Genomic DNA, 57671 nt, shown 5'->3' with positions numbered 1-57671 from the left:
TGGCCGAGTGGTTGGATACATGGCAGGCGGAAGCGGTGGCTGCAACGGATACCGCAAGGCTTGATGTCATGCGCCGTGCGAACCCGATCATTATTCCGCGCAACCACCGCGTACAAGAAGTCATTGATGCCGCTTACAAGGGCGATTTCGCGCCGTTCCATACGCTACTGGCGGTGGTGACGAAGCCTTACGACGAATCAACCGAAGCTCGCCGCCTGGCGGCACCAGCAAGTGACAACGAGCAGGTATTGCGCACTTTTTGCGGCACCTGAGTGAGCGCCACCTTAATGAGCGGCATCTGAAAGAATAAGTAACTCCTGTGATAAACTGTGGTTTTTTACAGGTGAGAAGGGTGGCCAGTGCGCAAAATTATCCACTGCGACTGTGACTGCTTTTATGCGGCGGTTGAAATGCGCGATAACCCTGCGCTCAAGGATATCCCTATCGCCATTGGCGGTAGCGTCGAGCAGCGCGGGGTGGTCGCCACCTGCAATTATCCCGCCCGCGAATACGGCATTCACTCCGCCATGCCCATGGCCCAGGCGCTTAAGCGCTGCCCGCATCTGACCCTTATTCGTGGCGATATGGCCAAGTACAAGGTCGTGGCGCGCCAGGTGTTTGCGATTTATCGCGAGATTACCGATTTAATCGAGCCGCTGTCGCTAGATGAAGCCTTTCTGGATGTATCGGACGTGACTCTGCATCAGGGGAGCGCTACGCGCATGGCTCAGGCGATTCGCGAACGCGTCAGCCAGGAAGTGGGCATTACGGTGTCGGCAGGCGTTGCCCCCAACAAGTTTCTGGCCAAAATCGCCAGCGACTGGAACAAGCCCGATGGCCTGTGCGTGATTACCCCCGATGAAGTAGAGCGCTTTGTACAAACGCTTCCGGTCAAAAAGATTCATGGCGTTGGCCCGCGCACGGCCGAAAAAATGGCCCGGCTGGATATTCATACCTGCGCCGATTTGCGTACCCGCCCGCTGACCGAGCTGGTGGAACACTTTGGCCGCTTTGGTAAACGCCTGCATGAGCTAAGTTTTGGCTACGACGAACGGCCGGTGAAAACCCACCGCGAGCGTAAATCGGTGAGTACCGAACAGACCTACGCCAAGGATTTGCCGTCGCTTGCGGCCTGCCGCCAGGAGCTGCCTCTGCTTTTAGAAGATCTGGAGCGCCGCTATGCGCGCCTTGATCCACCGCCTGGGGTCAGAGGATTAATGGTTAAAGTGAAGTTTAACGATTTTACCCAAACCACCGTAGAACACGCCGACCCGGCACCCAACCTTGAGCAGTTCGAAACGCTGCTGAATGTGGGCTGGGCACGCGGCGAGCGCCCGGTGCGGCTGCTGGGTGTCGGCTACCGCTTGGCTGAGGCGGCACCTGCCGAGCAGCTCTCCCTGTTTTGAAGTCAAAATCACAATTTTTGAAAGTCATTGCTCCAAGACCAATTCGTTAGCCTGTTAAACCTTATGTCGATTGACGGCTTTTCAAGGGCGCGTTAAAACAGACGTATGATAGAGGCGTCACTACCGATAATCGCTGCTTAAAGGTCTAAGAGCACCATGACAACAACTGCCGCTTCACGACCCCCTTTAGTGTTTGCCCATGCCAACGGTTTTCCAGGATTAAGCTATAAAAGCCTGCTCGAACCCCTGGCGGAAACCTTTGACGTTCATCCACTGGATCGGCTGGGGCACCATCCGAACTACCCGGTTAACCACAACTGGACCAATCTGGTCGATGAGCTATTAAGCTACCTGCCGGATACTCAGGCGCCGTTGCTGGGCGTGGGGCACTCACTGGGTGGGGTGTTGATGGCGATGGCTGCTGACAAGCAGCCTGAGCGTTTTAGCGGGGTCATTATGCTCGACCCGCCATTAATGTTGGGAGTTGATGCCTGGGCCATGAAGGCGGCCAAGCGCTTTGGTTTTATCGACCGTGTAACGCCTGCGGGTAAAACCCAAGGCCGCCGCAGCGTATGGCCAAGCCGTGAGGTAATGGCTACCTCATTAAGCCGACGTGGCCTGTTTCGTCGCTTTACCCCCACGGCGCTTAACGACTACATTGAAGCAGGAACACGGGTACTCGAGGATGGCAGCGCCGAATTGACATTTGACCCGCGTGTCGAAGTGGAGATTTTCCGCCATTTGCCGGATCACCTTTCGCGCTTGCCGCGCCGTGCCGGTGTGCCGCTGGCACTTATCGCAGGCCAGGAATCAGATCTGCTCATCGCCTCGCGTATCCGGCGTCTAAAGCGCCACGGCCTACCGGTGAGCTATGTTCCCGGAACGCACATGTTTCCCATGGAGTATCCCGACGATACCCTGCAAGCGATTTTGACCGCCTGGCAGCAGTTACCCAAGGTATCTGACAGATCCAATCAAAGCGCGTAAGGAGGCACTATGTATCTTTCCGTACAGCTGAGTTATTACCCGCTGGCCCACGACTTCAAGCCGCTGGTGAAGGATGTGGTAAAGCGCCTTGAGGCGTCAGGCCTGGAGGTTTATCCCAACCGAATGAGCACCCAGGTATTTGGCGAATTTGATGCCGTGATGAATGCGCTGAGCGAGGTCATGAAGTGGTCTTTTGAAACTTACGGCAAGGCGGTATTTACGGCGAATTTCCTGGAGGGCGATCGTCGTCCGAAAGAATAGGGCTTCGATAAAACGACAACATTCAAGCAACGCTGCCGCCTGATTCAGGCGGCAGCGTTATTTACCAAGCGCTTAATCGGTAAGCGCTTCCAGGCACGACTCAATAATATCCAGCCCTTCGTTCAAGACGTCGTCTTCAATCGTAATTGGCATCAAGAAGCGGATGGTATTGCCATGCATGCCGCAGGAAAGCAGAATCAGGCCTTCTTCCCGGGCTTTTTTACATAAGGCACCGGCAAGCTCGGCATTAGGCGTCTTGGCGTGTTTATCAGATACCAGCTCAAAGGCGGCCATGGCGCCCATATGGCGGACGTTATCCACCGCGTCGTAACGTGCCTGCCACTGGTGGAAACGCTTGGCGAGCTTCTCGCCCAAGGCCTGGCTTCTCTCCAGGATATTTTCTTCCTCAAAAACATCCATGACGGCAAGCGCTGCGGCACAGGCGGTAGGGCTGCCCGTGTAGGTGCCGCCCAGCGAGTTCGGGCCAGAGGCATCCATGATCTTGTCAGTGCCCACTACGGCCGAAATCGGCATGCCGTCAGCCATGCTTTTTGCCATGGTCATGATGTCAGGCTCAACGCCGCTGTGCTCGATGGCGAACATCTTGCCGGTACGCCCAAACCCTGACTGTACTTCGTCGATAATCATCAGGATGCCGAGTTCATCGCAGATGATACGGATCTTTTCCAGAAACGATGCCGGTGCGGGATAAAAGCCGCCTTCACCGAGCACTGGCTCTAGAACGATAGCCGCCGTATTCGCGGGGCCAGCGTCGGTTTTCAGCGTCATCATCAGGCCGCGAATCGCCTCGTCTTCACTGACGCCGTGGTAGTCCACCGGGTAGGGCGCACGAAACACGGTGCCGGGCATGGGGCCGAAGTCGGTCTGATACGGCGCGACCTTGCCGTTCATCGCCATGGTGAAGAAGGTGCGGCCGTGATAGCCGCCATCAAAGCAGATAACGTTGGAGCGACCGGTGGCGGCGCGAGCTATCTTGACCGCGTTCTCCAGCGCTTCGGCGCCGGAGTTGGCGAGCATGACCTTGGCATGGCCGCGAACGGGCACCAGGTGGCTAAGACGTTCTGCAACCCTGACGTAGCCTTCATAGGGCATTACCGTTTGGCAGGTGTGCATTACCTTATCGAGCTGCGCTTTCACCGCCGCAACCACTTTCGGATGGCGATGGCCGATATTCAGCACACCAATGCCGCCAGCAAAGTCGATAAACCGGTTGCCGTCTGCATCCCACACTTCGGCATTTTCGGCATGGTCGGCAAACGCTGTGGCAGGGCTCGCTGCGCCATTGGCAACGTATTTTTGCTTCAGTTTGTTTAGCTCAGCATTGCTCATAACGTTACTCCTCAGGCTGGAGAGTCGATTTAGCATCGCGGGCGCCGATGTTGATTCACCACATATAATGATTCACTAGGCAATGACGGCACCGTTTCCACCGGCCTCCTTGGCTTGATACATGGCGTTATCTGCACGATCCAATAGGCAGCGGTTGGATGTATCAACGTAGCACGCAATACCGGCGGATACAGTGACGATTAACTGCTGCTTGGTGAAAGGCGTGCTGGCAACGGCATTACATACCCGTTCAATTGCGCACTGCGCCGCCTGAATATCCACCTGCGGCATGATCACCAGAAATTCTTCACCGCCCAGGCGTACCTGAATATCGGTAGTGCGCAGGGTTTGACCAACCAGCGCGGTGACTTCCTTGAGCACATCGTCACCAATGCCGTGGCCATAGGTATCATTGATCGTTTTAAAGCGATCCAGATCGAAAATGGCAACGCTCAACGTGCTTTCATAACGCTGGCAGCGCTGAAGCTCTTCTTCCAGACGCTTAAGCCCGGCACGGCGATTGAACAGGCCGGTTAATTCATCACGATGCGCGAGCTGATCCAAACGCTCGTTGGCCAGCTTTAAACGCTCTTCAAGCTGCTTGCGCTCGGTGATATCGACAATGAAGGTGACCTTGCGCGGCAGGCCGTCATCACCTTCGATACGCGCCGCTTCAGCGATAATGGTGCGTGCCTCGCCTTGTTTACTCAGCACTTCCCACTCCTGACGTAATTCCTGGTTGCTGTCGCCTTGAATAAACTCGTCGTGAAGGTCGGTTAATCTATCGCGATAGACAGGGGATACCATCTGGGTGAAGTGCTTGCCTAAAAGCTCACTTTCCGTGTAGCCATAAAACTGGCAGTAAGCGGCATTCACCATCTCAAAATAGCCGTCAGGGCTGGTAACGCAAATGCCTAGCGGGGCGGTTTGAATAATGTTCTCAGTATTGCGTTTTGAGCGGGTAAACAGCTGATATATCTGATCAAGATTTATATCAAGCATGTAGATCCCCTTGATCCTTGCCTAAGCGCACTTCATCGCGTAGCGCGCTTAACCGCACGGATAGGTCATCTCCCAGTGAGTTAACGACTGGTTTGGCATAGTAGAAGCCCTGCTGGCGCATGATGCCGTTAGTTGCCAGCCAAAGTGCCTCAGCATGGGTTTCCACACCTTCAGCGATAACGGTAATACCCAACTGTTGGGCCAGAGTAATAATCGCCTGCAAAAGAGCTTGGCGGCGCAGATCCTGATCGCAGCTCATGACCAGCTGGCGGTCGATTTTTAACGTATCGGGCGTGAGGTCGGTCAACATATCCAGATTGGCGTAACCGCTGCCAAAATCATCCAGCGCGGTTTTAAAGCCCATCGAGCGATAGGCATTGACGATATTACGCAAATGCTGACGATCTATAACGCGCTCGGTTTCGGTGATTTCAAAGATAAGCCGTTCGATTGGCCAGCCTACCTGCTGTGAGATATCCAGCGTTGCCTGAATACAGGCGGTGGGCTCGTAAACCGCGTTGGGGAGAAAATTAATCGACAGATTGGTCTGCATGCCAAGATGGCTTGCCATTTCGATGGCTTTGACGCGGCAGGCTTGATCAAACTGGTAGAGCAGGTCGTCCGTTACCTGGGAGATAACGCTCCAGGCGGATTCGCCATTGGGCCCGCGTACCAAGGCTTCATAAGTATCTACCCGGGCAGTCGAGAGATTAACAATCGGTTGAAATGCCATGGTAAAAGCAAATGGCAATTCACCTTCACAGCGTTTGCAGCTGCCATTAACGCGTGCACAGTTTCCCATAAAGCCTCCTAGCTTACTGCGTCCGACCAATCCTTTATTGCAAACATTTGTTGTTTACAAACGGACACATAAATGTAAAACAGTAAGTAGTGTAGCGGATAAGCGCGGCTTAGGATGAACTTCCTAGCCTCAATTGATGGGATAAAGATTAGGTGGCAATAAAAAGCGCCCCGTTAAGAGCGCTTCAAACGTTAAACCTGTTAATGGACAGTGCTCAATCAAATAATGCCCGCCTCGCGCAGTGCCTGCTGTTGGGCTGGCGTAATGCCTATATCGTTTAATACGTGCTCGGTATGCTCACCCAAACTCGGCGGCGCGGTGGTAGCGCTTAGCGACTGCCCGTTAATACGAATGGGGTTGGCGACAAGATCTACCTGGCCTGCCTGAGTGTGCGGTAGCGTCTGCTTCAAGCCGCGCGCTTTGACATGCGGGTCATCGAACACGCGGTCAAGCGTATTGATGGGGCCGCAAGGCACGCCTACCGCTTCAAAGGCCGCGAGCCACTCATCGATAGTGCGCTGAGCCAGTGCCGCCTCAAGCACAGGTACCAGGCTTTCCCGGTGATGGACGCGTGCCCCGTTGGTGGCAAATCGCTCGTCAACGGCCAAATGCCCTAACGCAAGCACCTCGCAAAAGCGCCTGAACTGTTCGTCATTACCCACCGCGACAATGATGTGACCATCCCGAGTGGCAAATGCCTGGTAGGGCACAATATTGGGATGGGCATTGCCCAGGCGCTGCGGCACGTTGCCGGAGGTTAGGTAGTTGAGCGCCTGGTTGGCCAGTACGCCTACCTGAACATCCATCAGTGCCATATCAATATGGCAACCCATACCACTATCACGGCGCTGATAAAGCGCTGACAAAACGGCATTGGTGGCATACAGGCCGGTGAAAATATCGGTAAACGCCACGCCACTTTTTACCGGGCCGCCGCCGGACTCGCTATCGGGCTTGCCGGTTAGGCTCATGATTCCACCCATCGCTTGAATCATGAAATCGTAACCTGCGCGGTGGGCGTAGGGGCTCTCCTGACCAAAGCCGGTGATCGAGCAGTAGACAAGCTTGGGATTGAGCTCTTTCAGGCTTGCGTAATCCAGGCCGTACTTCTTCAGCCCACCGACTTTAAAGTTCTCAAGTAACACATCCGACTGGGCCACCAGTTGCCTGATAAGTGCCTGGCCTTCCGGCTTGGCCATATCAATGGTGACCGAACGTTTGCCGCGGTTGGCGCACAGGTAATAGGCCGACTCCGCCGTGCCGTTAAGCCAGGGTGGGCCCCAGTGACGCGTATCATCACCGGCGACAGGGCGCTCGACCTTGATCACATCGGCGCCCATGTCGGCGAGCATCTGGCCACACCACGGGCCAGCCAGCACGCGGGAGATATCGAGTACCTTGATGCCAGCCAGCGGTTTGGAAGGAGTGCTCATGGTGATTCCTTTGGCCTATAGAATAAAACGGCTTAGGCTTTATACGAAAACTGCTTGCACTCGGCCATACGGCGTTAAAAATCAGCTCAAAATACTCATTTACACTTGTAAACTCCGTTTTTTCGCTGATTTTTGCCTTGTCTGGCCTTCGCTCTGCGATTTTTCGTACAAACCCTAGTAGAACGACTGAATGCCGGTTTGTGCACGGCCCAAGATCAGCGCGTGTACATCGTGGGTACCTTCGTAGGTATTCACCGACTCCAGGTTCACCATATGTCGAATTACGCCGTACTCATCGGACACACCGTTACCGCCGTGCATATCCCGCGACATGCGCGCAATATCCAGCGCCTTGCCACAGTTGTTGCGCTTGATCAGCGAGACCATTTCCGGCGTCCAGTTGCCACTATCCATCAACCGGCCTACCTGCAGGGCGGCCTGAAGGCCCAGGGTGATCTCGGTTTGCATATCGGCGAGCTTTTTCTGAATCAGCTGGTTGGCGGCCAGCGGGCGGCCAAACTGCTTGCGGTCCAGCGTGTACTGGCGGGCGGCGTGCCAGCAGAATTCAGCCGTGCCCATGACGCCCCAGGCGATGCCGTAGCGCGCTTTGTTCAGGCAGCCAAACGGGCCTTTCAAGCCGCTGACGTTAGGCAGCAGGTTCTCTTCGGGCACAAATGCGCCATCCAGCACAATTTCGCCGGTAATCGAAGCGCGCAGCGACACCTTGCCTTCAATTTTCGGGGTGGAGAAACCTTCGGTGCCGCGCTCTACGATAAAGCCTTTGATCTGGTTGTCGTGGGCAGCAGACTTGGCCCATACAACGGCGATATCGGCAATCGGGCTGTTGGTAATCCACATCTTGGCGCCGGTTAGCCGGTAGCCGCCGTCGACTTTTTCAGCGCGGGTAATCATGTTGCCGGGGTCGGAGCCGTGATCTGGCTCGGTCAGGCCAAAGCAGCCAACCATTTCTCCGCTGGCAAGCTTGGGCAGGTACTTTTGTTTCTGCTCTTCAGAACCGTACGTCTCGATGGGGTACATAACGAGCGACGACTGCACGCTCATGGCCGAGCGGTAGCCGGAATCGACGCGCTCTACTTCGCGGGCGATCAGGCCATAAGCCACATGATTGACGCCTGCACCGCCGTACTCTTCTGCCACGGTAGCGCCCAAAAGGCCAAGCTCGCCCATCTCAGACATGATCTCGCGATCAAAGCGCTCCTCGCGGAAGGCGCTCAATACGCGGGGCTGGAGATTTTCTTGGCAGTAGTCGTGGGCCGCATCGCGAATCTGGCGCTCTTCGTCAGTGAGCTGTTGCTCGAGCAGTAGCGGGTCATCCCAGTTGAAATGTGTCATTACGAAGCTCCTGGCTAGTTCTTAAGAAGAATTCTTGAGGAAAGCATTTCGCGTAGACACACCCAGGCGCCCACGGCGATCCATTGATCTAACGTAGTTAAAAATTGATCTACTACGTAGTTAAAAACTGTGCAAGTAAACTCAATGTATCGCCGTTATTTAAAAATATCTACATTTTTTTAAAATGCAGAATTTAGCTGATTCCCCGGTTCTGAAGTACTCGGGTAATAATGGGAACGGGCGTCATCAGATGGTCGCGCATCAAGATCGCGGCCTTTTCAGCATCGCGCGCTAGAATTACGTCGACCAGCGCGGCGTGCTCCTGGCGCTTTTGCTCAAGCGCGGCTGGCGACATGACGGTTTCCTGAAGCCATAAGTGGCGATAGCGCTCAACTTGATCAAACAGCGTATTGCGCATCTGCAGCAGGTGAGGGGAGTTGCAGCCGCTTGCGATGGCGGTATGAAAGGCTTTATGGCGCAGGTCCCAGCCATCCAGCAGCTCATCGGGGGAGCTGATATCGGTCACTTTGGCAAGCCGGTGGGCCGTGGCCAGCACCGACGCTTCCCAGTCGTCGTCACCCCGCTCGATGGCTAGGCGCAGAATCAGGCCTTCCAGCTGGGCGCGGGCATCATAAATATCGTTGAGTTCGGCAAGCGACATTGGGGCCACGCGGTAACCGCGCTGGCTAATCGCCACCACCAGCCGGTCGGCGACCAGTTGGGAAAGAGCTTCGCGCAGCGGCCCTGTGCTAACCCCGTAGCACTCTTTCAGGCGGCTCATTAAAAGCTTTTCTTTAGGCGCATAGCGGCCACGGATAATATCGTGCTTGAGCGTGCGATAAGCGTTAATCGCTAAGTTCTGACGCGGCGCATCTGGCTCCATGGCAACCTCTCTATCAATTTCCATGGCAATCGCCATAACAGCGCGACTCCCTGGTGATCTTGTAGCAAATAAGTGAAAGTAGAAGAATAACGGCTATTATCAATAAATTTTAACAATTTGGCACAGGAAGCGTTATTAATGTGGGATTTCATCATTATTGGCGGGGGAATTCTGGGCATGTCGACCGCCATGCAACTTCAGCAGACGTACCCCGACAAGCGCCTACTTGTGCTGGAAAAAGAGCGCGGCCCCGCGCAGCACCAGACCGGCCATAACAGCGGCGTCATTCATGCCGGGGTGTATTACACGCCGGGAAGCTTAAAGGCCAAGTTCTGCCTTGAAGGAAATCGCGCTACCCGCGAGTTCTGCGATCAGCACGGAGTGGATTACTCCATCTGTGGCAAGCTTTTGGTGGCTACCAACGCTCTGGAAACCCAGCGTATGCAGGCGCTTTGGGAGCGTACGGCGGCCAATGGGCTTGAGCGAGAGTGGCTAAGCGCTGAAGCGCTTAAAGAGCGCGAGCCGAACATCCGCGGGGAAGCGGGCATCTTTGTGCCTTCAAGCGGCATCGTCAACTATGCCCAGGTTACCCGTGCCATGGCGGCGGAGTTCGAGCGTTTGGGGGGCAAAATCCAGTATGGGGTTGAGGTGAAAGGGCTGGAAGAACGGCGTTCCGAGGTAGTGGTAACTACCACTGACGATACCTTCTCAAGCCGTTATCTGGTGACCTGTGCCGGGTTAATGGCCGACCGGGTGATTCGCATGCTGGGCCAGGATCCTGGCTTTACCATCTGCCCGTTCCGAGGCGAATACTACCTGTTGCCCGAGAAGCATAATCACATCGTCAACCATCTGATTTATCCCATTCCTGACCCGGCCATGCCTTTTCTGGGCGTACACCTGACCCGCATGATCGACGGCAGCGTAACGGTGGGCCCCAATGCAGTGCTGGCGCTCAAGCGCGAAGGTTACCGCAAGCAGGATATGTCGCTGCGCGATATGGGGCAGATGTTCACCCACCCGGGGATTTTAAAAGTGTTGGGCAGACACTTGAAACCAGGGCTTGGAGAAATGAAAAACTCGTTTTACAAGCGTGGTTACCTGGAGCTTGTACGCAAATACTGCCCGCAATTAACGATTGAGGATCTCAAACCTTATCCGGCGGGCGTTCGCGCGCAGGCGGTTTCTAAAGCGGGCAAACTAGTGGATGACTTTGTGTTCGTGAATACACGCCGAACGGTGAACGTCGGCAATGCGCCTTCACCGGCGGCCACCTCGGCGCTGCCCATCGGTGCGCATATTACTCAACAGGTCGTCGCACTATTGTCCCATTAACATCAACGCACAAGCCGTGCTAACGTCACTCTACCGCTTCTGATGGAACAGGGGCGGTGGGCTCCACACCTCCCTATCGTCAAACCATACCTATAAGTCCAAGCAGGACGGAGGCAATACGCATGAAAACATTAAAATATGCAGCTGCAGCATCCATGTTAGCCGTCGCGTTACCGGCCAGTGCCCAACAACTTTCAATTGCAACGGGCGGCACGGGTGGCGTTTATTACCCCATCGGTGGCGGCCTTGCGGAAATGATTAATAACCGTATTGAAGGCGCCCAGGCGACTGCGGAAGTTACCGGCGCCTCGGTTGAAAATATGGGTTTGATCATGCGTGGCGACGCCGACCTTGCCTTGGCCCTGGCCGACACCGTGTATCAGGCGTATACCGGCACCGGCGATTTTGAAGGCCGCCAGATTGAAAATACCCGTGCCTTGGCGTCGGTATATCCCAATGCGGTTCAACTGGTAACGCTTGCCGAATCGGATATTGAGTCGATTGCCGATCTCGCCGGTAAGCGTGTATCTGTTGGCGCACCGGGAAGCGGTACGGAGCTTAATGCCCGTGCGGTGCTTGAAGCCAACGGTATTAGCTACGAAGATTTTACCCCCCAGCGCCTTAACTTCAACGAAACGGCCGATGCGATTCGCGATGGCGATATCGATGCCGGTTTCTGGAGCGTTGGCCCACCGACTAGCTCGATTCTTAACCTGGCAGCCACGCGCGATATCCGCCTGATTGGTTTGTCGGATGAAGAAATCGCCAATGCTCAGGAAGAAGAAGCGGTTTTCGCACCTTACGAACTGGCCGCCGGTATGTACGACGGCATGGATGAAGCGGTTCAGACCATCGGTATCCCCAACGTATTGGTGGTCAATGCCGATATGGATGAGGAGCTTGCGTACCAGCTGACCCAACTGCTGTTTGAAAACACCGATGAGCTGATCGCAGTACACCCGGCAGCCAATGACACCACGGTGGAATTCACCATGCAGTCAACGCCGGTGCCGCTGCACCCGGGCGCTATTCGCTATTTTGAAGAAACCGGTGTTGAGATCCCGGACCGTCTTCGTCCTTAACTGATGGCCTATACAGCTGCTTTTACAAGCGGCTGTTTTGCTAATCGCTAATAAAGGGCATTTCGCCATGCAGCGGCAACAACGACGACTGATGGCGCTTTTGTTCATATGCATGCCGTTCGCCGAAGTCGGGGCTTCCCCTGCTTCGGCGTCTGCGTCTTGGCGGCTTTCGGTCACTACCGAGCAGGGCGAGACGTTGTTAGACGAGCAGGCGCCCGCCGGGGCGCGCTGGTGTATTGAATGGAAGCACTCGGTCAAGCATTTCACGGTGCTGGACTGCTATCGCAATGAGGCCGGTGTCATGCAACTGGAACGCAGCCACCAGCCTGACTTTGCAGCGGGGCTTGGGCACGTGTTTGGCCGGGGGGAGCAGACGTCTGACGGCCAGGGAGGCTATTGGATTAACGCGATCAACGAGCCTGTCGCCAATAATCGCTACCTTCTACGTGTCGGCTCACCGGCAGTCAACCATCAGGTGGTATGGCCTGATGGCGAGCATCCAAGCATTAGTCTGAGTGAGCGGGCGGCCGGGCAGCGAGTGATGATCCAGCTCATAGACGGTTCGTCATTGGCAGATGATTCACCACGTTGAATACGGAAAGCTTAATAAACCTGCTGTAAACAAATATATTGTTAAATAAACCCGCAGACAATAAAAACGCAGCACTATCACTAGGCCGCTAGAGCTTAAGTAACCAAAACACCGATCAGTAAAAACAAGCTAGACAACATTTTCCGAGGACTTATGAACGAATCCAATCCACCGCCGGTATTAATGCCAGGCGGTAATGCGATTCAACCGCGCGTGGTGCTGTGGCTTATCACCATCGTGGCGGTAGGACTTTCCCTGTTCCAACTCTACTCCGCCGGCATTCAGCCGTTGGGACTGTTTTACCAGCGTGGCATCCACTTAGCATTGATCATGCTGCTGGCGTTTCTGATGTTCCCAGCGTTTGGACCCAAGCGTAAACGCGGTGTACTCGGCTGGGGTATCGATCTTGTCTTTTTTGCCGGTGCGCTGATTACCGGCGGCTATCTGGTGTTATTCCTGGACGAGATTGTGAGCCGTGCCGGGTTCTGGAGTGATACCGATATTATGGTGGCCTGTATCGCCACGGTCACGGTGCTGGAAGCCAGCCGACGTGCGGTGGGGCTTGGCATGACGATTATCGGCGTGCTAGCCATCGTGTATGCGTTTGCCGGTCCGCGCGGTGAGCTGCCTTGGCTTGGCGAGTGGCTGCCCGGTATCTTGAATCACCGCGGCTATACGCTCGATCGGGTCGCCGGGCAGCTCTATCTGGGCCAAGAAGGTATCTTCGGCCTGCCGCTGGGCGTGGCGGCTACTTACATCTTTATCTTTGTGCTGTTTGGCGCCTTTCTGGAAAGCACCGGCGCGGGCAAGTTCTTTATCGATATGGCCTACGCCGCCACGGGGCGCCAGCGTGGCGGCCCGGCAAAAGCCGCTGTGCTTGCCTCGGCGGGTATGGGCTCTATCTCGGGCAGCGCGATTGCCAACGTAGTGACGACTGGCGCCTTTACCATTCCGCTGATGAAAAAACTGGGCTACCAGCCCAAGCAGGCGGGCGGTATTGAGGCAGCTGCTTCAACCGGTGGACAAATCATGCCGCCGTTGATGGGCGCGGGCGCCTTCTTGATTGCCGAATATACCAATACGCCGTACCTGGATATCGTCAAGATCAGCATTCTGCCAGCGATTATGTACTTCGCGACGGTTTACCTGTTTGTACACATTATTGCCCTTAAACAGGGTATGCAGGGCATGCCGAGAAGCGAGCTGCCGCAAATGCGTCAGGTGATGAAAGAGGGCTGGCATTTCCTCCTACCGCTGGCGGTATTGGTGTGGCTTCTGGTGATGAACCTTTCGCCCATGCGGGTAGGTTATTACGCGGTCATCACCATGGTAGCCGTGGCCGTCATACGCTATGCGCTATGGTACTTTTTCGTGGCCCCGGGGCAGGGCCAGCCGGTGACGCTTAGCCGGACCAAAAACGTTATCTGGGCCGGGTTAACCAAACTGGTGGAAGGGCTTGAGCTGGGCGCCCGTAATGCTGTGGCGGTTTCCATGGCCTGCGCCGTGGCGGGTATTATCGTCGGCGTTGTAGGTTTGACGGGCCTGGGACTCAAATTCTCCTCCATGATGCTGGCGTTCTCGGGCGGTAACCTGGTGCTGGCGCTGGTCATGGTGCTGTTGGCGAGCCTGATTCTGGGGATGGGGCTTCCGGTAACCGCCAGCTACATCGTGCTGATCGTGCTAGTTGGCCCCGCGCTTACCTCTGAGTTTGGCGTGCCGCTACTGATTGCTCACCTGGTGGTGTTCTGGTACTCCCAGGACTCTAACGTGACGCCGCCCATTGCCCTGGCAGGGTTTGCCGGGGCGGCCATCGCGGGCAGTAAACCCATGGAGACCGGTTTCCAGGCCTGGAAATTCGCCAAAGGGCTTTATCTGATTCCGCTGTTTATGGTCTTCAACCCTGAGATTATCGTGGGTGGGCCTGTGCTGGTGGTGGCCTGGAATGCAGTAATTGCCATTCTGGCGCTGTGTGCCTTTGCCGCGGCTCTGGAAGGGTATCTGTTTACCCGCATGTCGTGGCTGCCGCGCCTGGCGATCAGCGCGGCTATCTTTGGCGTGTTCTACCCGAGCCTGCTGACCGAGGTAATCGGCGTTGTGGTGATGATCGTGGCCATTGGCCTGAACTGGAGAGCCAGCAAGCGTGAAGCGCCAGCTGCGCCGGTAGCTTACTAATAAAATTAATGTTTAAAGCAGTGCTCATAGGTCGAGCAATGAAGTCGGCCTGTGAGTATTGCCTGATAGATACCCGTAGGAGCTGACTATGAAACAATATGCCGTGGTGGCTCATGACTATACCGATGAGGGCGCTTTAGATCGTCGTATAGCGTGCCGACAAAGCCATTTAGAGGGGCTGCGCAGACTTTATCAGCAAGGTAGTTTTATCAGTGGCGGGGTAATGTTGAACGATGATGGCAAGATGATTGGTTCAAATGCTCATTTTCAGTTTATTGATCGGAATGCCTTCGAAGCTTGGCTTGAGCAAGAACCGTATGTGACTCAAAAGGTTTGGGAGCATATTGATATTCGCGAAGTGAAGCTTTTCGACCCAACCGTCTGAGCCTGCCCTTTACTAAAAAAGCCCGGAGACCATTAGGTTTCCGGGCTTTTGCGTTTCTTTAGCTGTTACTAAGCGTTAGGCATCGCTTAGAAGATCGATTCCGCGGTGCCAGAGCCTTGTGAGCCACTGGCTTCTTCCAGCTCGCGGCTGATACCGCGTGACTGGTAGTCGGGCAAGTGATCCTGGTGGAAGAACTCGCTAATGCCTCCCGGCTGGTCTTCATGTAAACGACGACCTGAGTTGGGATCTACGCGGGCAGTCACAACGGTAGAGGGGCGCTCCAGAACGGCGCTCGGCGTGCCTTCCAGTGCTTTACCCATAAAGTCTGTCCAGATAGGTAGCGCTGCATTCGCCCCATATTCCGCAATGGTTTCGTTACTGTCTTTACCCACCCACACGGTGGTCACCAAATTGCTGTTAAAACCGGCAAACCAGGCATCACGCTGGCTATTGGTGGTACCCGTTTTACCCACGATATCGTCACGGTTGAGGCTTAATGCGCCGCGACCGGTGCCCGAGGTAATAACATCACGCAGCATATCGCGCAGAATATAGGTGGCCGCCGCATCGGCAACGCGCTTGGCAACCGGATATTCACGCCCATCGATCTCGACGGTTTCCTGGCCTTCTACACAGCTGGGGCAGGCAACCTGGGGAGTGGCTTCATCAATAAGCTCGTGATCGTCATTGCGGGTAACGCGTTCGATAAACCAGGGAGTGACCTGGAAGCCACCGTTGGCAAGCACGGAGTAGGCGTTGGTCATTTCCATAGGCGTCAGGCTTGCGCTACCCAGGGCCAGGGAAAGGCCGTGCGGTAGGCGATCCTGAGAGAAGCCAAAGCCTTTCAGGAATTCGATCGTATGATCTAGCCCCATGGTTTGTAAAACGCGAATGGTGACCAGATTGCGCGAGCGAGCCAGTGCCGGGCGTAAACGCATCGGTCCCTGGAAATCACGGCTGGAGTTGACCGGGCGCCATAGCGAGTTGCTGCCATCATCGAGCACGACCGGTGCATCGTTGACCACGCTTGCCGCGTTCATTTCACCATCTTGCAGCGCCGCTAGATAAATAAACGGCTTAAAGATGGAGCCTGACTGGCGCTGGGCCTGAATCGCACGGTTGAACTTGCTGGCATTGAAATCAAACCCGCCCTGCAAGGCCAGAATAGCGCCGGTACGCGGGTCTTGGGCAACGATCGAGCCTTCTGCATCCGGCCGCTGTGAAAGGCGTACCGTGCCATCTTGGGTTTCGAGAATACGCACCAGGTCACCGCGCACGGCAATCTGGTCCGCTGAGCTGGGTTCTGCGCCGCGGCTACGCGGGCTTTGATAGGCGCGTGCCCAGCTTAAGCCATCCCAGTTGATGGTGTGCAGCTCACCGCCGCGGGCCAATACCTGCATTTCACGGCCACTGCTATTGACCACTATGGCTGGCTTCAGCAGGCCATAGTTGGGGGTGCGCTCCAGTACCTGCAGCCAGTTACTGACGTCGCCTTCAACACCGGCGATTTCCGTTTGGCTGCGTTCAGCGGCCTGACGCGCGGTCTGACGAATCTCGGGGGACTCGGAAAGCTCCTCCTCAAGGCCCTGTGTCGCGGTGCGTTCCTGTGCTTCAACCAGGCTCGGAGCGATATCGCGCTGCTCGGCACCGCGCCAGCCGTGGCGTAAATCATACTCACGCAGGCCGTTGGCCAGGGCGTCGCGCGCAAACGGCTGTAGCCTGCTATCCAGCGTCGTATAAATGCGGTAACCGCCGGTGTAGGCAGTATCACCAAAGCGCTCAACCGCGTACTGGCGCGCCATTTCAGCCACGTAAGAAGCGTCTACTTCGGTTTGAGTAAAGTGGCGGCGAGCGGTGACGGGGTCCTGTACCGCTGACTGATAGGTGGTGTCATCGATATAACCCAGCTCGCGCATGCGGAACAGAATCCAGTTGCGGCGAATCAGCGAACGCTCGGAATTGGCAAGCGGGTTAAACGCGGAAGGTGCTTTGGGCAGACCCGCAATCATCGCGGTTTCAGCCAGGGTAAGCTCGGAAAGCGGTTTGTCGTAATAAGTGTCGGCTGCTGCTGCAATACCGTACGCTCGATTTCCTAAGAAAATTTTGTTAACGTAAAGTTCGAAGATTTCCTGCTTGCTGAGCAGCTTTTCCATCTGCAGGGCAAGCAGAATTTCACGGATTTTACGGGTAAACGTTTGATCCAGCGTCAACATATAGTTACGCGCGACCTGCATGGTGATGGTCGAGCCGCCTGACTGGATAGCGCCTCCGCTTCGGGCAAGCTCAACGGCTGCCCGGGCAAGCCCGCGGGGGTCGACCCCGGCGTGATCAAAATAGTTGGTGTCCTCGGCGGCTATAAGGGCGTTCACCATGTCCTGAGGAATTTCATCAAAATCCACAACTACCCGGCGCTCTTCACCAAATTCACCGATCAGTTTGCTGTCGTTGGTGTAAATGCGTAGTGGTGAATGCAGCTCAAAGTTTTGTAGCTGACGCACATCAGGCAGACCGGGAGAGAAATAGATAGCAGCGCCCACCACGGCGAGCGCGGAAGCCCCTATTAACGACACGATAAGAAAGAACAGCGACAGAATGAGGGTTCGCAAAAACGTCATGAACAGAGGGCACCCATGAAAAGGAGAATAGGATCGGCATCTAAACGGCCGTATCACGCAATTGGCTGCCATTATAGGAAGGCGAGGCAGCCGCCACCAGTGTTGATATACCGTAAATTCAACTGCGGGCTGTTTAACTAATGTTTGAACCGCCGGACCGCAGGCATATCACAAGGCAGGGCCAACCCGACAATGCGCTTATTGAAAGCCAGTAAAGAGTTGATCGGTATCGATATTACTTCAAGATCCGTCAAGCTGCTGGAACTTAAAAAGAGGCCTGATACCTACCAGGTAGAAAGCTTTGCGATTCACCCGCTGCCAGAAGGCGCGGTGGACGAACAGCGTATTAATAATATAAACGATGTCTCGAATAGCTTAAACCGCGCGATTCATCAGGCTAAGCCCACCACTCGTAAAGCGATCGTAGCAGTGCCCGCCAGCGCTGCCATCACCAAAATGCTCACGTTTCCTCGGGCTTTGAACGAGCAGGAAATCGAGGAGCGCATAGTGGTCGACTCAGACCAGCACATCCCTTTTCCGTTCAATGAAGTGGCTTTTGATTTCACCTGCCTGGGCGCGGTACCGCTTGCCCCGCATTTACAGCAGGTCCTGCTCGTAGCCTGCCGCCAGCAGGATATTTGGCAGGTGACCGAAGCGCTCGAGCGTGCGGGCCTTGAGCCGATGGCTGTTGATGTCGACACCTTTGCCATTGAGCGTGGATTTGCCGCCATGCGCGCCTCGTTACCCGTAGACATTACCGCTGGCGTCGGTCTTGTGGATATAGGCACGCATAAAAGCGCGCTACACGTTATTCACGAGGGCCGCATCGTATACTCGCGCACTCAAACTAACGCACACGATGACCTGCCTGATGACGTTCCAAAAGCGATACTCAGCTCTTTTGGGGATACGCTGGCCCGGCACATCGCTCGCGCCCTGCAGCTTTATTATGTAAGCGGCAGGCAGTCGAAAGTGACGCACCTGGTATTAACCGGACGCTTCGGCGCTATTCCGGGACTGGCCGTCTATCTGGCGAAGACTACCGGCATGACGGTGACGCTGGCCAATCCGCTTCAGCATATGCAGATCAACAAACGTCTGGATCGCCAGGCGCTAGCCCGGGATCTACCGGCGCTGCTTACCGCCAGTGGGCTTGCCATGCGGGCGGGGGCGTGACTATCGATATCAACCTGCTGGCGTGGCGAGAAGCGCGCCGCGAAAAACACACGCGCCTTTTTTACGCCGTTATGCTGTTGTTGCTCATCGTCGGTATTGCTCTGGGTGGTGTGGTCGCCCATGTCTATCAGCGAGCGCTTGCTATTCAGGAGCAGCGCAATGCGCATATTGCGGCCCATATAGAACGCTTTGACCATGAAATTGCCGAGGCGGAGCGTTACGTTAAGAAGGTAGAGCAGTTAAGCCAGCAGTTAACTCAGTTTCAGCGCCTGTTTGATGAACGCGTTCAAACGCCCCAGCTATTTAATGCGTTTGCTTCAAGCCTTACCGAAGGAGTGACTTATCGGCGCCTTGAACGGCAAGCGCATCAGATAAGCGTGTCGGCGGTGGCGGACAATGAGCGTCAGGTGTCGGAGCAGTTGCGCCGCCTTGCTGAGATGCCGGGCCTGGGTGTTCCTCTGCTATCTGAAGTAAGTAGCGTGCAGGATGGCGGAAGTGTTTTTCATTTTGAAGTGACGCAAACCGGCCAACGTTCAGCACCGGCTGATGGAGGTGGTTCGCCATGAAGTTTAGCCGTCAGCAGTGGCAGAGTGAATGGCAAAGTGAATGGCAGCGGCTGCGTGCGCTTGACTGGCAAACGCTTGATCTACGCGATGCGGGAATCTGGCCGTGGCTTGTAAAAGTGTTGTGTGGCGTACTGGTGTTGGTAACGGCGCTGGCAGTAAGCAGCGTGTGGTGGGTTAGTGACTACCGATCGGCATTGATAAGCGCGCAGCGCCAGGAAGTAAGGCTATTAAATAACTACCGAAGCAGCGTTCATGCTGCCGGGTTGCTTAATAACGTGCGTAACCAGCTGACGGACCTGACCGCGCAGATGGTGAGCATCCGCGGCATGTGGACCACCCGCGCCGAGATTCCGTCGCTGCTGGACAGCATTAGTAACGCCGCTGAACAGAATCAGCTGGCCATTGAGGCTATCCATTTACGGCCCACTGTCATCCATAACTTTTATAGCGAGCATCCACTCGATATCAGGGTGCTGGGCAGCTATCACCAGTTGGCGCAGTTTATAAATGATATCAGTTCATTGCCTCGTCTTGTCACACAGCACACTATCACCCTGGCGCCAGCTGAAGGCCCCAGTGGTGGATTAACCTTGAGTCTGGTCGCCAAGGCGTATAGCAGCGCGGCCAGCGAGAGTTCGCGTCAAGAAGAGCTGAATGACGGAGTAACAGCTCCATGAGGTGGCTGGCCAGCCTGCTCGCCGCGCTGTGTCTTACAGGGTGTCATGGGCCTGAGCTTGATCAGTTAGACGCAACGCTTGAGGCGCTGCGGTTGTCGCCCAATCCCCAATCTGTTGAAAGTCATGAACCGATTAGCGTGCCTTCAGTGCCGGGGTATCACTTCGCAGAGCGTCGTAGTCCCTTCCAGACATCGGCCCGCTTGCCTGAACAAGCGCTTGTTCAAAGCGATACGCAGGCGCCAGATCCGCAGCGCACATTAGAGCCTCTTGAACACTATCCGCTTTCTGCGCTGCGCCTGGTAGGCACGCTTACCACCATTCAAGGGCGCCGTACTGCTCTGATTGAAACCCCTGGAGAAACCGTCGTCAGTGCCCAGGTGGGGGCTTTTATAGGCGAAGAGTATGGGCGCATTACCCATATTGCCGAGCAAGATATTCGTATTACCGAACGTATCGCAACGCCGCAGGGATGGCAGGATCACCAGACCTCACTTGCTCTGAAGGCATCGCCTTAACCTCTTGCTGGAGTACGCCATGGCCATTGTTATCCGCCGCACGCTGCTAATACTGCTCGCTTTCATGCCTTGTCAGGTTCTGGCATCGGTGTTGACGGATATAGACGTGCATCAGGGAGAGCACGGCGCGCTGGAGATGGATCTGCATTTCAGCGGTGGAGTGGCTGAATTGCAGAGTTACCGTCTGGATAACCCGCCGCGTCTGACGCTGGACCTGATCGCTACGCAAAATGGGCTAGGGCGCCGTCATATCGAGGTAAATCAGCCGGGGATTGAGCACATTAATATAGCCGAGGGTAACGGCCGTACCCGGCTGGTGGTCGGTTTAACCCAGCCGATGATTCAGACTTCGCAGGTGATGAGGGGGCGGCTGAGAGTTTCTTTGGTGGAACCTGCGGCTACTCGTGCCTTCGTTGCTCAAGAAAATCCGCCTGTTAGTGAGGCTCAGCAAGAGCGTTTTACTGGCGAGCGGCTGAGTTTAAACGTTCAGGACATGGACATTCGCGCCGTACTGACAACGCTTGCTGAGTTCACCGGGCTTAATCTTATCGCCAGTGAGGGCGTGACAGGGCGTATCACGCTGAACCTGAATCAGGTTCCCTGGGATCAGGCGCTGGCGTCGATTTTACACAGCCGGGGGCTTTCAAGCCGTGAACATGGCAATGTGATACTGATCGCCCCAATGGGTGAGCTTGCCGAACTTGAAAGCGAAGAAATCGCGGCGCGTAGCCATCACGAAACGTTGTCACCGATCGTGAACGAGTTTATTGAAATAAAGTATGCCCGCGCTGAAGACCTGGCCCAATTGCTGCGCGGAGACGATGGCCTGGGGGTTTTGAGTGAACGTGGGCGGGTGAGTGTCGACCCCCGAACCAATGCGCTGATAGTGCGGGATACGGCCGAACAGGTGCGCAGCATTAGGCGCACGCTGGCGCGCTTTGATGTGCCGGTACGTCAGGTACAGATTGAGGCGCGCATTGTGATAGCCCGGGATACCGCCTCCCGCGAGCTGGGGGTTAACTGGGGAGTCTCCAGTACGCGTGGTTTTCAGGAGCTGCCCGACGGTACTCAAGGGCAGCGCAATATCAATCCGCGCGGCTTGAACCGGGCACGCGGCGGTTTGGCGGTCGATTTAGGTGCGCCGTCAGGGGCCGGTACCGGGTTTAGCTTTGGCTACTTATCCGGCGATATTCTGCTCGACCTGGAGCTTCGCGCGCTGGAAAGCGAAGGCAAAAGCCAGACTATTTCGCAGCCCCGGGTAATCACTGCGAACCAGCGTACGGCGATTATCCGCCAGGGTGAAGAGCGGGCGTTTCAGAGTGTGGATGTGCAGGGCAATCCGGATACCCAGTTTAAAGAGGCTGAACTGTCGCTTGAGGTCACGCCGCAAATTACCCCGGATAATCGTATTATCATGGATCTGGTGATAAAAAATGATAGTTTCAGGGAGTCGGGTTTTGGCGGCGAGCCGCCCATTGATACCAACCAGATTGAAACCCAGGTACTGGTAGATAATGGCCAAACGGTGGTGTTAGGTGGGATTCTAACCACTGAACAGCTGAGCCAAATGGCAAAAACTCCGCTTTTAGGAGATATTCCTTTGCTCGGACGGCTGTTTCGCTATACCGAAGAGAGCAATGAAAAGGTAGAGTTGTTAGTCTTTATTACTCCACGACTACTTGACGATGGCTTGGCGGTTCGCTGATGCAGGATTTACCCAACCTTTTTCTGATCGGCCCCATGGGGGCTGGTAAAAGCACGATAGGTCGCCTGTTGGCGGCAGAGCTATCGCGCACGTTCTATGATAGCGACCACGCCATACAAGATCGCTGCGGTGCCGATATCCCATGGATTTTTGATGTGGAGGGTGAGCCAGGCTTTCGGCTGCGTGAAATTCAGATGATCGATGAGCTGACCCGGCTTTCTGGCGTAGTGGTGGCAACCGGAGGCGGCGCCGTACTTCGCGAAGATAATCGGCGCGTACTGCGTGAACGGGGTACGGTGGTTTACCTGATGACCACGGTCGACCAGCAGCTTAAACGCACCGCGAAAGATCGCAATCGCCCGCTTCTCCAGTGCGCTAACCGGGAGCAGGTACTCAACGATATGTTTGCCGCCCGCGATCCTCTTTACCGTGCTACCTCGGATATTACCGTGCGCACTGATCGGCGCAGCCCGCGTGCCGTGGTCAATGAAATCCTACGCCGGGTGCACCGTTTGACCGACCCGCTGGAGCACGCCGTCACGCTTAACTCAAAGGTATCCCAATGACTCAGCCCGCCACTGCCCAACGTACGTTAAATGTTGCGTTGGGTGATCGCAGCTATCCGATCCATATTGGTTCTGGATTATTAGATGACCCCCAGGCGCTAACGCCTTATCTGGCGGGCAAGCAGGTAATGGTGGTCACCAATGAAACGGTTGCACCGCTTTACCTGGAAGCACTCTGTGCACATCTACCCAGCGATGTGGACGTGCGCACGGTCATCCTGCCTGACGGCGAACAGTACAAGACCATTGAACAGGTTAGTCGCATTTGGGATGCGCTTCTTGAAGCCGGCTTTAATCGTCGCTGTACGCTGGTCGCGTTGGGTGGCGGGGTGATTGGCGATATGGTGGGCTATGCTGCGGCGTCTTATCAGCGCGGCGTTGCCTTTATCCAGGTGCCTACCACGCTGCTTTCCCAGGTGGACTCTTCAGTAGGCGGAAAAACCGGCGTTAATCATCCGCTCGGCAAGAACATGATTGGCGCTTTCTGGCAGCCTAAAGCAGTGCTGATTGATATCGCAACGCTTGCGAGCCTGCCCGCGCGTGAGCTATCTGCCGGGCTTGCCGAAGTCATCAAGTATGGGCTGATTCGTGATGAGGCGTTTCTCAGCTGGCTTGAAGACAATATGGCCGCGCTACGCCACATCAGCCCAGAGGCGATCATCGAAGCCATTGCGCGCAGTTGTCAGATAAAAGCCGACATCGTGGCGGATGACGAAACCGAGCAGGGCGTTCGGGCGCATCTTAACCTTGGGCATACGTTTGGCCATGCGATTGAGGCCCATCAAGGCTACGGCAACTGGTTGCACGGCGAGGCAGTTGGGGCAGGCATGGCGTTGGCCGCTACGCTCTCCCAGCAGCTGGGCTTTATCAGTCGCGCTGATTTAACGCGTGCCCAGTTAGTGATTGAGAGTGCCGGGCTGCCGTTGGCGGCGCCTGCCGATATGCAAAGTGATGACTTTTTAACCCGCATGCGGCTGGATAAGAAAAACGTGGACGCCAAGCTGCGGCTGGTGCTGTTACATGCTATCGGCAATGCGTGTATTGATGACACGACCTCGGAAGAGGTCTTGCGCACCTTACTGGATAGCTACCCGCGCCTGTAACTCGACTGTAAAAGCGTTATGTGTTCAATAAGCCCACCTTCATGGTGGGCTTTTTTATGGCCCAACATTACTGCAATGCACACTGCATAATGTAATTCGCATGGCTTATGCGCTATCGGCATGGATTTTTGAGTGTTATTTAGACTAAAGTTTAATATCTATGATTTTTCGTTGAAATAGCGTTATATGGCTTTGCAAGTGCTTGAAGTGTATATCTTTTTTACTATAGAGGGGTTTGCAACTGTAGGATTTGAAAAGACTTTTTGCTGAATTTGGTTTCGTGGTGATTGCGCTGGCGGGGGGCGAATCGCTATGCTGAGCGACCATTTTCTTGCAGCAGCGGATCGGGCAGGCGCCCTGTTCTAGGCGGTTAAAAATCTTAATAAAAAAAGAAAAACCCACTATTAAACCATAAGAACGCTGCTAATAAAATACCTTGACTAGAGGCACGCCCATGAATAAAGGTCTCCACCAGCCTGGCGAGTTTCGCGATAACTGCGGCTTTGGCCTTATTGCGCATATGGAAGGGCAGGCCAGTCACGATTTACTGAAAACGGCCATTGAATCGCTGACCTGCATGACGCATAGGGGCGGGATCGCCGCCGACGGTAAAACCGGCGACGGTTGTGGGCTATTGCTCAAGATGCCGACCCAGTTTATGCGTGAAGCTGCCCAGGAAGCTCTGGGCGTGGCACTTAACGAGCAGTTCGCGGTGGGCGTTGTATTTCTGCCCAACGACGACGCCCGGGCAACGGAAGCGCGTAACACCGTCGAGCGCGAACTGAGTGCACGTGGCCTTCATGTGGCCGGCTGGCGTGTGGTGCCTACCGACTCAAGCGTATGCGGCCCGATGGCGCTGGACTGCCTGCCGCGTATCGAGCAGGTTTTTGTCGAGCCAGGTAAGAGCGAGCAGTTTACCGTGGACCTCTTTATGGCCCGCCGTTACGCCGAGCAGGCGCTGCGCGGCGATGAAGACTTCTATGTGGCGTCGCTCTCGGCAGAAGTGGTGTCGTATAAAGGCCTGGTGATGCCGGAAGATCTGCCGGCATTCTACAAGGACTTGAACGACCCGCGTCTGGAAACCGCTATCTGCGTATTTCACCAGCGCTTCTCGACCAATACTGCACCGCGCTGGCCGCTGGCGCAGCCATTCCGCTTATTGGCTCATAATGGTGAAATCAACACCATTGAGGCTAACCGCGGCTGGGCTAACTCGCGCAAGGCCAACTTCGTGAGCGAGTATCTGCCCGATATCGATAAGCTCGATGAAGTCGTCAACACCACCGGTTCTGACTCCTCCAGTATGGATAACATGCTGGAAGTGCTGCTGACCGGCGGTATGGAGCTGCATCGTGCTGTGCGCATGATGGTGCCGCCTGCCTGGCAAAACGTTGAAACCATGGACGCGGAGCTGCGCGCCTTCTACGAATACAACTCCATGCATATGGAGCCGTGGGATGGCCCGGCGGGCGTGGTAATGACCGATGGCCGCCAGGCGGTGTGCATGCTGGACCGCAACGGCCTGCGCCCGGCGCGCTGGGTAATCACCAAAAACGGCTATATCACCCTGGCGTCGGAAGTCGGCACCTATGGCTACAAGCCTGAAGACGTCGTCGCTAAAGGGCGCGTGGGTCCGGGGCAAATGCTCGCTGTCGATACCCAGACCGGCGAAGTGCTGCATACCCAGGATATCGATGACCGCCTGAAATCGGCCTACCCCTACAAGCGTTGGCTCAAGCAGGAAGCCAACTACCTTGAGTCGGCACTCACCGAGCTTGCCAGTTTCCAGTCCATGGAAACCGATGCGCTGAATGTGCAGCAGAAAATGTTCCAGGTCAGCTTTGAAGAGCGCGACCAGGTGCTTCGCCCGCTGGCGGAAAGCGGTCAGGAAGCCGTAGGGTCGATGGGTGACGATACGCCCATGGCGGTACTTTCAAGCCGCCCGCGCCTTTTGACCGACTTCTTCCGTCAGAAGTTTGCTCAGGTAACCAACCCGCCAATTGACCCGCTGCGCGAAGCGATCGTGATGTCGCTGGAAACCTGCTGTGGCGCGGAGCTTAACGTGTTCAAGGCAACGCCCGAGCACGCCCACCGGCTGATTCTTACTACGCCGGTGCTTTCACCGCGTAAATTTACCGCGCTGATCGACCAGGACGACCCGGCGTTTGCAAGCTATACGCTGTCCATGGGTTACGATCCCGAACAGCAAAGCTTGCAGCAGGCGGTCAATGCGCTTTGCCAGGAAGCCGAAGCCCAGGTAAAAGCGGGCAAAGTATTGCTGGTGCTTACCGATGCGGACCTGCCCAAGGGGCTGATTCCCATTCAGGCACCGCTGGCGGTTGGCGCGGTGCACACGCATCTTGGTCGTCTGGCGCTGCGTCCCAATGCCAATATCATCGTTGAAACCGGCTACGCCCGTGACGCCCACCAGATGGCCGTGCTGTTTGGTATTGGTGCCACCGCCGTGTACCCATGGCTTGCCTATCAGGTCATGGCCGATATGCACCGCACCGGCGAGCTTTCCGGCAATCCGGCCGATGGCCGGGAAAATTATCGCAAAGGCCTGCAGAAAGGCTTGTTCAAGATACTCTCCAAAATGGGGATCTCGACGCTGGCTTCGTACCGCGGCTCCATGCTGTTTGAAGCAGTCGGGCTTTCAGATGAAGTGATGAACACCTGCTTTGCGGGCATGGCATCGCGAATTCAGGGTGCAGGCTTCGCTGAGCTACAGATGCAGCAAGAGCTGTTGGCCAAGGACGCCTGGATTACCCGTAAAGGTATCTCCCAGGGCGGTATGTTCAAGTATGTGCATGGCCATGAATACCATGCCTACAACCCTGATGTAGTAAAGTCGTTGCAGGCCGCCGTTCAGGAAGGCAGCTACGCCAAGTGGAAAAAATTCGCGCAGCTGGTGAATGAGCGTCCTGTCGCGACCATTCGCGACCTGCTCACGCTCAAAGCCGCTGAAACGCCGATTCCGCTGGATGACGTTGAGCCGGTTGATGCGCTGCTGCCACGTTTTGATAGCGCGGGCATGTCCCTGGGCGCACTCTCACCGGAAGCCCATGAAGCGCTGGCCCAGGCCATGAACGAAGCCGGCGGGCGCTCCAACTCCGGCGAAGGCGGCGAAGACCCCGCACGTTACGGCACCATTCGCAGCTCCAAGATCAAGCAGATTGCCTCGGGCCGCTTTGGGGTAACACCAGCTTATCTGGTCAATGCCGAAGTGCTGCAGATCAAGGTCGCCCAAGGCGCCAAGCCGGGCGAGGGCGGCCAGTTGCCAGGTGGCAAGGTCAACGCGCTTATCGCTCGCCTGCGCCACGCGGTGCCCGGCGTCACGCTGATCTCACCGCCGCCGCACCACGATATCTATTCGATCGAGGATCTGGCGCAGCTGATTTTTGACCTCAAGCAGGTTAACCCGGAAGCCCAGGTATCGGTGAAGCTGGTATCCGAGCCGGGTATCGGCACTATCGCCACCGGTGTGGCCAAGGCCTACGCCGACCTGATTACCGTGTCCGGTTATGATGGCGGTACTGCGGCAAGCCCGCTCACCTCGATCAAGCATGCCGGTTCCCCCTGGGAGCTGGGCCTGCCTGAGGTGCATCAGGCGCTGCGTATCAACGGCCTACGCGACAAAATTCGCCTGCAGACCGATGGTGGCCTTAAGACCGGCTTGGACGTGGTCAAGGCAGCCATCCTGGGGGCGGAAAGCTTTGGTTTTGGTACCGCGCCGATGGTCGCGCTGGGCTGCAAGTTCCTGCGTATCTGCCACCTGAACAACTGCGCTACCGGGGTGGCCACCCAGGACGATTTCCTGCGCGGCGAACACTTCCGTGGCACGGTGGATATGGTCAAAAACTACTTCCGCTTTATCGCCGAAGAAGTGCGTGAGCTGATGGCCATGCTCGGCGTACGCCAACTGACCGACCTGATCGGGCGTACCGACCTTCTGGAAGTGCTTGAAGGCAATACCGCAAGCCAGCGCAAACTCGACCTGATGCCTTTGCTTGCCAACGATTTTGTACCGGCGGATGCGCCGCAGTTCTGCAAGGTGAGCCGCAACGTGCCCCACGACCCGGGTGCTAAAAACCAGGAAGTGTTGGCAGCGCTTAAAGAGGCTATCGAGAGCCAGTCGGGCGGTGAGTTCAGCTTTAACATCACTAACTGTGATCGCAGCGTAGGCGCACTTACCTCCGGCGCTATCGCCAAGCGTTATGGGGAAGAGGGCCTGGAAAACGCGCCCGTTACCGCACGCTTTACCGGTGTGGCAGGGCAGAGCTTCGGCGTCTGGAATGCCCGCGGCCTGAATCTGTACCTGGAAGGCGATGCCAACGACTACGTGGGCAAGGGCATGAACGGCGGCAAGATCGTGATCGTGCCACCCAAGGTCAGCCAGTTCGAAAGCCATAAAACCGCGATTATCGGTAACACCTGCCTGTATGGCGCAACCGGCGGCACGTTGATGGCCGCGGGCACCGCAGGCGAGCGTTTTGCGGTGCGTAACTCAGGCGCCACGGCGGTGATTGAAGGCGCTGGCGACCACTGCTGCGAGTACATGACCGGCGGTCTGGTGTGTGTGCTGGGTGAAACGGGCGTTAACTTTGGTGCAGGCATGACCGGTGGGTTTGCCTACGTGCTGGATGAAGACCGTACCTTCGTGGACAAGTACAACCACGAGCTGGTCGAAATTCATCGCATTAGTACGGAAGCCATGGAAGCGTATCGCCGCCATCTTCGCGAGCTGATTACCACCTATGTCGAAGAGACGGGTTCCAGCCGTGGGGCCGCGATTTTGGAAGACTTTAGCGACTACCTGCGTCACTTCTGGCTGGTGAAGCCAAAAGCGGCAAGTCTGGGCAGTCTGCTGGATCAATCTCGGCGTCAGCCGCAATAAACCGCCTGTGTCTACGCTTCGAGGAGAGAAATCATGGCTAACCGTTTAAATAACGATTTCCAGTTTGTTGATGTGGGTCGCCAAGACCCACAGAAAAAAGCCGCCCATACGCGTGCCAAAGAATTCGCTGAGATTTATGAACCGTTCAAACCCACTGATGCGGCAAGCCAGGCGCATCGCTGCCTGCATTGCGGCAACCCGTATTGCGAGTGGAAATGCCCGGTTCACAACTACATTCCCAACTGGCTGCAGCTAGTCGTGGAAGGCAACATCATTGAAGCCGCTGAGCTTTCGCATAAAACCAACTCGCTGCCCGAGGTGTGTGGCCGCGTATGTCCGCAAGACCGGCTGTGTGAAGGTGATTGCACGCTCAACGACGGCTTTGGTGCAGTAACCATCGGCTCTGTCGAGAAGTACATTACCGATACTGCGTTTGCCATGGGCTGGCGCCCGGACATGTCCAAGGTCGTGTGGACGGATAAAAAAGTCGCGATTGTCGGCGCCGGGCCTGCCGGGCTTGGCTGTGCCGATATTCTGGCCCGCAACGGCGTCAAGCCCGTGGTATTTGATAAGTACCCGGAAATCGGCGGCCTGTTAACCTTCGGTATTCCTGAGTTCAAGCTTGAAAAGAACGTTATGGAGCGCCGTCGGGCGGTATTCGAGGAAATGGGTATCGAGTTTCGTCTGAATACTGAAATCGGCACGGATATCGAGTTCGATACGCTGCTCCAGGAGTACGACGCGGTTTTCCTGGGCATGGGCACGTATAAATACATGGAAGGCGGTTTCCCCGGTGAAGACCTGCCTGGTGTGTACAAAGCGCTCGATTTCCTGATCGCTAACGTCAACCGCTGCCTGGGATTCGAGAAAGATCCCAACGATTACATCTCGATGGAAGGCAAGCGCGTTGTCGTTCTCGGCGGTGGCGATACCGCCATGGACTGTAACCGCACCTCGATCCGTCAGGGTGCTGCGAGCGTTACCTGTGCTTATCGCCGTGACGAAGAGAACATGCCCGGCTCTCGCCGTGAAGTGACCAACGCGCGCGAAGAGGGTGTTGAGTTCCTGTTCAACCGCCAGCCGGTGGCGGTAGTGGGTGAAGAGAAGGTCGAAGGCGTGAAGGTTGTGCGCACTCGACTCGGCGAACCTGACGAAAACGGCCGCCGTCGCCCTGAGGTGGTACCGGGATCCGAAGAAATTATTGCCGCCGATGCGGTGGTTGTAGCGTTTGGTTTCCAGGCAAGCCCTGCGCCTTGGTTTGAAGGCTCGCGCATTGATCTGAATGAGCGCGACCTGGTAAAAGCCCCAGAGCACGGCCAGTACGCCTTTCAGACCAGCAATGAAAAGATCTTTGCCGGCGGCGATATGGTGCGCGGCTCTGATCTGGTGGTTACGGCGATTTATGAAGGCCGCCAGGCCGCAGAAGGCATTCTGGATTACCTGGGCGTATAGCGCGCGCTTGACGTCAGAGCAGCGCCAGGGATAGGTCGTAGCGAGGGTCTTTCGCCATGGCCGGAAAGCAGTTCCATTCGTTTCCGGCATTTCCGCCATCCATGGCGGTCAGATGGCGAAAGTAGCGCCCAGGGACGGGTTCACAGCGCCCTCGCGGAGACCTATCGCTGGGGCGGTGCACAAGTGTGATCAAGTTGAGTCGGTTTTGACTGCTCAGTTCAAATTGAGCCTTGAGGCGTAGTCTGCTATTCTGTCGTCCCATCCTGGTGTGGCTTTCTGTTACGCCTTTTGATCACGTTTCGACAGGTTTTCCATGACACGATATATCTTCGTGACCGGCGGCGTTGTGTCCTCTCTTGGCAAGGGCATCGCGTCGGCCTCGCTGGCGGCGATTTTAGAGGCCCGCGGCCTTAAGGTCACCATGCTCAAGCTCGACCCGTACATCAACGTGGACCCGGGCACCATGAGCCCTTTCCAGCACGGCGAGGTGTTCGTCACCGAGGATGGCGCCGAGACCGATCTGGACCTGGGCCACTACGAACGCTTTATTCGTACCAAGATGACCCAGCGCAACAACTTCACCACAGGCCGTGTTTACGAGCACGTGCTGCGCAAAGAGCGCCGTGGCGATTACCTGGGTGGCACGGTACAGGTCATCCCGCACATCACCGATGAAATCAAGCAGCGCGTTTATGCCGGCGGTGAAGGCTTCGACGTGGCGCTGGTAGAAATCGGCGGCACGGTAGGTGATATCGAATCGCTGCCGTTCCTGGAATCGATCCGTCAGATTCGTAGCGAGCAGGGTGCTAATCGCGCGCTGTTTATGCACCTGACGTTGGTGCCGTATATCAAGACGGCGGGCGAGACGAAAACCAAGCCCACCCAGCACAGCGTTAAAGAGCTGCGCTCGATTGGTATTCAGCCGGATATCCTGATTTGCCGTAGCGAAGTCGAGCTTGAAGAGAGCGAGCGCCGCAAGATCGCGTTGTTTACCAACGTTGAAGAGCGCGCGGTCGTACCGCTTCAGGATGCGGATACCATTTACCGTATCCCGCTGATGCTCCACGAGCACGGCCTGGATGATATCGTCTGCGATAAGCTGCGCCTTGATGCCGAGCCCGCCGATCTTTCCGAGTGGGTGAAGGTGCTGGACTCCAAGCTTAATCCGCTCAAGTCCGTGAGTATCGCCATGGTCGGTAAGTACATGGAGCTGCTGGACGCGTATAAGTCGCTTAATGAGGCCTTGATTCACGCTGGCATTCAGGGGCGCATCAAGGTCAACGTCGACTATATCGATGCTGAAGACATCGAACGCCACGGCACCGAGCGTTTAGCGGGTAAAGACGCTATTCTGGTACCCGGCGGCTTTGGTGAGCGCGGCGTGGAAGGCAAGATTCTTACCGCCCAGTTTGCCCGCGAAAATAACGTACCTTATCTGGGAATCTGCTTAGGGATGCAGGTAGCGGTTATTGAATTTGCGCGTAACGTGGCGGGCTGGAAAGATGCCAACTCCACCGAGTTTACCCATGACACCCAGCACCCGGTGGTCGGCCTGATTACCGAATGGCTGAATGCCGAAGGTAAAATCGAGCTGCGCGATGCGGCGTCTGATTTGGGCGGCACCATGCGCTTGGGCGGACAGGTATGTCACCTGACTTCCGGCAGCAAAGCGCGTGAAGCTTATGGCTCTGATGAAATCGTCGAGCGCCATCGTCACCGCTTTGAGGTCAATAACCAGTTTATTGACGAGCTGGAAAAAGCCGGCCTGGTAATTTCAGGTAAAAGCGTTGATCAGTCGCTGGTTGAAATGGTCGAACTGGCTGATCACCCTTGGTATGTGGCATGTCAGTTCCACCCGGAATTTACCTCCACACCGCGTGACGGACACCCGCTGTTCTCGGGCTTTGTAAATGCAGCGCTGGAGCACAAAACGGCGCGTACCCGGTCTCACGCGACACCTCAGGAATAAGGGGGGAAGCCAATGTCTTCTCAAGCACCTTTTCAAGAGCGTCATATCAACATTGCCGGCCTAACCGCCGGCAATTCTTTGCCCTTAATGCTGCTCGGCGGCATGAACGTGCTGGAGTCGGCGGAGCTTGCCGACGAGGTAGCCCAAGCCTACGTCAGCGTGACGCAAAAGCTTGGCATGCCGTATGTATTCAAGGCGAGCTTTGACAAGGCCAACCGCAGCTCGATTCACTCGTACCGTGGTCCGGGTATCGAAAAAGGCCTGCAGATACTTGCTGATATCAAGTCGCGTTACGGCGTGCCGATCATCACCGATGTCCACGAGCCCTGGCAGGCGGCTCAGGCGGCAGAAGTCGCGGATATCATCCAGCTGCCCGCTTTCCTGGCACGCCAGACGGATCTGGTAGTGGCGATGGCCAAAACCGGTGCCGCGATCAATATCAAAAAGCCCCAGTTTTTAGCACCTCATGAGATGCGCCATATCCTCAGCAAGTTTCAGGAAGCCGGTAATGATCGCCTGATGCTGTGCGAGCGCGGTTCAAGCTTTGGTTACAACAACCTGATCGTCGATATGCTCGGGTTTGGGGATATGAAACAGACCGGCTATCCAGTGTTTTTTGATGTCACCCACGCGCTTCAGCGCCCGGGTGGACGCGCCGACAGTGCCGATGGGCGGCGTGCTCAGGTAGCCGAGCTTGCCCGTGCCGGTGTCGCTGTGGGCCTCGCCGGGCTGTTTTTGGAAGCTCACCCAGACCCTGATAATGCCAAGTGTGATGGCCCCTGTGCCTTGCCGCTTGATCAGCTTGAGCCATTTTTAACCCAGCTTTCGCAATTGGATTCATTGGTGAAAAACTTTGCGCCGTTGACTATTCGCTGAGCGCGGTAGCCAACGCGGTACGTAATCCTTTATTAGACCGACAACCAAGGACACTGTCATGACCAAAATTGTAGATATCAGTGCACTGGAAGTACTCGATTCACGCGGTAATCCGACAGTACAGGCGCGCGTGCGTCTTGAGAGTGGCGCGGTAGGCGAAGCCTGCGCACCCAGCGGTGCTTCCACCGGTTCGCGTGAAGCGCTTGAACTGCGCGACGGTGATAAAGCGCGCTATCTCGGCAAAGGTGTACTGAAAGCTGTCGATGCGGTCAATGGCAAGATCCGGGATGCGCTACTCGGCATGGATGCGCGTGATCAGCGCGGTCTGGACGATGCCATGCTGGCGCTGGATGGCACTGAAAATAAAGCCACCCTGGGTGCGAATGCGATTCTGGCTGTATCGCTGGCTGCTGCCAAAGCGGCGGCCAATGCCAAGGGCGTGCCGCTTTATGCGCACATTGCCGAGCTTTACGGCCAGCCGGGTCAATACAGCATGCCCGTGCCGATGATGAATATTATCAACGGCGGCGAGCACGCGGATAATAACGTCGATATCCAAGAGTTCATGGTGCAGCCGGTAGGCGCGCCCAACTTCCGCGAAGGTCTGCGCATGGGCGCAGAAATCTTCCATGCGCTGAAGAAAGTACTCCTGGCGAAAGGTCTTTCCACGTCGGTTGGCGACGAGGGCGGTTTTGCGCCTGACTTGGCCTCTAATGCCGATGCCCTGGCGGTTATCAAGCAGGCCGTTGCAGATGCGGGCTATACCCTGGGTAAAGACGTTACGCTCGCGCTCGATTGTGCCTCGTCTGAGTTCTACAAGGACGGCCAGTACAACCTTTCCGGCGAAGGTAAAAGCTACGATGCGCAAGGCTTTACCGACTATCTGGCAGGTCTTTGCGCCGACTACCCGATCGTTTCCATCGAAGACGGTATGGATGAGTCGGATTGGGACGGCTGGAAAGCGCTGACCGATAAGCTGGGTGACAAGGTGCAACTGGTAGGCGATGACCTGTTCGTCACCAACACCAAAATCCTCAAGCGCGGCATCGATGAAAAAATCGGCAACTCGATTCTGATCAAGTTCAACCAGATCGGCTCGCTGTCTGAAACGCTGGACGCCATCAAGATGGCTCAGGATGCAGGCTTTACCGCGGTTATCTCGCACCGCTCCGGCGAAACTGAAGATACCACCATTGCCGATCTGGCGGTGGGTACCTGTGCAGGTCAGATCAAGACCGGCTCGCTTTGCCGTTCTGATCGGGTAGCTAAATATAACCGCTTACTGGTGATCGAAGCGGAACTAGGTGATGTTACCTACCCGGGCCTGAAAGCTATTAAAGGTCAGTAAGGCGTTTTTAGGGTTAGTTTGTAAGATATGTCTCAAGATTTTGTAAGAGATGTCTTACAAATACCGACGAAAATCGCTCGGTTTTGGGTAAGAAAATCCGTAATTTTGCATTAGTGCGAATTCATGTGATTGATTTTTAATTGGTTTGAGAAAAAGGGTAAGCCGGTGAGGCTTACCCTTTTCTATTTTGCCCGCCTTGAGAAGCATTCGTTATCTGCCACAATGCATTCAGGACAGGGGAGGCAGGGATGCTTTAGACAGAATGCAATGCAACGAGATGTAAACAGGTACGCTGGGTGCCACACTGATGTGAGCCCTGGTAAGGAAGTTACCTGAGGAATATGACACAGGGAGTGGTCAGAGGAAGTGCTTGGAGCGGGCGGCCTATGGGCCGCCTTTTTTTTGTCTGTAAAATGGCCATGCTTCGATAAGTCTTTTTTAGCAGTACTTCTTTGAGTAGCCCTTTATCCAATAGCCCTGCCGGCAGTTGCCTCAACCATCTAAATGCTTCCAAGGTTATAAGCAAAATACATTTTTATTCTGCGCCGCTATTACTTACCATAGCGCGCAAGAATTAGCAGGCTATGTTTCTGCTCCGCTTATCTTACGGCACATCGCTGATGTGCCGTTTTTTGTTTTTTCAGGAGAGGCATTACATGCATGGGTTGATTGCGATCAACGTTTTGATCTTTATGCTGGCAATTGCGCTGCTGGCGCGCTGGCAGCGCCGTGGTGCCAGCCTGTCTCGCGTGGTGCTCGCCGGTCTTGTAATCGGCGTTGTGTTGGGCGGGTTGATGCAGTGGGGATATACCGATTCAGCCGTACTTAGCGGTACGATTGACTGGGTAAATCTGGTGGGCGGCGGCTACGTTCAGCTGCTTAAAATGATCATCATGCCCTTGGTGCTGGTCACTATTTTGTCCGCCGTAACGCGTCTGCACGATGCCAGTGCGCTGGGCAAGATCAGTTTGGGCGTGCTGGCCATGCTGATGCTTACCACGGCGATCTCGGCGGTTATCGGCATCAGCATGACGCAGCTGTTTGGGTTGTCTGCCGAAGGGCTGGTGCAGGGCGCCCGCGAGCTTGAGCGGGGTCAGGCCATTATCGAGCGCAGTGCTCAAGTGGCTGATCTGACCATACCGCAGCTGCTGCTGTCTTTTATTCCCAGTAATCCTTTTCAGGACTTGGCAGGGGAGCGTCCGACGTCGATTATCAGCGTGGTAATTTTTGCCACGTTTTTGGGTATGGCGGCACTGGGCATCAAGCGTGAAAATGCAGCACTTGGCGATAAGCTGATTGAAGGGATCGATATCGTGCAGAAGTGGATCATGCGCCTGGTGCGCATGGTGATTCGCCTGACGCCTTACGGGGTGATGGCGTTGATGACCAAGGTGGTTTCCACGTCCAATCTTAATGATATCTATAACCTGCTTGGTTTCGTCGTTGCCTCCTACGTGGGGCTGGCGCTGATTCTGGTCATGCACGCGCTGTTTTTGATGGGCGTTGGGGTCAATCCCAAGCGCTACTTTCAAAAGGTCTGGCCGGTACTCACCTTTGCGTTTACCTCACGCTCAAGCGCGGCCACGATTCCTTTGAACATCGAGGCTCAGGTGGACCGCATTGGCGTACCGCCTGCGATCGCCAACTTCTCGGCTTCCTTTGGTGCAACCATCGGCCAAAACGGCTGTGCCGGACTTTATCCGGCCATGCTGGCCATGATGATTGCGCCTACGGTGGGGATCGATCCGTTTTCGCTGGAGTTTCTGGCAACGCTGGTGCTAGTCGTCACACTGGCGTCTTTCGGGATTGCGGGCGTCGGTGGCGGGGCAACCTTTGCGGCCATCATTGTGCTTTCGACGCTTGATCTGCCGATTGCGCTGGCGGGGCTATTAATCTCCATCGAGCCGCTAATCGATATGGGCCGCACGGCGGTCAACGTCAACGGCTCAATGACCGCGGGCACGGTGACAAGCCGCCTGCTCAAGCAGCACGACAGCATGGTCTTTGACTCCAGCGACAACGAGCTGGGCGAGCCGAAGCCCGTGTAAGCTGAGATGTATCCTGTAGCGCAAAAGAGCCGCCCTTGGGCGGCTCTTTTGCGTTTGCAGCAGGCATTCGCTTGATGGTCAGACAGAAAAAAACCAGCGCGGACGCTGGTTCTTAGAAAATGCTGTTACGCCGTTATTACTAGCGCTCAAGCTTCTCGATCTTGCCGCTCTTGCCATCCCACTCTTCCGCATCTGGCAAGGCATCTTTCTTTTCAGAAATGTTGGGCCACACATCGGCCAGTTCAGCATTGATCTCGATAAACTGTTCCTGCCCATCAGGCAGCTCATCCTCAGAGAAGATGGCCTCTGCAGGGCACTCCGGCTCGCATAGGGCGCAATCAATGCACTCATCCGGGTGAATCACCAGGAAGTTGGGGCCTTCGTAAAAGCAGTCGACCGGGCAGACTTCGACACAGTCGGTGTATTTGCATTGGATGCAGTTTTCGGTAACGACAAACGTCATCGCGCTATCCCTCTTGCGGGACCGGAGGTACAGTCCGGTCATGGTCAATCGTGAATGGTTATAAAACAGCCGTTTTTTATAAGCTAAAAAGTATGGGCGACATTCTAGTGGTGCCCATACCTAACGGCAAGCTCTGAGCGTCTTCTCTTGCGCCAATTACAGCAGATCCCGCCATTGATAAATCAGCGCAAGCGCTTCACGGGGCGATAAATCGTCTACATCCGCGCGCTCAAGCGCTTCTACAACCGGATGCGGTGTGCTGGCAAACAGATCGTTTTGCTGGGGGGCGGATGTTGCCTGAGGGTAATGTTCCGATACGCCAGCAGAGCGTGCCTGATGCGTGTTCACATCGCGCTGCTCAAGCGCAATCAGCTTTTCCCTGGCACGTTTAATGACATGCGTGGGCACGCCCGCCAGTTGGGCTACCTGTAAGCCATAGCTTTGGCTCGCCGGGCCCGCCTCTATGCGATGCATAAACACAATGCTGTCGCCGTGCTCGGTGGCGGTTAAATGGATATTGGCCACACCCTCGGCCTGGTCAGGCAGCGCCGTCATTTCAAAGTAGTGGGTGGCAAACAGCGTGAGCGCGTGCGCCTGGGCAAGATGTTCGGCACTCGCCCAGGCAAGCGAAAGACCATCAAAAGTGCTCGTGCCCCGGCCAATTTCATCCATAAGTACCAGGCTTTGCTCGGTTGCATTATGCAAAATATTCGCGGTTTCGGTCATCTCGACCATAAACGTCGAGCGACCACCCGCCAAATCATCCGATGAACCAATACGGGTGAAGATCCGGTCGATAGGGCCTATTTCAGCCGCATCCGCGGGCACAAAGCTACCGCTATGGGCCAGCAGTGCAATCAGTGCCGTCTGGCGCATATAGGTAGATTTACCGCCCATGTTGGGGCCGGTGATAATCAACATATGCCGCTCGGGTGTGAGCAGCACGTCGTTAGGTACAAACGGCTTATCGCTTACCTGTTCCACGACCGGGTGGCGGCCTGCGGTAATCGTAATGCCGGTGGCATCGCTTAACGTTGGGCGCACCCAGTTGAGCGCCTCGGCGCGCTCGGCAAAAGCGCACAGCACGTCCAGTTCGGCGAGTGCCCGAGAGGTACCCTGCAGGGCGGTTAGATTTTCGTTGAGCTCGCCAAGCAGGCGGTCGTACAGCCACTTTTCACGAGTCAAGGCGCGCGACTTGGCCGATAGCGCCTTATCTTCGAACTCTTTAAGTTCCGGGATGATAAATCGCTCGGCGTTTTTCAGTGTTTGGCGGCGAATATAGTCAGCCGGGGCCTGCTGGGCCTGAGAGCGGGGCAGCTCGATAAAGTAGCCGTGTACGCGGTTGTAGCCGACCTTCAGGTTGGCAAGTCCGGTACGTTCACGTTCACGCAGTTCAAGCTTGACCAGGTAGCTGCCGGCGTTTTCGGCCATGCCGCGGTGCTCATCAAGCTCGGCGTCAAAGCCATCGGCAATCACACCGCCATCACGGATAACTACGGGCGGGTTCTCAATCAGCGCCCGGTTGAGCGTGTCGGCGATGTCGGGATAGGGGCGGATATGTGGGCGCAGGTTGTCCAGAGCGCTGCCACTTTCGACGTCACTTAGCTGCTGCTCAAGCATGGGCAGGGTATTGAGGGCATCTCTCAGGCGCGCCAAATCGCGCGGCCGGGCGCTATACAGCGCAACGCGCGCCAGAATACGCTCGACATCACCAACATCATTGAGCGTGTCGCGCAGCGTCATATAGGCGGCGTCCAGGCTTAACAGTGCAACGCCGGCCTGGCGGCCCTGTACCGTCTCGCGCTGGCGCAGAGGGCGATTCAGCCAACGTTTCAGTAGCCGTGAACCCATTGCAGTGGTGCAGGTGTCCAACACGCTTGCCAGCGTATTGTCGGCACTGCCGCCCAGGTTGATATCAATCTCCAGATTGCGTCGGCTGGCACCATCGATCACTACTGCGTCATCGCGGTTTTCGACGCTCAGCGCGGTGACGTGGGGCAGGCGCGAGCGCTGTGTGTCACGCGCGTAATCGATCAGCACACCGGCGGCGACAAGCGCGGTCGTTAGATGAGCGCAGCCAAACCCACGCAGATCCTGCACTTCAAACTGATCGCACAGGCTGCGATTGGCGCTTTCCAGATCAAACAACCACTCGCCCTGTCGGCGTAAGCTACGCTTTTGCGACCACATGTCGGGAAGCGTTAAGCTCTCGGGTACCAGTAACTCGGCGGGTGAAAGACGGGTCAGCTCGGCGAGCATCTCGGCTTCGCTGTCTACTTCCAGCACGCTAAAACGTCCGCTGGAAAGCTCAAGCCAGGCAAGTCCCCAGCGATCGCTGCCAGATGCCAAAGCGACCAGCACGTTGTCGCGGCGGGCGTCGAGCAGGGCCTCATCGTGCAGGGTGCCGGGTGTCACAATGCGCACTACCTGCCGTTCGACGGGGCCTTTGCTGGTAGCCGGATCACCAATTTGCTCGCAGATGGCCACGGATTCACCGGTAGCCACCAGGCGGGCGAGATAGCCCTCGGCGCTATGATAGGGGATGCCAGCCATGGGGATCGGTTTGCCGCCTGACTGGCCGCGCTGGGTGAGCGTAATGTCCAGCAGGGCTGAAGCGCGTTTGGCGTCGTCGAAAAACAGCTCGTAAAAATCCCCCATGCGGTAGAACAGTAGTACCTCGGGGTGTTCACGTTTGATCTTTAAATATTGCGTGATCATTGGCGTGTTGGGGGGAATGGCCTGTGACATGGGCGTCCTGATTGAGCGTGGCGCAAGCCAGCGTGGCTTGCGGCATGTTCTTGAAATATGTGCTTTGAAATACGCTCTTTACTACCTTTTTAACCACATTCTTGGGTTACGTACTTTTTGCGCGATTTCTTTGAGCGATTTCTTTGAGAAAGCTAAACGCAGTATTCTACGCTGAACTGATGTCCTACATGAAGGAGCGACCATGCCCCCTAGCGTATCCAGCCTTAAAAATCTTGATTTGTCACTTCTGGCACAGCGGCTTGGGCGGGTCTGTCAGCAGCGTCAGATAGAAATAACCGCGGCGGAGTCATGTACGGGCGGTGGCATCGCCAGTGCCATTACCTCGGCGGCGGGAAGCTCGGCTTATTTTACAACGGGCTATATTACCTATGCGAATACGGCAAAAACACGCCTGTTAGGTGTGCCAGCCGCTACACTGGAAGCTGAAGGTGCCGTCAGTGAGGCGGTGGTGAAGGCAATGGTCGCAGGCGCTTGTCAGGAAAGCGGCGCTCAATTGGGCGTTGCGGTAAGCGGTGTTGCCGGGCCTGATGGCGGCAATCCAGAAAAACCGGTGGGAACCGTCTGGCTTGCCTGGGGAGATAAGATTCACCAGCAGGCGGAATGCTTTCATTTTCCCGGTGATCGTCAGGCAGTGCGCGAGCAGGCAGTACGCGAGGCGCTGGCAGGCCTGGTAGCGCGCCTGGATGCTTTTGGGGAAGGTGAGGTTGAGAAATAATCGTTAAAAACGACGTTGAGGATTTGTTTACCAGCAAATTTTTGGCATAATACTGTGTAATTATACAGTTTGTGATGAGGGTGTTTGCATGGCTCAGGATGACAACCGTACGAAAGCGCTAAACGCCGCACTTAGTCAGATCGACCGCCAGTTTGGTAAAGGCACGGTGATGCGCTTGGGCGACGCTCCGCGCGTCGTCATGCCGTCAGTGTCCACTGGCTCGCTAGGCTTGGACATCGCTCTTGGCATTGGTGGTTTGCCCTTTGGCCGGGTGGTAGAGATTTTTGGACCGGAATCGTCGGGTAAAACCACGCTGACCCTGTCGGTCATTGCTCAAGCACAGAAGCAGGGCAAGGTATGTGCGTTCGTTGATGCCGAGCACGCCCTTGATCCAAGCTATGCAGAAAAACTGGGTGTTAACCTGGATGACCTGCTGGTATCTCAGCCGGACACCGGTGAGCAGGCGCTTGAAATCACCGATATGCTGGTCCGCTCGGGCGGCGTTGACGTGATCATTATCGACTCCGTTGCCGCGCTGACACCGCGGGCTGAAATCGAAGGCGAAATGGGTGATACCCATGTAGGTCTGCAGGCGCGTTTGATGTCTCAGGCGCTGCGTAAAATCACCGGTAATATCAAAAACGCCAACTGCCTCGTGGTGTTTATCAACCAGATCCGCATGAAGATCGGCGTGATGTTTGGTAGCCCGGAAACCACGACTGGCGGTAACGCGCTGAAGTTTTACGCCAGCGTGCGGCTCGATATTCGCCGTACCGGTTCCGTAAAATCGGGTGATGAAGTCACCGGTAACGAAACCCGCGTTAAAGTGGTTAAAAACAAGGTAGCACCGCCGTTCCGTCAGGCCGAGTTCCAGATCCTGTACGGCAAGGGTATTTACCATGCTGGTGAGGTGGTTGATCTGGGCGTGCAGTGCAACCTGGTCGACAAGGCAGGCGCCTGGTACAGCTATAAAGGCAACAAGATTGGTCAGGGCAAGGCAAACGCCGCCCAGTACCTTGAAGAGCATCCGGAAATCATGCAAGAGATCGAAAGCCAGATTCGGGAACAGCTGCTTGCCAAGCCTGACCCGAAAAAAGAAGAAGCGCCGGCTGCTGATGTCGCCGCTGATGCTGACGACGACCTGCTGTAAATCGAATGTTTGCTTCGTCACGTGATGCAACCCCACGCGACATAGCGCTTCAGCTGCTATCTCGGCGCGAGTACTCTCGCGCTGAGATAGCGCAAAGACTAAAAAAGAAGGCTTTCGAGAACGCGGACATCGAGGCGTGCCTGGATACTCTGGAAGAGCAGGGGCTCCAGTCGGATGTGCGCTTTGCCGAAAGCTTTATTCGTTCACGTATCATCCGTGGCCAAGGCGTCATACGCATTAAAGGCGAGCTCCGCCAGCGTGGCGTTGACCAGGAAATTTTAAGCAATGCGCTCGCCTGCGTTGAAGACAACGAAGGCGTTGACTGGTTTGAGCTGGCCAGTGATACCTTGGCGCGGCGCTTCTCCTCCCCCGGTGACACCCCCAAGGAACGCGCCAAACGTGAGCGCTTTCTTGCCTCTCGCGGTTTCGATTTTGAACAAATTCGTTACGCGCTCTCTTGCTTGTAAAGCCTTCTTTTATCACTATTGTGCGTTATCGTTTTCTTACGTCTTTAGCTATTAGCTACTAACTGCCGCTTTAGTCGTTTGACAACTGCGCTATAATGGCGCTTTTGCGACCCCAGCGGGTAGCGGCGACAGCGCCCTGGGGCATCATGCTTTAATGTTACGGATACCCTATGAGAAGCGCAGAGATTAGACAGGCTTTTTTATCCTTTTTTGAAGAGCAGGGACATACCATTGTACCCACAGGCTCTCTGGTGCCAGGTAACGACCCCACGCTGCTCTTCACCAATGCGGGCATGGTGCCCTTCAAGGATGTCTTCCTGGGTCGCGACCCGCGCCCCTATGTGCGCGCCACTTCTGCCCAGCGCTGTGTTCGCGCGGGGGGCAAGCACAATGACCTGGACAACGTCGGCTACACGGCGCGCCACCATACGTTTTTCGAAATGCTGGGTAACTTCAGCTTTGGCGATTACTTCAAGCATGATGCCATTCGCTTCGCGTGGACCTTTTTAACCGAGACTCTAGGGCTTCCCAAAGAGAAGCTTTGGGTAACGGTGCACATTAGCGACGATGAAGCCGAGCGTATCTGGAAGGACGAAATCGGCATCGACCCCGAGCGCTTCTCTCGCCTGGATGAAGACAACTTCTGGCAGATGGGCGATACCGGCCCTTGTGGCCCCAGCTCGGAAATCTTCTTTGACCATGGCCCTGACGTATGGGGCGGCCCTCCCGGCAGTGCCGATGAAGATGGCGACCGCTATATTGAGATCTGGAACCTGGTCTTCATGCAGTTCGACCGCGATGCCCAGGGTACGCTGAACCCGCTGCCCAAGCCGTCAATCGATACCGGCATGGGCCTTGAGCGGGTCGCTGCAGTGATGCAGGGCGTTCACTCCAACTACGAGATCGACCTGTTCCAGAACCTGCTTCAGGCGGCCGCCAAAGCGACCGGGCACGCGGATACCGCGACGCCTTCGCTGCGCGTTATTGCAGATCACATCCGTTCGTGTGCTTTCCTGATTGCCGACGGCGTACTGCCGTCTAACGAAGGCCGTGGCTACGTGCTGCGGCGTATTATCCGTCGGGCAATTCGCCATGGCCACAAGCTGGGCGCGACCAAGCCGTTCTTCCATATGCTGGTGGATGCGCTGGATGCCGAGATGGGCGAAGCCTACCCTGAGCTTCGTGAGGCGCGTGCGCAGATTGCCCGCGTTCTATTGAAAGAAGAAGAGCAGTTTGCCCGTACCCTTGATCACGGGATGGGATTGCTGAACGCGGCGCTTGAAGAGCTTGAGGGCAATATGCTCTCGGGTGAAACGGTATTTAAGCTTTACGATACCTACGGCTTCCCGTTCGATCTTACCGCCGATGTTTGCCGCGAGCGTAACGTCACCCTGGATGAAGAAGGTTTCCAGCGTGAGCTTGAAGCTCAGCGTGAGCGTGCTCGTGCTGCCAGCCAGTTCGGTGCCGACTACAGCGCCTCTATCGAGCTTGACGGTGAAACCAGCTTTACCGGCTATGATCGTCTGGAAGATCAGTCCACCGTAACCGCCATTGTAGATAGCGAAGGCAATGCCCTGGCGGCGCTGGAAGCGGGCCAGAAGGGCACCGTGGTATTGGATCGTACGCCATTCTACGGTGAGTCTGGCGGTCAGGTAGGCGATACCGGCTACTTATATGTGGAAGGCGGCCGCTTTCAGGTCACCGACACGCAAAAGCAGAGCGGCCATCACCTGCATCAGGGCATCATGGTGGAAGGCGCGCTTAACGTAGGCGCAAGCGTGAAAGGGCAGGTCGATGTCAGCCTGCGCTCGGCAACGATCCGCAACCACTCGGCCACCCACCTGCTGCATAAAGCCCTGCGTATGGTGCTGGGTGATCATGTTCAGCAGAAAGGCTCGCTGGTGAATGCCGAGCGTCTGCGCTTTGACTTTAGCCATTTTGAGCCCATGACCGCCGAGCAGTTAGCGGAAGTTGAGCGGCTAGTAAATGAGCAGATTCTTGCCAATGCGCCAACGAAAACCGAGCAGATGAGCCTGGATCAGGCCAAGGCTAAAGGCGCGGCCGCGCTGTTTGAAGCCAAATACGCGGAAAACGTACGCGTCTTGACCATTGGTGCAGACGACTTCTCTATTGAGCTGTGTGGCGGTACCCACGTGGGCCGAAGCGGCGATATCGGCTGTTGCCACATTGTCAGCGAGGTCGGTATCGCATCCGGCGTTCGCCGGATCGAAGCTATTACCGGCGAGAATGCACTGGCTTATTTCCGTGATCAGGAAGCCCGCGTGCAGCGTCTGGGCGAGCGTTTGAAAACCAAACCTGAGCAGGTTGAAGCCCGCGTTGAGTCGCTGGTTGAACGTAACCGTAGCCTGGAAAAAGAGCTTGAGCAGTTAAAAGCCAAACTTGCCAGCGCCGCAGGCAGCGATATGTTGAGCCAGGCGCAAGAGATCCACGGCGTTAAGCTGCTGGCAACCCAGCTGGAAGGCGTTTCCGGTAAAGATCTGCGCGGCGTGCTCGATCAGCTGAAAAATAAAATCGGCTCAGGCGTGATTATCCTGGGTGTGGCTGATAAGGCTGCCGGTAAAGTCAGCCTGATTGCAGGCGTGACGCAGGATCTTACCGAACGCGTGAAAGCGGGTGAGCTGGTTAACCATGTTGCCTCGCAGGTGGGAGGTAAAGGTGGTGGTCGTGCCGACATGGCACAGGCAGGGGGTAGTCAGCCCGATGGCTTACCCGGCGCCTTGAGCAGTGTTCCGGCATGGCTTGAAAATATACTTAGCTAAACCCAAGGCCGGTGGCATTATAGCGACCGGCCTTTTGTTCATTTAAATTACGTTTCATCCTCCATTTCCGAACGAATAGGAAAAACGGCATATGGCACTATACGTACAGAAGTTCGGCGGCACCTCGGTGGGCTCTGTCGACCGTATTAAGGCCGTAGCGGAAAAGGTCAAAGGCTTTCGTGATCAGGGACACCAGATCGTCGTGGTGGTCTCTGCAATGAGCGGAGAGACTAATCGACTGACCGATATGGCCCATGCGTTAAATGAAGACCCCGCCCCGCGTGAGATGGATATGCTGCTCTCAACCGGTGAGCAGGTAACGATTTCGCTTCTGGCCATGGCGCTTCAGCAAATCGGCGTACCGGCGACCTCGCACACGGGTGCCCAGATCGGTATTCATACCGACAGCGCGCATACCAAGGCGCGTATCCAACGCATTGAAACCGATGACCTTAAAGCCGATCTAGATGCTGGACAGGTTGTGGTCGTCGCGGGTTTTCAAGGGGTTGATGAAGAAGGCAATATCACAACGCTTGGACGTGGTGGCTCCGACACCACCGGTGTTGCACTGGCCGCTGCGCTCAATGCGGACGAGTGTCAGATTTATACTGATGTCGACGGGGTTTACACCACTGATCCCCGTGTGTGCACTAAAGCGCAGCGCCTGGAAAGCATTACGGTTGAAGAAATGCTTGAGCTTGCAAGCCTGGGCTCTAAAGTACTGCAAATCCGTGCCGTAGAGTTTGCCGGCAAATACAACGTTCCCCTGCGGGTACTGTCGAGCTTTGAAGATGGCCCCGGTACCTTAATTGTTGCAGATTCTGACCAAGACGAGGACTCCATGGAAGAACCGCTGATCTCAGGAATCGCGTTTACCAAAAACGAAGCCAAACTGACCCTGCTCCATACCCCTGATGTTCCGGGTGTTGCTTCACGTATTTTGGGTCCTATCGCCGATGCCAATATCGAAGTCGATATGATTGTGCAGAACGTGGCGCCAGCAGGTGATTACACCGACTTCACCTTTACGGTTGCCAAGGGCGATTACAAAGCCACTAAAAAGCTGATCGAAGAAACCGTCATTCCCGATTTGGGCGGTGGTGAGCTGCGTGGCGATGATAATATCGCTAAAGTATCCCTGGTCGGTGTCGGCATGCGCTCGCATGCAGGCGTTGCCTCAAAGATGTTCCGCGTACTGGCTGACGAAAACGTCAATATCCGTATGGTTTCCACGTCTGAGATCAAAATTTCAGTCGTGATCGATGAAAAACATATGGAGCTGGCGGTTAATGCCTTACACAAGGCATTTGGTCTGGATAAGGCAAATATAGAATCTGAATAACATTTACGCCTTAAACCTTCTACGCTGAAGAGGTACTCGCTACCGCTGGTGGTGAGCTTTCTTTCAACGGGAGGTTTAGGTGTCATGGAGCCAGAGCCATTGGTGAAGGCGCTACTATGCCGCATAATGGCGTAGTGGCGCTTCTGGCGGACACAACCCGTTGTAATAAAACGTCTGAAAAGGAGATCAGCCATGCTCATCCTAACCCGCCGTGTTGGCGAAACGCTGATGATCGGTGATGAAATCACCGTCACAGTGCTAGGTGTGAAAGGTAACCAGGTACGTATTGGTGTTAATGCGCCGAAAGATGTTGCCGTACACCGTGAAGAGATTTATCAGCGTATCCAGCGTGAGCGCAATAGTGAGAGCGAAACAGAGTAAATGGCCGCTTTTATTACGCTCATTACAGGGCGTCTAAACGGCAACCCAAAGCCGGTGCGAAAAAAAATCGACATAAGTATGGACAGCAGCTGCTGAAATCGGTAATATTCGCGCCGTGCCGTTGAGGAGAGGTGGCCGAGTGGCTGAAGGCGCTCCCCTGCTAAGGGAGTATAGGGTTTATAGCCCTATCGAGGGTTCGAATCCCTCTCTCTCCGCCAATAGCACAATAGAAGATGCGCCCGTAGCTCAGCTGGATAGAGTACCTGACTACGAATCAGGGGGTCGGAGGTTCGAATCCTCCCGGGCGCGCCATCTTCTAACTTGATGTAAAGTATTAAGTCACTATGTACTTTATAAGCACTTGCATCACCTAAAGCGCCCGTAGCTCAGCTGGATAGAGTACCTGACTACGAATCAGGGGGTCGGAGGTTCGAATCCTCCCGGGCGCGCCAGATTTCAAACCCGTTCTCTTCAATGAGAGCGGGTTTTCTGTTTCTAGCCTGATCGTGGCGGCTCGCGCCACGCTCTTGGATCGTTTAGAGCGCCCCGCGTATTGCGAGGGCGCTTTTTTTTGGCTCAGGGGTTGGGCTAGATGTTTTTTAGGTGCAAGGGTTAGGCTAGATGCTGAAGGCAGCTTGCTCAGCAGGCGCTGTATCAGGCACCAGGCTTTGAAGCAGGGTATCCAGGTCGGTTAGGCGCTTAACGCGCTGAAAATGCTGGTTGGCCTCCTCATTGCCTTGACGCATTTGGGCAAGCCACTGTTTTACCAGTGACACCACGATACGGTCAGGCAGATGCTGGCGCTGTAGGCGAGCGTACTCTTTGATCACGCTGGCACGCATCGGCCACGTCGTTTCAGGCAACCGCTCGCCGGTTTGCTGCCAGTGGCGAATGCGTGGCGCAAGCCAGGGGTCGGCTAGCGCACTACGCCCTAGCATGACATCAGAGCAGCCTGACAGCGTACGCGCTTTCCAGTACGCCTCCAGCGTCCAGATATCCCCATTGGCGACCACCGGTATCGACACCTGCTGACGCACCCGGCCAATCCACTCCCAATGCGCTGGCGGGCGATAGCCTTCATCGCGTGTACGTCCATGCACTACCAGCCGGGAGGCGCCGCCCGCCTGAGTCGCCTGGGCACAAGCAACCGCCAACTGGCGGTTGGAAAAGCCCAGACGAATCTTGGCGGTGACCGGGATCTGGCCTTCAAGAGCATCCGCTACCGCCTTGACCGCCTGATAAACGCGTTCGGGTCGGCGCAGCAGGGATGCGCCGCCATCGTGACGGTTAACCAGCTTGGCAGGGCAGCCAAAATTCAAATCCACGCTTAAAGCGCCCAACGCTAACGCCTGGCGCGCGTTTTCGGCAAGAGCATTTGGGTCAGAACCAAGTAGCTGTAAATGCACAGGAATGCCGCTAGGCGTCGCAACCGGGCGTTTTTCAAGTTCAGGGCAGTGTTTGTAGAACACGCGGGGCGGAAGGCGCGTATCAACGACGCGCACAAACTCTGTGACGGTCCAATCAAAGCCTGCCCGGCGCGTTAATAAATCGCGGGTGAGGGCATCAATAACGCCCTCCATCGGAGCAAGACCTATTTTTCCATTTTGTAGTAAATTAACAACCATGACTTCCACTATGGCGCGATTGCAATCTATGCTGAGTGTGGCAGGTTAGAGTATTAGTTTGCTGACGCCAAGAAGCTTTTAAAGTACTTGGGGCGTTAATAAGCAGTTAAAAAGGGAGGGGAGTTATGCAAAATACAGAACTGCTTCAGGAAGGTCTTTCAATCATGGGACTGGGAATGGGGTTTGTTTTTGTTTTTCTTACTGTTTTGGTAATAAGTGTCACGTTGATGTCGAAGATGATTGGCCGTTTTCAGCCAATACCAGTCGCCGTTGCATCAGGGTCAAAAGGAACGCATAAGCCGGTTACCGACAGTCAGGAAGACGAAGTGAAGGCCGTTATCAGTGCTGCGGTGCATCGTTACCGCTCGTCAAAGCACATCTAGTCGGCTAATTTTGTGTTCGTTATAACAATCTGTGGGTCTTTTTTTGTTAGTTTTACTACATATCTATAATTTTAACGTGTGAGCTATCGCTATGAATGAGACAAAACGCCCGTTGGGTATTACCGACGTTGTACTGCGCGACGCCCATCAATCGCTGTTTGCGACGCGTTTGCGCCTTGAGGATATGCTGCCGATCGCTGAAAAGCTTGATCGGGTTGGCTATTGGTCTCTGGAAACCTGGGGCGGCGCCACTTTCGATGCGTGTATTCGCTATTTAGGCGAAGACCCATGGGAGCGTATCCGGGCGCTAAAAGAAGCTATGCCTAACACGCCGCAGGCGATGCTGCTGCGTGGCCAAAACCTGTTGGGGTACCGCCACTACGCCGATGACGTGGTGGATAAGTTTGTCGAGCGGGCCAAGACCAACGGCGTTGACGTTTTCCGTGTGTTTGATGCCATGAATGATCCCCGTAACCTGGAGCGCGCTATCAAGGCGGTTCGTCAAGTAGGCGGGCATGCCCAGGGGACCATTTCCTACACGGTCAGTCCGGTCCATACCCTGGATAGCTGGGTCGATCTTGCGACCACCATTGCCGCAATGGGTGCAGACTCGCTGGCTATCAAGGATATGGCGGGGCTATTGACGCCCTACACGGCGTTTGAACTGGTAACCCGTCTGAAGAAAAACCTGTCTATTCCCGTTCACCTGCACTGCCATGCCACTACCGGGCTTTCAACCTCCACCATTCTTAAAGCGGTAGAAGCCGGCATCGATAACGTGGATACCGCCATTTCCTCCATGTCGATGACCTATGGCCATAGCCCCACTGAGTCCGTTGTGGCGATGCTCAAAGATACCGACCGTGATACCGGTCTGGACCTTGAGCTGCTGGAAGATATTGCCGGTTACTTTCGTGAAGTGCGCAAAAAGTATGCAGCTTTTGAGGGCTCGCTACGCGGCATTGACTCGCGCATTCTCGTGGCCCAGGTGCCCGGAGGCATGCTGACCAACATGGAAGGCCAGCTTAAAGAGCAGGGCGCCGGTGACAAGCTTGACGATGTACTCAGCGAGATTCCGCGCGTGCGCGAAGACCTGGGGTTTATTCCTCTGGTGACGCCTACCTCGCAGATTGTCGGCACCCAGGCGGTCATGAATGTCATGATGGGCGAGCGTTACAAGTCGATATCCAAAGAAGTCCAGGCGCTGCTAAAGGGCGAGTATGGCGCGGCGCCTGCGCCGTTTGATACCGAACTTCAGGCCCGCGTACTGGACGGCGGTCAGCCAATCACCTGTCGTCCGGCGGATAACCTTACGCCTGAGATGGAAAAGTTGGCGGCGGAGCTTAAGCAGAAAGCCAGTGCCGACAACCTGCGTCTAGCAGAAGGTGAGCGCGAAATTGACGACGTTTTAACCTATGCGCTGTTCCCGCAAATTGGCCTGAAGTTCCTTAAAAATCGCGATAGCCCCGAGGCCTTCGAACCCGCACCTCAGGCAGCAGATAGCCAGCCCACCAAGACCCCGGTGGCTACCCAAGCCAGTACGCAAGTGGCGGCGCGCGGCCCTGAAACCTACACCGTAAAACTCAACGGCAAAGCGTTTGTAGTGGAGGTTTCCGAAGGCGGCGACATCGGGCAGATACAGGAGCCAGCCAGTACCGCCGCTCCTACAGCAAGCGCTGCGCAGGCACCGGCGGTTGAAAGCAGCGGTGAGCGTATCGAGGCACCGCTTGCCGGCAATATTTTCAAAGTGAACGTACGCCCAGGAGATCAGGTGGCGGAAGGAGATGTCGTCATCATCCTTGAAGCAATGAAAATGGAAACCGAAATTCGCGCCAGCAGTGCCGGCACGGTATCGAAAGTCAACGTGAGTGAAGGCGACAGCGTAACTGTTGGCGACGCACTGATTGAGCTTTAAGGGCATCGGGAATGGATAAGTTAATCACGTTATGGGAGGGCTCGGGGCTTTACAACCTTGAGCTTGGCCAGGCGGTCATGATCGGGGTCGGGCTACTGCTGCTGTATCTGGCGATCCATAAGAAATTCGAGCCGCTGCTGCTGGTGCCTATTGGCTTTGGGGGCATTCTTGCCAATATCCCCGAAGCAGGCCTGGCGATTTCAGCGTTGGATCAGGCCATTGAAGTGGCCAAGCCTGCCGTGCTTCAGCAGATTGGTGCTGCACTTGGCGTAGCGCTAGATCCTTCGGCCGGTATAGAAGCCTGGCGTGAAGCGCTCAAGGTGCTTGCCCACGGCGACGTAGCCCCGGATCAGCTGCGCGCCGCCAAGGATGTTGCCGCAAGCGTCGGTTATACGAACGGCATGCTGTATAACTTCTATACGGTTGCCATCGCGTCAGGCATTGCGCCGCTGCTGATATTTATGGGCGTCGGCGCGATGACTGATTTTGGGCCGCTCCTGGCCAACCCGCGCACGCTGTTTTTAGGCGCTGCCGCGCAGTTCGGTATTTTCGCCACGCTGTTTGGCGCCGTGCTACTTACCTCTATGGGGGTAATGGACTTCTCGCTTAATCAGGCAGCGGCGATCGGGATTATCGGTGGGGCAGACGGGCCAACGTCGATCTATGTGGCCAGCGTACTTGCCCCTGAGCTGTTGGGAGCGATCGCGGTGGCGGCCTATGCGTATATGGCGCTGGTGCCGCTGATTCAGCCGCCCATCATGCGGCTGTTGACCACGGAAAAAGAGCGCCAGATCAAGATGACGCAGCTGCGTCCGGTGTCCAAGCTGGAAAAGATTGTTTTCCCGCTGATGCTGTTGATTCTGGTGGCGCTGTTCCTGCCCGACGCCGCACCGCTTCTCGGCATGTTCTGCTTTGGTAACCTGATGCGTGAGTGTGGCGTGGTCGAGCGACTATCCGATACTGCTCAGAATGCGTTGATCAATATCGTAACAATCATCTTGGGGCTTTCGGTGGGCTCAAAGCTGATGGCCGAGAGTTTTCTGTCGGTTGAAACCTTGGGTATTCTGGGGTTGGGCATCGTGGCCTTCGGAATTGGCACGGCCGCCGGGGTATTAATGGCGAAGCTAATGAACCTGATGAGCCGTATGCCGATTAACCCATTGATTGGCGCCGCCGGCGTATCGGCAGTACCCATGGCTGCGCGAGTAGCCAATAAAGTCGGGCTTGAAGCGAATCCGCATAACTTCTTGCTGATGCATGCCATGGGCCCGAACGTGGCAGGGGTGATCGGTTCTGCCGTGGCTGCCGGGGTCATGATTAAATATTTGGGATAGGGCGGAGCTAGGCCCGGGGCATATCGGAAATAGATCAGCGGGTGTAAAAGTAATCACTCGCTACGCGGCTTACGGTTGACTCCGTAAGCCGTTTTTTTGGGAGGAGATTTGGGGGATAGCGGACTTGGAATAGAATCAAAAAGTGGGGGTAGTGACCGGGCTAACGTCCAGGGTGCACTTTAAGCGGTTTTCCAGCGGGGATAAATCGAACGTGTGATCGCGAGGCCAGCCGATGGTTAGCTTGACGCCTTCGCCATCATAGTCGACCTGCTCAATGGGGATCGTCTGCTCATCGCACCAGGCGCGGGCAATGGCTTCGCTGGCAAAGGTAAGACGCAGCGTGTAGGCGTCTCGCTCGATCACTTCACGGGTCGGCAGGCTTTCCAGGGCATGGCTGACTGCTTGAGCATAGGCGCGAGCCAAGCCGCCGGTGCCGAGTTTGGTGCCGCCAAAGTAGCGAATTACCACGCAGCCAATTTCACCCAGCTTGCTGCCCTGAAGTACCTGATACATCGGCCTGCCCGCCGTGCCGCCCGGCTCACCATCATCCGAAAATCCAATCAACGTTTGCTCACCGGGAGGCCCGGCTATATAGGCAGTGCAGTGGTGGCTGGCATTGGGATGGGCGGTTCTGGCGGCCTCAAGCAGCGCACTGAAAGCGCCAAGGTCGGGCGCATGGCATAGCCACGCCAGAAACTGGCTCTTTTCGACGTCGATTTCAGCGGTGTGCCACTGCGCGGCAGGTAAATCCGGGACTCGGTAACGCAATCAATGCTCCATGGGACCATAAGAATCGGTAGCCAGGTGGTGGGCGTTATCCTGAGCCACCCCCATTACCATTCCTAACACTTGAATATCGCGATTGTGCAAAAAGAGATCCGGCGCCTGGGCGTCAGCAGGCCATAAATGTACTCCAAAGCGGCTGATAGAGAGCTGCTTTAAAGCGACTTGCTGCTGGTTGATCTGCGCAACGGCGGTTTCTTCATGGGCATCGCGTTGAAAACGCCGAATAATAATGACATCCCCATCGAATAAGTTGCAATCGCGCAGTCGGTTGCCGCGTATTTTAAGCGCGTAAGTATTGTGCCTTTTCATACGGCCTGAAGCGGACACGGCGCGTGCAGAGGAAGTGCTTTTTGAAGCGCCAAGCCCCGCGCCTAATACTGAACGGCAAGCAGGTGTTGGTGCTGACATCGATATATTCATATTGGGTTCTCCAATGCAGCGCCCTTTCCCTAGGCATGAGTCGTAGTAAATCAGACTTTATTAATATGTGTTTTCATACAGTGGTTTCAGTATACAGCTGTTTTTGCATACAGTGGTAGTGCTGTTTTTGTCTATTTATCATGAACCGTGTGGTTTGCTCACATTGTTAGCGTGCTTGATTAATTGCTGAAGCTATCGGTACCTGGCTGGCGATAAAGCGGCTTTGCGTGTAGAGTTTTGGCCATTATTAATGCGCTGGGAGAGACGTTTGAGCCTGTGCCTGGAAGCACGACAATTAGCCTGCGAGCGCGATGGGCGCTGGTTATTTGAAGGGCTCGATCTAACTGTTCGCAGTGGAGAAATCCTGCGAATTGAAGGCCCCAACGGCAGTGGCAAAACCACGCTGCTTAAAATTTTGGCGGGTCAGCTAGGCGAGTATGAAGGTGAGCTTTACTGGAACAGCACACCACTGCGTAAAGCCCGCGAGCAGTTTCTTGCCAATCTGCTTTATCTAGGTCATTCCCCCGGCGTTAAGGCCGGGCTTTCGCCATTGGAAAACCTAGCTTGGTATCAAGCGCTCAATGGCGATAAAGGCAGTGAAGAGCAGCGCTTGGAAGCGTTAGCCAAGGTGGGTCTCAACGGCTTTGAAGATGTCGTTGCCGGGCAGCTTTCGGCGGGTCAGCAACGCCGTGTCGCCCTGGCTCGCTTAACGCTTACTCGGCGTGCGCTCTGGGTGCTGGATGAACCATTTACGGCCATTGACCGCCAGGGTGTGACGGCGTTGGAAGCCCAGCTGGCGGCCCACGTTCAGGCGGGGGGCTGCGTTTTATTGACCACGCACCATGCGCTTGCGGTAACGTCCACCGTCAGATGCGTTCAGTTGGGGTAGAAGATGTCGTTGCAACGCACCAAAGCTGCGCCAGCCGTCGTGATTGTCGAAGCGCCTGCTCAAGGCAGCCTTTGGATCGCCTTTAAAGCTACGCTTGAGCGCGATTTAACGCTGATGCTGCGGCGGCGCGGCGAGCTACTCAATCCGCTGGTATTTTTTGCACTGGTGGTGACGCTGTTTCCTATCGGTATTTCACCCGACCCCGACATGTTGGCGCTGATTGCCCCTGGGCTTTTATGGGTGGCCGCGCTTTTAGCCGCGCTGCTGTCTCTGGATAGCCTGTTTCGCACCGATTATGACGATGGCAGCCTGGAGCAACTGCTGTTAGCGCCTCAACCACTGGCCATATTGAGCTTGGCCAAAGTGGTCGCACATTGGCTATTCACCGGGCTACCGCTTGCGTTGATGGCACCGCTGCTCGGCATCATGCTGGCATTACCGGCCGGAAGCTACGCGATTCTTTCGCTTTCACTGGCGATAGGTAGCGCCAGTTTGAGTTTGATTGGTGCCATTGGGGCCGCGCTAACGGTGGGGATCGCCCGCGGTGGCGTACTGCTGTCACTGTTGATACTGCCGCTGTATATCCCGGTGCTTATTTTTGGCGTAGGCGCGGTGCAGGCCGCCCTTCTTGGTGAAGGCGTTGCCGCCCATCTGGCGATGTTGGGAGCACTTTTAGCCGCGTCCCTGTTACTGGCACCCTGGGCGATAGCCGCTTCGCTACGCATCAGCATTAACGGTTAAGGAAAGACACGCCATGTGGACCTTTATCCATAAGTGGGGCTCCCCCAAATGGTTCTACTCAATGAGTGGAAAATTACAGCCCTGGTTCTGGACGGTCTCGCTGCTTTTGATCGCTGTCGGCACGCTATGGGGACTGGCCTTCGCGCCGGCGGATTACCAGCAGGGCAATAGTTTTCGAATCATTTACGTGCACGTGCCCGCAGCCTTTTTAGCGCAGTCGATTTTTGTCTCCATGGCCGCGGCGGCGCTGGTGTTTATGGTCTGGAAGATCAAAATTGCCGACATGGCAGCGACCGTTATGGCGCCTTTGGGGGCAGTGATGACGTTTGTCGCCCTGTTTTCCGGCGCGGTGTGGGGCGTACCTACCTGGGGCACTTGGTGGATGTGGGACGCACGACTTACCTCGATGTTGATTCTGCTGTTTTTATTCTTGGGCGTCATTGCCTTGCGCAGTGCTTTTACAAGCCGTGACAGCGGCTCGCGGGCCGCCTCGGTGCTTGCCATGGTCGGGGTGATTAATATCCCGATTATCAAATATTCGGTTGATTGGTGGTTTACCCTGCATCAGCCTGCAACATTTAGGGTAACCTCAAGCCCGTCCATGCCCACTGAAATGTGGTTGCCGCTGTTGATCATGGTGCTAGGTTTCTACTGCTTCTTTATCGCCCTGACGCTGATGCGCACGCGCAGTGAAATTTTGCGCCGTGAGGCCAATAAGCGCTGGGTCATGGATTTAATGAAGGAGGCGCACTGATGGCGTTTTCCTCGTTCTCGGCGTTTTTGGCCATGGGTGGGCATGCGCCTTACGTATGGGCCGCCTGGGGCGTCACGGCGCTATTAATGATTGCCAGCGTTGGGCATGCACGCATGGAGCGCCGCCTGCTGATCCGTGATTTAAAGCGCCGGGCCCGGCGTGAAACAACGCGTCCGCTCCCAAGCACCAGTACCGCGCCGAACTCACTTCAAGCGAGCCATACCGATGACACCTAAACGTCGCCAAAAGCTGTTGATCATCCTCGGCGGCCTCGTGTTAGCCGGGCTTGCCATTGGGCTGACGCTCTATGCGTTACGTGCCAACATCAATCTGTTTTTCAGCCCGGTGCAGATCGCCCAAGGCGATGCGCCTATTGAGCGCTCCATCCGCGCGGGGGGCCTGGTCAAAGAGGGCTCGGTATTTCGCGACCCGCAAAGCCTGGATGTCGAGTTTCGAATTACCGACTACGTCGATGAGCTGGGCGTCTCTTACAACGGTATCCTGCCGGATTTATTTCGAGAGGGGCAGGGCGTGGTGGTGGTCGGCAAGCTTCAAGCCGACGGGCGGTTTGTGGCGGATAAGGTGCTTGCCCGCCACGATGAAAACTATATGCCACCCGAGGTGGCGCAGGCCTTGGAAGACGCTGGTTATTCGCCCGCCGATTATCAAGAGAAGGCCGCCGAAGTGGGCAAGCGCCTGAATAAGCAAGCGTCTGAATGAGTAAGCGCCTGAATGCATAATGGAAATGCTTGATGAATGCCGTAAGCCTTAGGGCCAGTGCTAGGTTGGAGCGCCGATGTTGGTAAAAATGATCCCTGAACTTGGCCATTTCGCATTGATTATTGCCGTGCTAATGGCTGCGGTGCAGGCGGTAATGCCGTTAGCTGGGGCCACGACGCGAAGGCCTTTATGGATGGCTTATGGCCACCCCATGGCGGTGGGGCAGTTTCTGTTTATCGCGCTGGCGTATGTGTGCCTGACCACAAGCTACCTGCTGGATGACTTCAGCGTGACCAACGTGGCCAACAACTCCAACTCGCTGCTGCCCTGGTACTACAAGATGAGCGCTGTGTGGGGCAACCACGAAGGCTCGGTGCTTTTATGGAGCTTTATGCTGGCGGGCTGGGGCTATGCCGCCTCACGCTTTTCCTGTGGTTTGCCCCGCGATATGGTGGCCCGAGTGCAGGGCGTCATGGGTTTGGTTAGCCTGGGCTTCTTACTCTTTATCCTGCTGACCTCCAATCCCTTTGAACGGCTTTTACCCAACGTGCCCCACGATGGCGCGGATCTTAACCCGCTGCTTCAGGATATTGGCCTGATTGTTCATCCGCCGATGCTATATATGGGCTATGTCGGGTTTTCAGTAGTGTTTGCCTTTGCGATTGCCGCGCTTTTGGGTGGACGGTTGGACGCTGCCTGGACCCGCTGGGCGCGCCCCTGGTCCAATATCGCCTGGGCTTTTTTAACCGTAGGGATCGCGCTGGGCAGCTGGTGGGCTTACTACGAACTTGGCTGGGGCGGCTGGTGGTTTTGGGACCCGGTAGAGAACGCTTCGCTTTTGCCCTGGCTGACCGGCACGGCGCTGATTCACTCTCTGGCGGTCACTGAAAAGCGCGGCTCGTTTAAAAGCTGGACCGTGTTGCTGGCCATCTTTACCTTTTCGCTGTCACTGCTGGGTACTTTTCTGGTGCGCTCTGGCGTACTTACCTCGGTACACGCGTTTGCCAATGACCCCTCGCGCGGCTTGTTTATCCTGGTGTTGCTGGCGGTCACGGTGACGCTTTCACTGCTGGTGTTTGCTCTACGCGCGCCCAGGGTCAGCCACCAGGTTAGCTTCAGCTGGCTTTCACGAGATGCGCTGCTGCTGATCAACAATATCGTGCTGGTCATCATGACTGTGACCATATTGCTGGGCACCCTCTACCCGCTGATTCTGGATTCGCTCAACCTGGGTAAAATCAGCGTGGGGCCGCCTTACTTTAACGCTCTTTTTGTACCGCTGACTGTGGTGATGTGCATCTTCATGGGCCTGGGGCCGATGGCCCGCTGGAAAAGCATGGAGGCCCGCGAGCTTAAGCGCAAACTGTGGCTTGCAGGGGCGGCGGCGCTGGTATTGGGTGTGCTCCTGCCATTTATATACACCGGTGAGTGGAACCTATGGGCGTCGCTCGGCATTGTGACCGCACTCTGGATTGTGCTGC

At 55.8% G+C, this 57671-nt stretch carries 50 protein-coding genes and 3 tRNA genes (2 of these 53 only partly in view); 40 read left to right on the top strand and 13 right to left on the bottom strand.

Features of this window, described 5'->3' with window-relative positions:
• The 4 genes from D467_RS0113605 to D467_RS0113590 form a co-directional block, all read left to right on the top strand.
• Positions 1-272 carry the final stretch of a protein adenylyltransferase SelO gene (locus D467_RS0113605; protein WP_026285769.1) on the top strand. 1192 nt of this gene lie to the left of the window's left edge, so only the last 272 of its 1464 coding nucleotides appear in the window; its start codon lies beyond the left edge, outside the window; it ends in the stop codon at positions 270-272.
• An 87-nt stretch (positions 273-359) separates the two neighbouring features.
• On the top strand, positions 360-1406 hold the full coding sequence (dinB, locus tag D467_RS0113600) for a DNA polymerase IV (protein WP_018918075.1): 1047 nt from the start codon (positions 360-362) through the stop codon (positions 1404-1406).
• Between the two features lie 156 nt (positions 1407-1562).
• Positions 1563-2393: an alpha/beta fold hydrolase gene (locus tag D467_RS0113595; RefSeq protein ID WP_018918074.1), complete on the top strand. Its 831-nt coding sequence runs from the start codon at positions 1563-1565 to the stop codon at positions 2391-2393.
• A 9-nt stretch (positions 2394-2402) separates the two neighbouring features.
• Positions 2403-2654, top strand: coding sequence for a YkoF family thiamine/hydroxymethylpyrimidine-binding protein (locus tag D467_RS0113590; RefSeq protein ID WP_018918073.1), 252 nt, complete (start codon positions 2403-2405; stop codon positions 2652-2654).
• A 72-nt stretch (positions 2655-2726) separates the two neighbouring features.
• Here D467_RS0113590 and gabT read toward each other — a convergent pair whose 3' ends face one another.
• The 6 genes from gabT to csiR all read right to left on the bottom strand — a co-directional run bounded on the left by gabT (position 2727) and on the right by csiR (position 9477).
• Complete coding sequence (gene gabT / locus D467_RS0113585; protein ID WP_018918072.1) at positions 2727-4004, bottom strand: 4-aminobutyrate--2-oxoglutarate transaminase; 1278 nt, start codon at positions 4002-4004, stop codon at positions 2727-2729.
• A 75-nt stretch (positions 4005-4079) separates the two neighbouring features.
• Positions 4080-5006, bottom strand: coding sequence for a GGDEF domain-containing protein (locus tag D467_RS0113580; RefSeq protein ID WP_018918071.1), 927 nt, complete (start codon positions 5004-5006; stop codon positions 4080-4082).
• A complete protein-coding gene (locus tag D467_RS0113575) occupies positions 4999-5808 on the bottom strand; it encodes an EAL domain-containing protein (RefSeq protein ID WP_018918070.1) in 810 nt (269 codons plus the stop codon). Before D467_RS0113575 ends, D467_RS0113580 begins: the two co-directional genes overlap by 8 nt.
• A gap of 218 nt (positions 5809-6026) precedes the next feature.
• Positions 6027-7241, bottom strand: coding sequence for a CaiB/BaiF CoA transferase family protein (locus D467_RS0113570; protein ID WP_018918069.1), 1215 nt, complete (start codon positions 7239-7241; stop codon positions 6027-6029).
• Between the two features lie 174 nt (positions 7242-7415).
• Positions 7416-8594, bottom strand: coding sequence for an acyl-CoA dehydrogenase (locus tag D467_RS0113560; RefSeq protein WP_018918067.1), 1179 nt, complete (start codon positions 8592-8594; stop codon positions 7416-7418).
• Between the two features lie 193 nt (positions 8595-8787).
• Positions 8788-9477 (bottom strand): DNA-binding transcriptional regulator CsiR, encoded by a 690-nt coding sequence (gene csiR / locus D467_RS0113555; RefSeq protein ID WP_026285768.1) that lies wholly within the window; start codon positions 9475-9477, stop codon positions 8788-8790.
• A gap of 138 nt (positions 9478-9615) precedes the next feature.
• Between csiR and lhgD the strand changes: the two genes are divergently transcribed.
• From lhgD to D467_RS0113530, 5 genes are all read left to right on the top strand, one after another.
• Positions 9616-10812 carry an L-2-hydroxyglutarate dehydrogenase gene (gene lhgD / locus D467_RS0113550; protein ID WP_018918065.1) on the top strand — a complete coding sequence of 399 codons (1197 nt, stop codon included), beginning with the start codon at positions 9616-9618 and terminating at the stop codon, positions 10810-10812.
• A gap of 122 nt (positions 10813-10934) precedes the next feature.
• Positions 10935-11894 carry a TAXI family TRAP transporter solute-binding subunit gene (locus tag D467_RS0113545; protein ID WP_018918064.1) on the top strand — a complete coding sequence of 320 codons (960 nt, stop codon included), beginning with the start codon at positions 10935-10937 and terminating at the stop codon, positions 11892-11894.
• A 67-nt stretch (positions 11895-11961) separates the two neighbouring features.
• On the top strand, positions 11962-12486 hold the full coding sequence (locus D467_RS0113540) for a DUF1850 domain-containing protein (protein WP_040460485.1): 525 nt from the start codon (positions 11962-11964) through the stop codon (positions 12484-12486).
• Between the two features lie 153 nt (positions 12487-12639).
• Complete coding sequence (locus tag D467_RS0113535; protein WP_018918062.1) at positions 12640-14658, top strand: TRAP transporter permease; 2019 nt, start codon at positions 12640-12642, stop codon at positions 14656-14658.
• Between the two features lie 88 nt (positions 14659-14746).
• Entirely contained in the window at positions 14747-15043 is a 297-nt protein-coding gene (locus D467_RS0113530) for a YciI family protein (protein ID WP_018918061.1), read from the top strand.
• Between the two features lie 86 nt (positions 15044-15129).
• On the opposite strand, the gene D467_RS0113525 is transcribed toward D467_RS0113530, so the two are convergent.
• Positions 15130-17658: a penicillin-binding protein 1A gene (locus D467_RS0113525; RefSeq protein WP_018918060.1), complete on the bottom strand. Its 2529-nt coding sequence runs from the start codon at positions 17656-17658 to the stop codon at positions 15130-15132.
• 192 nt (positions 17659-17850) lie between these two features.
• On the opposite strand from D467_RS0113525, the gene pilM reads away from it, so the two are divergent.
• The 9 genes from pilM to D467_RS0113480 all read left to right on the top strand — a co-directional run bounded on the left by pilM (position 17851) and on the right by D467_RS0113480 (position 30315).
• Positions 17851-18834 (top strand): type IV pilus assembly protein PilM, encoded by a 984-nt coding sequence (gene pilM, locus D467_RS0113520; RefSeq protein WP_018918059.1) that lies wholly within the window; start codon positions 17851-17853, stop codon positions 18832-18834.
• Positions 18831-19400 (top strand): PilN domain-containing protein, encoded by a 570-nt coding sequence (locus D467_RS0113515; RefSeq protein WP_018918058.1) that lies wholly within the window; start codon positions 18831-18833, stop codon positions 19398-19400. The genes pilM and D467_RS0113515 overlap by 4 nt, the downstream gene beginning before the upstream one ends.
• On the top strand, positions 19397-20077 hold the full coding sequence (locus tag D467_RS0113510; RefSeq protein WP_018918057.1) for a type IV pilus inner membrane component PilO: 681 nt from the start codon (positions 19397-19399) through the stop codon (positions 20075-20077). The genes D467_RS0113515 and D467_RS0113510 overlap by 4 nt, the downstream gene beginning before the upstream one ends.
• Complete coding sequence (locus D467_RS0113505) at positions 20074-20592, top strand: pilus assembly protein PilP (protein WP_018918056.1); 519 nt, start codon at positions 20074-20076, stop codon at positions 20590-20592. The genes D467_RS0113510 and D467_RS0113505 overlap by 4 nt, the downstream gene beginning before the upstream one ends.
• A gap of 19 nt (positions 20593-20611) precedes the next feature.
• Positions 20612-22297 (top strand): type IV pilus secretin PilQ, encoded by a 1686-nt coding sequence (locus tag D467_RS0113500; protein ID WP_018918055.1) that lies wholly within the window; start codon positions 20612-20614, stop codon positions 22295-22297.
• Positions 22297-22863 (top strand): shikimate kinase AroK, encoded by a 567-nt coding sequence (gene aroK / locus D467_RS0113495; protein ID WP_018918054.1) that lies wholly within the window; start codon positions 22297-22299, stop codon positions 22861-22863. Before D467_RS0113500 ends, aroK begins: the two co-directional genes overlap by 1 nt.
• On the top strand, positions 22860-23966 hold the full coding sequence (gene aroB, locus D467_RS0113490; protein ID WP_018918053.1) for a 3-dehydroquinate synthase: 1107 nt from the start codon (positions 22860-22862) through the stop codon (positions 23964-23966). The genes aroK and aroB overlap by 4 nt, the downstream gene beginning before the upstream one ends.
• A 454-nt stretch (positions 23967-24420) precedes the next feature.
• On the top strand, positions 24421-28863 hold the full coding sequence (gltB, locus tag D467_RS0113485; RefSeq protein WP_018918052.1) for a glutamate synthase large subunit: 4443 nt from the start codon (positions 24421-24423) through the stop codon (positions 28861-28863).
• 33 nt (positions 28864-28896) lie between these two features.
• Complete coding sequence (locus D467_RS0113480; protein WP_018918051.1) at positions 28897-30315, top strand: glutamate synthase small subunit GltD family protein; 1419 nt, start codon at positions 28897-28899, stop codon at positions 30313-30315.
• A 13-nt stretch (positions 30316-30328) separates the two neighbouring features.
• On the opposite strand, the gene D467_RS19845 is transcribed toward D467_RS0113480, so the two are convergent.
• Entirely contained in the window at positions 30329-30508 is a 180-nt protein-coding gene (locus D467_RS19845) for a hypothetical protein (protein WP_155826494.1), read from the bottom strand.
• Positions 30509-30628: 120 nt separating this feature from the next.
• Between D467_RS19845 and pyrG the strand changes: the two genes are divergently transcribed.
• The 4 genes from pyrG to D467_RS0113455 all read left to right on the top strand — a co-directional run bounded on the left by pyrG (position 30629) and on the right by D467_RS0113455 (position 36556).
• Positions 30629-32284, top strand: a complete 1656-nt coding sequence (pyrG, locus tag D467_RS0113470; protein WP_018918049.1) for a CTP synthase — start codon at positions 30629-30631, stop codon at positions 32282-32284.
• Positions 32285-32296: 12 nt separating this feature from the next.
• Positions 32297-33160, top strand: a complete 864-nt coding sequence (gene kdsA, locus D467_RS0113465) for a 3-deoxy-8-phosphooctulonate synthase (RefSeq protein WP_018918048.1) — start codon at positions 32297-32299, stop codon at positions 33158-33160.
• Positions 33161-33218: 58 nt separating this feature from the next.
• Complete coding sequence (gene eno / locus D467_RS0113460) at positions 33219-34508, top strand: phosphopyruvate hydratase (protein WP_018918047.1); 1290 nt, start codon at positions 33219-33221, stop codon at positions 34506-34508.
• Between the two features lie 656 nt (positions 34509-35164).
• Positions 35165-36556: an L-cystine transporter gene (locus tag D467_RS0113455; protein ID WP_018918046.1), complete on the top strand. Its 1392-nt coding sequence runs from the start codon at positions 35165-35167 to the stop codon at positions 36554-36556.
• A 139-nt stretch (positions 36557-36695) separates the two neighbouring features.
• On the opposite strand, the gene fdxA is transcribed toward D467_RS0113455, so the two are convergent.
• Both fdxA and mutS read right to left on the bottom strand, forming a co-directional pair.
• A complete protein-coding gene (gene fdxA, locus D467_RS0113450) occupies positions 36696-37019 on the bottom strand; it encodes a ferredoxin FdxA (protein ID WP_018918045.1) in 324 nt (107 codons plus the stop codon).
• A gap of 156 nt (positions 37020-37175) precedes the next feature.
• On the bottom strand, positions 37176-39767 hold the full coding sequence (mutS, locus tag D467_RS0113445; protein WP_018918044.1) for a DNA mismatch repair protein MutS: 2592 nt from the start codon (positions 39765-39767) through the stop codon (positions 37176-37178).
• Positions 39768-39969: 202 nt separating this feature from the next.
• On the opposite strand from mutS, the gene D467_RS0113435 reads away from it, so the two are divergent.
• From D467_RS0113435 to D467_RS0113395, 9 genes are all read left to right on the top strand, one after another.
• Positions 39970-40503 carry a CinA family protein gene (locus D467_RS0113435; RefSeq protein ID WP_018918042.1) on the top strand — a complete coding sequence of 178 codons (534 nt, stop codon included), beginning with the start codon at positions 39970-39972 and terminating at the stop codon, positions 40501-40503.
• A gap of 88 nt (positions 40504-40591) precedes the next feature.
• Entirely contained in the window at positions 40592-41653 is a 1062-nt protein-coding gene (recA, locus tag D467_RS0113430; protein WP_018918041.1) for a recombinase RecA, read from the top strand.
• A gap of 5 nt (positions 41654-41658) precedes the next feature.
• Entirely contained in the window at positions 41659-42120 is a 462-nt protein-coding gene (locus D467_RS19255) for a regulatory protein RecX (RefSeq protein WP_018918040.1), read from the top strand.
• Positions 42121-42290: 170 nt separating this feature from the next.
• Entirely contained in the window at positions 42291-44900 is a 2610-nt protein-coding gene (gene alaS / locus D467_RS0113420) for an alanine--tRNA ligase (protein WP_018918039.1), read from the top strand.
• Between the two features lie 91 nt (positions 44901-44991).
• Entirely contained in the window at positions 44992-46242 is a 1251-nt protein-coding gene (locus D467_RS0113415) for an aspartate kinase (protein ID WP_018918038.1), read from the top strand.
• Between the two features lie 192 nt (positions 46243-46434).
• Positions 46435-46623, top strand: coding sequence for a carbon storage regulator CsrA (gene csrA, locus D467_RS0113410; RefSeq protein WP_018918037.1), 189 nt, complete (start codon positions 46435-46437; stop codon positions 46621-46623).
• A gap of 125 nt (positions 46624-46748) precedes the next feature.
• Positions 46749-46841 (top strand) — tRNA-Ser (locus tag D467_RS0113405).
• A 17-nt stretch (positions 46842-46858) separates the two neighbouring features.
• Positions 46859-46935, top strand: a tRNA-Arg gene (locus D467_RS0113400).
• A 63-nt stretch (positions 46936-46998) separates the two neighbouring features.
• Positions 46999-47075 (top strand) — tRNA-Arg (locus D467_RS0113395).
• Between the two features lie 165 nt (positions 47076-47240).
• Here the strand turns inward: D467_RS0113395 and D467_RS19250 are convergent.
• On the bottom strand, positions 47241-48248 hold the full coding sequence (locus D467_RS19250) for a tRNA dihydrouridine synthase (RefSeq protein ID WP_244147835.1): 1008 nt from the start codon (positions 48246-48248) through the stop codon (positions 47241-47243).
• 125 nt (positions 48249-48373) lie between these two features.
• On the opposite strand from D467_RS19250, the gene D467_RS0113385 reads away from it, so the two are divergent.
• The 3 genes from D467_RS0113385 (at position 48374) to D467_RS0113375 (ending at position 51880) form a co-directional block, all read left to right on the top strand.
• Positions 48374-48631, top strand: a complete 258-nt coding sequence (locus D467_RS0113385) for an OadG family protein (protein WP_018918035.1) — start codon at positions 48374-48376, stop codon at positions 48629-48631.
• Between the two features lie 91 nt (positions 48632-48722).
• Complete coding sequence (gene oadA / locus D467_RS0113380; RefSeq protein WP_018918034.1) at positions 48723-50546, top strand: sodium-extruding oxaloacetate decarboxylase subunit alpha; 1824 nt, start codon at positions 48723-48725, stop codon at positions 50544-50546.
• Positions 50547-50557: 11 nt separating this feature from the next.
• Positions 50558-51880, top strand: coding sequence for a sodium ion-translocating decarboxylase subunit beta (locus tag D467_RS0113375; RefSeq protein WP_018918033.1), 1323 nt, complete (start codon positions 50558-50560; stop codon positions 51878-51880).
• Positions 51881-52015: 135 nt separating this feature from the next.
• Here D467_RS0113375 and D467_RS0113370 read toward each other — a convergent pair whose 3' ends face one another.
• Positions 52016-52648: an IMPACT family protein gene (locus tag D467_RS0113370; protein WP_018918032.1), complete on the bottom strand. Its 633-nt coding sequence runs from the start codon at positions 52646-52648 to the stop codon at positions 52016-52018.
• Positions 52649-53086 (bottom strand): LexA family protein, encoded by a 438-nt coding sequence (locus D467_RS19245; RefSeq protein ID WP_018918031.1) that lies wholly within the window; start codon positions 53084-53086, stop codon positions 52649-52651.
• 268 nt (positions 53087-53354) lie between these two features.
• Between D467_RS19245 and ccmA the strand changes: the two genes are divergently transcribed.
• The 6 genes from ccmA to D467_RS0113335 form a co-directional block, all read left to right on the top strand.
• Positions 53355-53975 carry a cytochrome c biogenesis heme-transporting ATPase CcmA gene (ccmA, locus tag D467_RS0113360; protein ID WP_018918030.1) on the top strand — a complete coding sequence of 207 codons (621 nt, stop codon included), beginning with the start codon at positions 53355-53357 and terminating at the stop codon, positions 53973-53975.
• A gap of 3 nt (positions 53976-53978) precedes the next feature.
• Complete coding sequence (ccmB, locus tag D467_RS0113355) at positions 53979-54716, top strand: heme exporter protein CcmB (RefSeq protein ID WP_018918029.1); 738 nt, start codon at positions 53979-53981, stop codon at positions 54714-54716.
• A 13-nt stretch (positions 54717-54729) separates the two neighbouring features.
• Entirely contained in the window at positions 54730-55470 is a 741-nt protein-coding gene (locus D467_RS0113350) for a heme ABC transporter permease (protein ID WP_018918028.1), read from the top strand.
• Complete coding sequence (gene ccmD / locus D467_RS0113345; RefSeq protein WP_018918027.1) at positions 55470-55706, top strand: heme exporter protein CcmD; 237 nt, start codon at positions 55470-55472, stop codon at positions 55704-55706. The genes D467_RS0113350 and ccmD overlap by 1 nt, the downstream gene beginning before the upstream one ends.
• Entirely contained in the window at positions 55696-56190 is a 495-nt protein-coding gene (gene ccmE / locus D467_RS0113340; RefSeq protein WP_018918026.1) for a cytochrome c maturation protein CcmE, read from the top strand. Before ccmD ends, ccmE begins: the two co-directional genes overlap by 11 nt.
• 76 nt (positions 56191-56266) lie before the next feature.
• Positions 56267-57671: the 5' portion of a heme lyase CcmF/NrfE family subunit gene (locus D467_RS0113335; RefSeq protein ID WP_018918025.1), read on the top strand. 605 nt of this gene lie beyond the right edge of the window; the window shows 1405 of its 2010 coding nt (coding positions 1-1405); its start codon is at positions 56267-56269; its stop codon lies beyond the right edge, outside the window.

It is taken from the genome of Vreelandella zhanjiangensis DSM 21076, from assembly GCF_000377665.1.
GTDB classification, from domain to species: domain Bacteria; phylum Pseudomonadota; class Gammaproteobacteria; order Pseudomonadales; family Halomonadaceae; genus Vreelandella; species Vreelandella zhanjiangensis.
This window is presented reverse-complemented; position numbering and strand designations above follow the sequence as displayed.

Excerpts from the sequence above, each read along its gene's own strand:
- D467_RS0113595 (WP_018918074.1), top strand. The coding sequence starts at position 1,563 with ATGACAACAACTGCCGCTTCACGACCCCCTTTAGTGTTTGCCCATGCC.
- D467_RS0113590 (WP_018918073.1), top strand. The coding sequence starts at position 2,403 with ATGTATCTTTCCGTACAGCTGAGTTATTACCCGCTGGCCCACGACTTC.
- gabT (WP_018918072.1), bottom strand. The coding sequence starts at position 4,004 with ATGAGCAATGCTGAGCTAAACAAACTGAAGCAAAAATACGTTGCCAAT.
- D467_RS0113580 (WP_018918071.1), bottom strand. The coding sequence starts at position 5,006 with ATGCTTGATATAAATCTTGATCAGATATATCAGCTGTTTACCCGCTCA.
- D467_RS0113575 (WP_018918070.1), bottom strand. The coding sequence starts at position 5,808 with ATGGGAAACTGTGCACGCGTTAATGGCAGCTGCAAACGCTGTGAAGGT.
- D467_RS0113570 (WP_018918069.1), bottom strand. The coding sequence starts at position 7,241 with ATGAGCACTCCTTCCAAACCGCTGGCTGGCATCAAGGTACTCGATATC.
- D467_RS0113560 (WP_018918067.1), bottom strand. The coding sequence starts at position 8,594 with ATGACACATTTCAACTGGGATGACCCGCTACTGCTCGAGCAACAGCTC.
- csiR (WP_026285768.1), bottom strand. The coding sequence starts at position 9,477 with ATGGAGCCAGATGCGCCGCGTCAGAACTTAGCGATTAACGCTTATCGC.
- lhgD (WP_018918065.1), top strand. The coding sequence starts at position 9,616 with ATGTGGGATTTCATCATTATTGGCGGGGGAATTCTGGGCATGTCGACC.
- D467_RS0113545 (WP_018918064.1), top strand. The coding sequence starts at position 10,935 with ATGAAAACATTAAAATATGCAGCTGCAGCATCCATGTTAGCCGTCGCG.
- D467_RS0113540 (WP_040460485.1), top strand. The coding sequence starts at position 11,962 with ATGCAGCGGCAACAACGACGACTGATGGCGCTTTTGTTCATATGCATG.
- D467_RS0113535 (WP_018918062.1), top strand. The coding sequence starts at position 12,640 with ATGAACGAATCCAATCCACCGCCGGTATTAATGCCAGGCGGTAATGCG.
- D467_RS0113530 (WP_018918061.1), top strand. The coding sequence starts at position 14,747 with ATGAAACAATATGCCGTGGTGGCTCATGACTATACCGATGAGGGCGCT.
- D467_RS0113525 (WP_018918060.1), bottom strand. The coding sequence starts at position 17,658 with ATGACGTTTTTGCGAACCCTCATTCTGTCGCTGTTCTTTCTTATCGTG.
- pilM (WP_018918059.1), top strand. The coding sequence starts at position 17,851 with ATGCGCTTATTGAAAGCCAGTAAAGAGTTGATCGGTATCGATATTACT.
- D467_RS0113510 (WP_018918057.1), top strand. The coding sequence starts at position 19,397 with ATGAAGTTTAGCCGTCAGCAGTGGCAGAGTGAATGGCAAAGTGAATGG.
- D467_RS0113505 (WP_018918056.1), top strand. The coding sequence starts at position 20,074 with ATGAGGTGGCTGGCCAGCCTGCTCGCCGCGCTGTGTCTTACAGGGTGT.
- D467_RS0113500 (WP_018918055.1), top strand. The coding sequence starts at position 20,612 with ATGGCCATTGTTATCCGCCGCACGCTGCTAATACTGCTCGCTTTCATG.
- aroK (WP_018918054.1), top strand. The coding sequence starts at position 22,297 with ATGCAGGATTTACCCAACCTTTTTCTGATCGGCCCCATGGGGGCTGGT.
- aroB (WP_018918053.1), top strand. The coding sequence starts at position 22,860 with ATGACTCAGCCCGCCACTGCCCAACGTACGTTAAATGTTGCGTTGGGT.
- gltB (WP_018918052.1), top strand. The coding sequence starts at position 24,421 with ATGAATAAAGGTCTCCACCAGCCTGGCGAGTTTCGCGATAACTGCGGC.
- D467_RS0113480 (WP_018918051.1), top strand. The coding sequence starts at position 28,897 with ATGGCTAACCGTTTAAATAACGATTTCCAGTTTGTTGATGTGGGTCGC.
- pyrG (WP_018918049.1), top strand. The coding sequence starts at position 30,629 with ATGACACGATATATCTTCGTGACCGGCGGCGTTGTGTCCTCTCTTGGC.
- kdsA (WP_018918048.1), top strand. The coding sequence starts at position 32,297 with ATGTCTTCTCAAGCACCTTTTCAAGAGCGTCATATCAACATTGCCGGC.
- eno (WP_018918047.1), top strand. The coding sequence starts at position 33,219 with ATGACCAAAATTGTAGATATCAGTGCACTGGAAGTACTCGATTCACGC.
- D467_RS0113455 (WP_018918046.1), top strand. The coding sequence starts at position 35,165 with ATGCATGGGTTGATTGCGATCAACGTTTTGATCTTTATGCTGGCAATT.
- fdxA (WP_018918045.1), bottom strand. The coding sequence starts at position 37,019 with ATGACGTTTGTCGTTACCGAAAACTGCATCCAATGCAAATACACCGAC.
- mutS (WP_018918044.1), bottom strand. The coding sequence starts at position 39,767 with ATGTCACAGGCCATTCCCCCCAACACGCCAATGATCACGCAATATTTA.
- D467_RS0113435 (WP_018918042.1), top strand. The coding sequence starts at position 39,970 with ATGCCCCCTAGCGTATCCAGCCTTAAAAATCTTGATTTGTCACTTCTG.
- recA (WP_018918041.1), top strand. The coding sequence starts at position 40,592 with ATGGCTCAGGATGACAACCGTACGAAAGCGCTAAACGCCGCACTTAGT.
- D467_RS19255 (WP_018918040.1), top strand. The coding sequence starts at position 41,659 with ATGTTTGCTTCGTCACGTGATGCAACCCCACGCGACATAGCGCTTCAG.
- alaS (WP_018918039.1), top strand. The coding sequence starts at position 42,291 with ATGAGAAGCGCAGAGATTAGACAGGCTTTTTTATCCTTTTTTGAAGAG.
- D467_RS0113415 (WP_018918038.1), top strand. The coding sequence starts at position 44,992 with ATGGCACTATACGTACAGAAGTTCGGCGGCACCTCGGTGGGCTCTGTC.
- csrA (WP_018918037.1), top strand. The coding sequence starts at position 46,435 with ATGCTCATCCTAACCCGCCGTGTTGGCGAAACGCTGATGATCGGTGAT.
- D467_RS19250 (WP_244147835.1), bottom strand. The coding sequence starts at position 48,248 with ATGGTTGTTAATTTACTACAAAATGGAAAAATAGGTCTTGCTCCGATG.
- D467_RS0113385 (WP_018918035.1), top strand. The coding sequence starts at position 48,374 with ATGCAAAATACAGAACTGCTTCAGGAAGGTCTTTCAATCATGGGACTG.
- oadA (WP_018918034.1), top strand. The coding sequence starts at position 48,723 with ATGAATGAGACAAAACGCCCGTTGGGTATTACCGACGTTGTACTGCGC.
- D467_RS0113375 (WP_018918033.1), top strand. The coding sequence starts at position 50,558 with ATGGATAAGTTAATCACGTTATGGGAGGGCTCGGGGCTTTACAACCTT.
- D467_RS19245 (WP_018918031.1), bottom strand. The coding sequence starts at position 53,086 with ATGAATATATCGATGTCAGCACCAACACCTGCTTGCCGTTCAGTATTA.
- ccmB (WP_018918029.1), top strand. The coding sequence starts at position 53,979 with ATGTCGTTGCAACGCACCAAAGCTGCGCCAGCCGTCGTGATTGTCGAA.
- D467_RS0113350 (WP_018918028.1), top strand. The coding sequence starts at position 54,730 with ATGTGGACCTTTATCCATAAGTGGGGCTCCCCCAAATGGTTCTACTCA.
- ccmD (WP_018918027.1), top strand. The coding sequence starts at position 55,470 with ATGGCGTTTTCCTCGTTCTCGGCGTTTTTGGCCATGGGTGGGCATGCG.
- ccmE (WP_018918026.1), top strand. The coding sequence starts at position 55,696 with ATGACACCTAAACGTCGCCAAAAGCTGTTGATCATCCTCGGCGGCCTC.